This is a genomic window from Sporomusa acidovorans (genome assembly GCF_900101845.1).
Taxonomy (GTDB): domain Bacteria; phylum Bacillota; class Negativicutes; order Sporomusales; family Sporomusaceae; genus Sporomusa; species Sporomusa acidovorans.
On sequence record NZ_FNAM01000030.1, the window covers coordinates 1 to 57671 of the forward strand.

The 57671-nt window shown below is 43.8% G+C and carries 55 protein-coding genes, 1 pseudogene and 1 other annotated feature (1 of these 57 running past the window's edge); of the genes and pseudogenes, 50 read left to right on the forward strand and 6 right to left on the reverse strand.

Going from position 1 to position 57671, the window contains the following annotated elements; translation table 11 throughout:
• The first annotated feature begins 383 nt into the window (after positions 1-383).
• Both BLR65_RS18510 and BLR65_RS18515 read left to right on the forward strand, forming a co-directional pair.
• Complete coding sequence (locus tag BLR65_RS18510) at positions 384-1544, forward strand: C45 family autoproteolytic acyltransferase/hydrolase (RefSeq protein WP_218130646.1); 1161 nt, start codon at positions 384-386, stop codon at positions 1542-1544.
• 11 nt (positions 1545-1555) lie between these two features.
• Positions 1556-2434, forward strand: coding sequence for an AraC family transcriptional regulator (locus tag BLR65_RS18515; RefSeq protein WP_093795666.1), 879 nt, complete (start codon positions 1556-1558; stop codon positions 2432-2434).
• Between the two features lie 41 nt (positions 2435-2475).
• Here BLR65_RS18515 and BLR65_RS18520 read toward each other — a convergent pair whose 3' ends face one another.
• Positions 2476-3675 (reverse strand): LCP family protein, encoded by a 1200-nt coding sequence (locus tag BLR65_RS18520; RefSeq protein WP_245692906.1) that lies wholly within the window; start codon positions 3673-3675, stop codon positions 2476-2478.
• Positions 3676-3684: 9 nt separating this feature from the next.
• On the reverse strand, positions 3685-3933 hold the full coding sequence (locus tag BLR65_RS18525; protein ID WP_245692908.1) for a DUF1634 domain-containing protein: 249 nt from the start codon (positions 3931-3933) through the stop codon (positions 3685-3687).
• 470 nt (positions 3934-4403) lie between these two features.
• Between BLR65_RS18525 and BLR65_RS18535 the strand changes: the two genes are divergently transcribed.
• From BLR65_RS18535 to BLR65_RS18595, 14 genes and pseudogenes are all read left to right on the forward strand, one after another.
• Complete coding sequence (locus BLR65_RS18535) at positions 4404-4796, forward strand: plasmid pRiA4b ORF-3 family protein (protein ID WP_093795669.1); 393 nt, start codon at positions 4404-4406, stop codon at positions 4794-4796.
• A gap of 140 nt (positions 4797-4936) precedes the next feature.
• Positions 4937-5173 (forward strand): hypothetical protein, encoded by a 237-nt coding sequence (locus BLR65_RS18540; RefSeq protein ID WP_093795670.1) that lies wholly within the window; start codon positions 4937-4939, stop codon positions 5171-5173.
• Between the two features lie 529 nt (positions 5174-5702).
• On the forward strand, positions 5703-7031 hold the full coding sequence (locus BLR65_RS18545) for an FAD-binding oxidoreductase (protein ID WP_093795671.1): 1329 nt from the start codon (positions 5703-5705) through the stop codon (positions 7029-7031).
• Positions 7032-7240: 209 nt separating this feature from the next.
• Positions 7241-7402: pseudogene (locus BLR65_RS30535) on the forward strand (transposase); the annotation flags it as partial.
• A gap of 625 nt (positions 7403-8027) precedes the next feature.
• Complete coding sequence (locus BLR65_RS18555; RefSeq protein WP_093795673.1) at positions 8028-9164, forward strand: acyl-CoA dehydrogenase family protein; 1137 nt, start codon at positions 8028-8030, stop codon at positions 9162-9164.
• Positions 9165-9210: 46 nt separating this feature from the next.
• Positions 9211-9990, forward strand: a complete 780-nt coding sequence (locus BLR65_RS18560; RefSeq protein WP_093795674.1) for an electron transfer flavoprotein subunit beta/FixA family protein — start codon at positions 9211-9213, stop codon at positions 9988-9990.
• Positions 9991-10006: 16 nt separating this feature from the next.
• Positions 10007-10945, forward strand: coding sequence for an electron transfer flavoprotein subunit alpha/FixB family protein (locus tag BLR65_RS18565; RefSeq protein ID WP_093795675.1), 939 nt, complete (start codon positions 10007-10009; stop codon positions 10943-10945).
• A 21-nt stretch (positions 10946-10966) separates the two neighbouring features.
• A complete protein-coding gene (locus BLR65_RS18570; RefSeq protein ID WP_093795676.1) occupies positions 10967-13471 on the forward strand; it encodes an FAD-dependent oxidoreductase in 2505 nt (834 codons plus the stop codon).
• Between the two features lie 281 nt (positions 13472-13752).
• On the forward strand, positions 13753-14196 hold the full coding sequence (locus BLR65_RS18575; RefSeq protein ID WP_281241555.1) for a hypothetical protein: 444 nt from the start codon (positions 13753-13755) through the stop codon (positions 14194-14196).
• A gap of 47 nt (positions 14197-14243) precedes the next feature.
• Positions 14244-14375 carry a hypothetical protein gene (locus BLR65_RS31470; RefSeq protein ID WP_281241553.1) on the forward strand — a complete coding sequence of 44 codons (132 nt, stop codon included), beginning with the start codon at positions 14244-14246 and terminating at the stop codon, positions 14373-14375.
• A gap of 18 nt (positions 14376-14393) precedes the next feature.
• On the forward strand, positions 14394-14675 hold the full coding sequence (locus tag BLR65_RS18580; protein WP_093795678.1) for a transposase: 282 nt from the start codon (positions 14394-14396) through the stop codon (positions 14673-14675).
• 216 nt (positions 14676-14891) lie between these two features.
• Positions 14892-16403 carry a methylenetetrahydrofolate reductase C-terminal domain-containing protein gene (locus BLR65_RS18585; RefSeq protein WP_093795679.1) on the forward strand — a complete coding sequence of 504 codons (1512 nt, stop codon included), beginning with the start codon at positions 14892-14894 and terminating at the stop codon, positions 16401-16403.
• A gap of 374 nt (positions 16404-16777) precedes the next feature.
• A complete protein-coding gene (locus tag BLR65_RS18590) occupies positions 16778-17029 on the forward strand; it encodes a hypothetical protein (protein WP_211285031.1) in 252 nt (83 codons plus the stop codon).
• A 318-nt stretch (positions 17030-17347) separates the two neighbouring features.
• Positions 17348-17911, forward strand: a complete 564-nt coding sequence (locus BLR65_RS18595; protein WP_093795680.1) for a flavodoxin family protein — start codon at positions 17348-17350, stop codon at positions 17909-17911.
• 1133 nt (positions 17912-19044) lie between these two features.
• On the opposite strand, the gene BLR65_RS18600 is transcribed toward BLR65_RS18595, so the two are convergent.
• Positions 19045-19929: a DMT family transporter gene (locus BLR65_RS18600; protein ID WP_245692910.1), complete on the reverse strand. Its 885-nt coding sequence runs from the start codon at positions 19927-19929 to the stop codon at positions 19045-19047.
• 156 nt (positions 19930-20085) lie between these two features.
• The gene (locus tag BLR65_RS18605; protein ID WP_093795681.1) at positions 20086-22617 is read right to left on the reverse strand and encodes an AMP-binding protein; all 2532 of its coding nucleotides are present in this window, start codon (positions 22615-22617) and stop codon (positions 20086-20088) included.
• A gap of 69 nt (positions 22618-22686) precedes the next feature.
• Positions 22687-22941 (reverse strand) — a binding site (T-box leader).
• Between the two features lie 367 nt (positions 22942-23308).
• Here BLR65_RS18605 and BLR65_RS18610 point away from each other — a divergent pair.
• The 12 genes from BLR65_RS18610 (at position 23309) to BLR65_RS31475 (ending at position 36112) form a co-directional block, all read left to right on the forward strand.
• Positions 23309-24496 (forward strand): beta/alpha barrel domain-containing protein, encoded by a 1188-nt coding sequence (locus BLR65_RS18610; protein ID WP_093795682.1) that lies wholly within the window; start codon positions 23309-23311, stop codon positions 24494-24496.
• A gap of 345 nt (positions 24497-24841) precedes the next feature.
• Entirely contained in the window at positions 24842-25288 is a 447-nt protein-coding gene (locus BLR65_RS18615; protein ID WP_093795683.1) for a C-GCAxxG-C-C family protein, read from the forward strand.
• Between the two features lies 1 nt (position 25289).
• A complete protein-coding gene (locus BLR65_RS18620) occupies positions 25290-25571 on the forward strand; it encodes a UxaA family hydrolase (protein ID WP_093795684.1) in 282 nt (93 codons plus the stop codon).
• 2 nt (positions 25572-25573) lie between these two features.
• Complete coding sequence (locus BLR65_RS18625; protein ID WP_093795685.1) at positions 25574-26728, forward strand: UxaA family hydrolase; 1155 nt, start codon at positions 25574-25576, stop codon at positions 26726-26728.
• Between the two features lie 38 nt (positions 26729-26766).
• A complete protein-coding gene (locus BLR65_RS18630) occupies positions 26767-27780 on the forward strand; it encodes a 2-hydroxyacid dehydrogenase (protein WP_093795686.1) in 1014 nt (337 codons plus the stop codon).
• A gap of 101 nt (positions 27781-27881) precedes the next feature.
• Complete coding sequence (locus BLR65_RS18635; RefSeq protein WP_093795687.1) at positions 27882-28595, forward strand: FadR/GntR family transcriptional regulator; 714 nt, start codon at positions 27882-27884, stop codon at positions 28593-28595.
• Positions 28596-29145: 550 nt separating this feature from the next.
• On the forward strand, positions 29146-30456 hold the full coding sequence (locus BLR65_RS18640) for an MFS transporter (RefSeq protein ID WP_169716675.1): 1311 nt from the start codon (positions 29146-29148) through the stop codon (positions 30454-30456).
• A 113-nt stretch (positions 30457-30569) separates the two neighbouring features.
• On the forward strand, positions 30570-31784 hold the full coding sequence (locus BLR65_RS18645) for a mandelate racemase/muconate lactonizing enzyme family protein (protein WP_093795689.1): 1215 nt from the start codon (positions 30570-30572) through the stop codon (positions 31782-31784).
• A 346-nt stretch (positions 31785-32130) separates the two neighbouring features.
• On the forward strand, positions 32131-33441 hold the full coding sequence (locus BLR65_RS18650) for an MFS transporter (RefSeq protein ID WP_245692912.1): 1311 nt from the start codon (positions 32131-32133) through the stop codon (positions 33439-33441).
• 169 nt (positions 33442-33610) lie between these two features.
• On the forward strand, positions 33611-34840 hold the full coding sequence (locus BLR65_RS18655; protein ID WP_093795690.1) for an MFS transporter: 1230 nt from the start codon (positions 33611-33613) through the stop codon (positions 34838-34840).
• A gap of 14 nt (positions 34841-34854) precedes the next feature.
• Positions 34855-35220 (forward strand): cupin domain-containing protein, encoded by a 366-nt coding sequence (locus BLR65_RS18660; RefSeq protein WP_093795691.1) that lies wholly within the window; start codon positions 34855-34857, stop codon positions 35218-35220.
• A 58-nt stretch (positions 35221-35278) separates the two neighbouring features.
• Positions 35279-36112: a methyl-accepting chemotaxis protein gene (locus BLR65_RS31475; protein ID WP_281241554.1), complete on the forward strand. Its 834-nt coding sequence runs from the start codon at positions 35279-35281 to the stop codon at positions 36110-36112.
• A 20-nt stretch (positions 36113-36132) separates the two neighbouring features.
• On the opposite strand, the gene BLR65_RS29900 is transcribed toward BLR65_RS31475, so the two are convergent.
• Positions 36133-36309, reverse strand: a complete 177-nt coding sequence (locus tag BLR65_RS29900; RefSeq protein ID WP_176772765.1) for a hypothetical protein — start codon at positions 36307-36309, stop codon at positions 36133-36135.
• A gap of 117 nt (positions 36310-36426) precedes the next feature.
• On the opposite strand from BLR65_RS29900, the gene BLR65_RS18670 reads away from it, so the two are divergent.
• From BLR65_RS18670 to BLR65_RS18685, 4 genes are all read left to right on the forward strand, one after another.
• Positions 36427-38382, forward strand: a complete 1956-nt coding sequence (locus BLR65_RS18670) for a methyl-accepting chemotaxis protein (RefSeq protein WP_093795692.1) — start codon at positions 36427-36429, stop codon at positions 38380-38382.
• Between the two features lie 174 nt (positions 38383-38556).
• Entirely contained in the window at positions 38557-40902 is a 2346-nt protein-coding gene (locus tag BLR65_RS18675) for a DMSO/selenate family reductase complex A subunit (protein ID WP_093795693.1), read from the forward strand.
• Positions 40903-40919: 17 nt separating this feature from the next.
• Positions 40920-41489, forward strand: a complete 570-nt coding sequence (locus BLR65_RS18680) for a 4Fe-4S dicluster domain-containing protein (protein WP_093795694.1) — start codon at positions 40920-40922, stop codon at positions 41487-41489.
• Positions 41489-42337, forward strand: a complete 849-nt coding sequence (locus tag BLR65_RS18685) for a dimethyl sulfoxide reductase anchor subunit family protein (protein ID WP_093795695.1) — start codon at positions 41489-41491, stop codon at positions 42335-42337. Before BLR65_RS18680 ends, BLR65_RS18685 begins: the two co-directional genes overlap by 1 nt.
• A gap of 38 nt (positions 42338-42375) precedes the next feature.
• On the opposite strand, the gene BLR65_RS18690 is transcribed toward BLR65_RS18685, so the two are convergent.
• The gene (locus tag BLR65_RS18690; RefSeq protein WP_093795696.1) at positions 42376-42780 is read right to left on the reverse strand and encodes an EVE domain-containing protein; all 405 of its coding nucleotides are present in this window, start codon (positions 42778-42780) and stop codon (positions 42376-42378) included.
• 181 nt (positions 42781-42961) lie between these two features.
• Here BLR65_RS18690 and BLR65_RS18695 point away from each other — a divergent pair, with 181 nt between their 5' ends.
• The 18 genes from BLR65_RS18695 to BLR65_RS18770 all read left to right on the forward strand — a co-directional run.
• On the forward strand, positions 42962-43639 hold the full coding sequence (locus BLR65_RS18695; protein WP_093795697.1) for a DUF1847 domain-containing protein: 678 nt from the start codon (positions 42962-42964) through the stop codon (positions 43637-43639).
• A 171-nt stretch (positions 43640-43810) separates the two neighbouring features.
• Complete coding sequence (locus tag BLR65_RS18700) at positions 43811-45256, forward strand: tetratricopeptide repeat protein (RefSeq protein WP_169716673.1); 1446 nt, start codon at positions 43811-43813, stop codon at positions 45254-45256.
• A gap of 135 nt (positions 45257-45391) precedes the next feature.
• Positions 45392-46066 (forward strand): aspartate/glutamate racemase family protein, encoded by a 675-nt coding sequence (locus BLR65_RS18705; RefSeq protein ID WP_093795699.1) that lies wholly within the window; start codon positions 45392-45394, stop codon positions 46064-46066.
• A 140-nt stretch (positions 46067-46206) separates the two neighbouring features.
• Positions 46207-47178 (forward strand): bile acid:sodium symporter family protein, encoded by a 972-nt coding sequence (locus tag BLR65_RS18710; protein WP_093795700.1) that lies wholly within the window; start codon positions 46207-46209, stop codon positions 47176-47178.
• Between the two features lie 51 nt (positions 47179-47229).
• Complete coding sequence (locus BLR65_RS18715; RefSeq protein WP_245692914.1) at positions 47230-47655, forward strand: GlcG/HbpS family heme-binding protein; 426 nt, start codon at positions 47230-47232, stop codon at positions 47653-47655.
• Between the two features lie 89 nt (positions 47656-47744).
• Entirely contained in the window at positions 47745-48461 is a 717-nt protein-coding gene (locus tag BLR65_RS18720; protein ID WP_093795702.1) for a FadR/GntR family transcriptional regulator, read from the forward strand.
• A gap of 96 nt (positions 48462-48557) precedes the next feature.
• Positions 48558-49016 (forward strand): class II fructose-bisphosphate aldolase, encoded by a 459-nt coding sequence (locus tag BLR65_RS18725; RefSeq protein WP_245692916.1) that lies wholly within the window; start codon positions 48558-48560, stop codon positions 49014-49016.
• Positions 49017-49035: 19 nt separating this feature from the next.
• On the forward strand, positions 49036-49185 hold the full coding sequence (locus BLR65_RS31000; RefSeq protein ID WP_245692918.1) for a hypothetical protein: 150 nt from the start codon (positions 49036-49038) through the stop codon (positions 49183-49185).
• Between the two features lie 91 nt (positions 49186-49276).
• On the forward strand, positions 49277-50080 hold the full coding sequence (locus BLR65_RS18730) for a beta-keto acid cleavage family enzyme (RefSeq protein WP_093795703.1): 804 nt from the start codon (positions 49277-49279) through the stop codon (positions 50078-50080).
• A 14-nt stretch (positions 50081-50094) separates the two neighbouring features.
• Entirely contained in the window at positions 50095-50730 is a 636-nt protein-coding gene (locus BLR65_RS18735; protein ID WP_245692919.1) for a nucleotide-binding domain containing protein, read from the forward strand.
• A gap of 27 nt (positions 50731-50757) precedes the next feature.
• Entirely contained in the window at positions 50758-51651 is an 894-nt protein-coding gene (gene garR / locus BLR65_RS18740; protein WP_093795705.1) for a 2-hydroxy-3-oxopropionate reductase, read from the forward strand.
• A gap of 492 nt (positions 51652-52143) precedes the next feature.
• A complete protein-coding gene (locus BLR65_RS18745; RefSeq protein ID WP_093795721.1) occupies positions 52144-53718 on the forward strand; it encodes a spore germination protein in 1575 nt (524 codons plus the stop codon).
• A gap of 10 nt (positions 53719-53728) precedes the next feature.
• Positions 53729-54928, forward strand: a complete 1200-nt coding sequence (locus BLR65_RS18750) for a Ger(x)C family spore germination protein (RefSeq protein WP_176772766.1) — start codon at positions 53729-53731, stop codon at positions 54926-54928.
• Between the two features lie 12 nt (positions 54929-54940).
• The gene (locus BLR65_RS18755; RefSeq protein WP_093795707.1) at positions 54941-55153 is read left to right on the forward strand and encodes a hypothetical protein; all 213 of its coding nucleotides are present in this window, start codon (positions 54941-54943) and stop codon (positions 55151-55153) included.
• Positions 55131-56315 (forward strand): GerAB/ArcD/ProY family transporter, encoded by a 1185-nt coding sequence (locus BLR65_RS18760; protein WP_218130647.1) that lies wholly within the window; start codon positions 55131-55133, stop codon positions 56313-56315. Before BLR65_RS18755 ends, BLR65_RS18760 begins: the two co-directional genes overlap by 23 nt.
• The gene (locus tag BLR65_RS29905; protein WP_169716672.1) at positions 56293-56448 is read left to right on the forward strand and encodes a hypothetical protein; all 156 of its coding nucleotides are present in this window, start codon (positions 56293-56295) and stop codon (positions 56446-56448) included. Before BLR65_RS18760 ends, BLR65_RS29905 begins: the two co-directional genes overlap by 23 nt.
• A gap of 237 nt (positions 56449-56685) precedes the next feature.
• Positions 56686-57066: a GntR family transcriptional regulator gene (locus tag BLR65_RS18765; RefSeq protein ID WP_093795709.1), complete on the forward strand. Its 381-nt coding sequence runs from the start codon at positions 56686-56688 to the stop codon at positions 57064-57066.
• A gap of 16 nt (positions 57067-57082) precedes the next feature.
• Positions 57083-57671, forward strand: the 5' portion of a protein-coding gene (locus tag BLR65_RS18770; protein WP_211285029.1) for an SPFH domain-containing protein. It continues 341 nt past the right edge of the window; 589 of the gene's 930 nt are visible here — the first part of the coding sequence; the start codon lies at positions 57083-57085; the stop codon falls past the right edge of the window.

Consider the following 57671-nt stretch of genomic DNA (forward strand, 5'->3'; position numbering starts at 1 on the left):
TAAATGGTTAAATCGTAGGAGTCAACGGAAAAGCCTCGACTGGGAAGCGTTCAACAAGCTGTGGGAACGCTTTCGAGTGCCAAAACCACGCATTACTGAGAGTCGGCAGCTAGCGCTGAATATCTAACGCCTGAATACGGAAGCGAGTATTCCTGAGGAGCCCGGTGAGGGAAAACTTCACGCCGGGATCTGTGCAGGGGAAACAGAGTAATCTGCCACCTACTGCGACCTTGAAAAGGCAATCAACACATATAGCTATGCGGTCACCACATAATTGAGGCAACCCACTCACCTCCGCGTGATTTGTAGTATGCTGGTATCCCTATATAGTAAGGATACAAAAAAATCGCTTCAGGCGAACGGATTTCATTCCGTTTTGTGCCTTGAGCGAAGCGAAAGGAATGGTTATAGCTATGAAAATAGAAACGCGTACGATAGCGCTTGTCGGCAGTAATTATGAGATTGGTGCGGAAATGGGGAGGAAAATGGCGTCCATGCCATCGCTGAAAAAACTTCAAGCAGCGGGTTTACGGGAATTAGACAATGCTGAAGTGAAAAAAGCGGCGGCGCTGTTTGACCGGTGGTGTCCTGGGTTAAATGAGGAGCTTCAAGGTTTTGTTGAAGCGATAGGGCTGCCTCTGGCACAAGTCGTCTACTACGGCATGACCTATCTGCGGCCAAATTGCAGCCAAATTGCCGTGCTGCCGTCTATGACGAAAAGCGGCAGGCCGCTGCTTGCCCGCAATTATGAATTCAGTCATGAAGCGGAGGATTTTACACTGGTTAAAACCAGTGTAACCGGCAAGTATACTCATCTTGGCACTAGTGTACTGCAATTTGGGCGGGATGACGGCTTTAATGAATGCGGGCTTGCCGTCACCGTGACTTCTTGCGGTTTTCCTGTGGGGCCGCTTCAATATATGCGCAAACCGAAAGTGGTTGGCCTGCAATTTTGGGCGGTCGTTCGTACGTTGCTGGAAAATTGCCGGGATGTCAATGAAGCGCTGGCTTTTATGGCTGATATGCCGATCGCATATAATCTGAACCTTATGTTGCTGGACAAGGCCGGAAATGTGGCGCTTGTTGAAACACTGGATGGTCAGCGGGCGACGAAACGAATCGGCGCAGAGGGGGATGAAGCGTACTTATGTACGACTAACCATCCGGTCCTGCCGGAAATGATTTCCTATGAACCAAGGGCCATGCGGCATTCCGTGCAGCGCTATAAGTGGATACGGCAAAGGTTGGATGGCGCAGACGACATAACAAGCGAAGACTTAAAGGCTATGCTGCTCGCGAAATATCCGGATGGTCTTTGCTGCTATTTTTTCAATGAATTTTTCGGCACGACAAAAAGCATGGTGATAGATCCCGCTTGTGGTACACTAGAATTATGCTGGGGGGGACGTCGTGATAATGGATGGCATAAATACAACATCCAGGAGCCTCTTAACCCCGAAGCAAAAGAAATTGAAATTAGTTTCGACCAATTCAATCCAGAAATCGCAGTATACATTCCTCTGGACACAACGGTGAAATCATAAGGACAGGTGTTATGGATTACATACAAGCGTTGGAAAATGCGATTATTTATATTGAAAATCATTTGGGGGAAGATATCACGGTGGAGGATGTAGCCCGTGCTGCGGGCTACTCCTACTATCATCTTACCCGGCAGTTTTCTGCGATATTGGGGGAGAATGTAGGCAGCTATATTAAAAGGCGTCGGCTTGCCGACGGCGCGAAAAAACTGCTGTATACCAATGAACGTATTATCGACATTGCCATGGAGAACGGTTTTGCTTCCAGCGAAGCGTTCAGCCGGGCATTTAAGGCTGTTTATCAGGTGAGTCCAAGTCTTTATCGCAAAAACCGGCTTGATTTATTTATAAGTGCCAAGGAAAGGTTAGAACCAAAATTATTGCGTCACCGGGTACAAAATATTACGGTTCACCCTAAGATAGTGGAATTGCCGGATATACAGGTTGCGGGACTGCGCGGGCAAACTACCTTGCGCGATAATATACTGCCACAGCTATGGACGCAATTCAATGCGTTGGTGGATGCCATTCCTAACCGGAAAGCCGGTGGTCGTGGTTTTGGCATCTGTGAAGCTTGTAACGAGGGCAACAGTATCTACAGTATGAGTGACAATGTGCTATTTTCTGAGGTGGTTGCAGTCGAGGTAAACGGATTTTCCGGTCTATCGGAGGCTTTTGTCGCCAAAACGCTGCAAGCTGGGCGGTATGCAGTGTTTACCCATAAAGGCAGTCTTGCACTTTTGAAAGAGACCTTTGACTATATTTGGGGAACATGGTTTTTAAACACACAAGAAAAAGTGGACTGCCGCGAAGATTTTGAGCTTTACGACGAACGATTTTTGGGCTATGGCCATCCCGACTCCCAAATCGAGCTTTATATTCCTATTTGCTGAGTAAACAGATAACTTTGCTTGCTTATGTGAGTACTCATCTATTAACCTTTCTTGACAGTTTCTGTATTTTTTGGAGCCAATCCATCTATCGTAGGATTATGACCAGCAACTGTTGAACTTGTCTTTGTCTCAGAATTATTTTTTCCATTTGTCTGGATATCTTCAGCTTTGGGTTTATTAGAATTCAAAGTAGCTTTTGTGGTACCAACAGATTGCTTTGGTAGACTTTTTTGAACAACCGACGGAACGTCCTTTACTTTTATTTCCTTTGGTACAGATTGTTTATATTCGTTTGCCAAGCGCTCGGTATCTTGTGTATATTTTTCGCCTACTGTAATCCCTTGTATTTGAGCAACCTTATCTCTCAGTTTTTTAATATCCGGCAACCAGTAACTCACGTCTTGTATCCAAATAGGCGTTCCTGATACCCATTCAGTTGCTAGTCCCGATTTTGCAACGTCACTTACGACAGGAATTAATTTAAGCATTGCATTTGTAGGCATGTCCGTCCTTGCGGCAGTAGATATTCGTTTAACAAGATCCGGAAGCTTTGTAATAAGTTGTGGTTTAGTAAATTCCTGTAGTAGTGCCTTTAAAAACTTTTGTTGCCGGGCTACATGACCGATATCTCCTTCTTCGTCCCGGTAACGAACATATTCAATTGCCGTTTTGCCATTCAACCGTTGGATTCCTGGTTTAAGGTCTATATATAATCCTCCGTTGTCGTCATAGGGATCGGCATACTTCATTCGTTTGTCAACGTCAATTGTAACTCCGCCAATAGCGTCAATTATGCGGACAAATCCGTTAATGTTTACTACAATAGTGTAGTCGATTTTTATTCCTAGTAAATTCTCGACAGATGTTTTGGAAAGTTTAGATCTACCAAAAGCATAGGCATGATTAATTTTATCCCAGCCATGCCCAGGAATTTTTACACGAGTATCACGCGGTATTGATAGCATTGTTACTTTTTTTTTAACAGTATCAATTGTAGCTACCAAGGTGGTATCTGAGCGTCCCAGATCCTCTGCGCGTTCATCTGTACCAAGAATTAAAATATTAATCTTCCCTTTTAAAGGAGTTGTTAATCCAGATACAATTTTGCTACTATCTCTGTCAAAGATTGCATACGTAATTCCCGTAACAATTAAAAGGAAAACTGCTACTAGAAGAACTGCACGACCTTTCCATAGACGATGATTTGCTCTTCGGCTGGGGATAGTCTTGTTTGTAAACAAAAGACCACATCATTTTCCAAAAATGAAACTGCCCACAAGGATTAAAAAGACAACTGATGAGATACCTACATATATCCAGTCTTTTTCTTGCAGGAAAGCCACAATGGACACACCTACCCGCATAATAGGAGTGAATATCAATAGAATTAGCTCTGTTGATATAATTGCAAAAGATTTCAATTGCAAAGTTCCTGCGACAATATCTCTAAGCGTAGTGGGATAGGATTCTTCTGGATAACCACTGCCATTGCCGCTCAACAAAACACGGGGACAGGTATATCGTTTTTTGAAATACTAAACCGGTCCCCGTGTTTCTGTTTGAAGGCTAATCATATAATGCAAGCAAAGGGGAAGTAAAGAGAACATCCCTTTGCTTTTTTGAATGTCAGCAACTCCATCCCTGCGACACCCCTTAAATGAAGACATTCCCACCGTCCCTGTGGCTTTTGTGTTTTTTGATTTTATGAAACAACGTGCCTGTCCCCGAGTTTTTTTCCTTTACATGAAGATCTAAGTATCCCAATAATTGTGTCCAGAAGTTAAGAGAATAATGTGGAGATTGAATATGAAAAACGCCTAAAGCAGCTGGAAGTTTGTCGGTTAAGCTGCCTTAGGCGTTTTTATTATAGAAAATTTACTAAATTGTTTCCCAGGAGGATTAATAAGATTGAAGTAAAATACTGTAAGGTAAACGGTTTTTTGTTTTCAAAATGTGAAAGGGTGAAAATATGAGTGAAACGATATATGTTGTTAAAGTACTTTTAAAGAGAGGAATTTGGCGGCGCATTCAGATATCTTCCAGACATACTTTGCATGATTTGCATAAAGTAATACTAGACGCCTATGAGTTTGATGATGACCATTTATACGCATTTTTTATGCAAGGAAAGCCATGGCAGGGAGAGGCCTATTGGAGTCCATACAATGACGAGGGACCGTATGCAGATAAAATTAAAATAGGAAGTCTGAACATGGCAATTAAGCAAAAATTTTTATATTTGTATGACTTTGGCGATGAATGGACGTTTTCGGTTCAAGTAGAAAAAATTTTAGAAACTGATACTACCGTTTTAAAGCCAGTTATTATTGAAACGCATGGAGGAGCCCCAGAACAGTATTAAGCAAACTGAAAAGGACCTTGCATGGCACGGTTCAATGTTTTATGAACTGGTGGTGGGGCACTTTGACTGTCGTAGATGGAGGCGTTTACAGGAGCGGAAACATGGCGACTATGAGGAAATAAATAGTAGGTGATGATAATATGACCAATCAGCATTTAAAAATGACTATTTTGGAGGCTGTTAATAATCAGCTTAGAGAGAATAATCCACCAATTACAAAAATGACACTGGAAAGATTAAAAAAATTGGGCTACACCGAGAAAATCGCCAAAGAAAAAATTGCCGCTATTCTTCTTGAGGAAATATATGAAGTAATGAAAAATAATGAAGTTTATAACGAGGAACGATACAGTAGGAAGTTGAGAGCATTGAAATAAACATTGCAGATTTACTATAAATTTAGAAGAGCCACGGGGAAGAGTCACGGGGACGGTGGAAATGTCTTAAATGAAGACGCAACCACCGTCCCCGTGGCTTCTACGTGGCTTCTACTATTTTTTATTCTTTTGTTGAAAAATCTTTAGCCATCGCGACTGAGCGATTTCGTTCTTCTTGACTTACCTATTCGAAAATACAGAACAAAGGAATGAGGTTATCAAAGAGATAAGAAAAAGTTCGTCGATTACGTTAAAACAAATTGGCCGGCTTTTTGGAGGAATCAGTGAATCTAGGATAAACCGTATACTAGAGAATAGTGAATAGCAAGTTAGAACAGCCATGACAATGATTGGCACAGCAGAACTGATGAAAGTTTACTTTCACAATAACCGTCCCTGTTTGCTCCCATAACCACTTGAGAATATGACTATTTTCGCACAGTCTGATGTCTCCTATTGTCCTCTAGTAACCGCGAGTACTTAATTAACATAAAATAATTCAAGAGAAGTTAATTGGGAAGGTGATAAAATGAACTACAACGGCCTAACAGGAAAGGTTGTGACACCAGGAGATCCCGAATATAACTTAGCCAGGCAAGAATATAACGAAGCGATAGACGCATATCCTGCCGCTATCATATATTGCTTTAATCCATGCGATGTAGCCAACGCTATACTTTGGTCAAGGGAACATGACATTAAATTGCGGGTTCGATCGGGAGGTCATAATTACGAAGGATACTCAACCGGTACAAATAAATTGGTTATAGACATTACCTGTATGAATGGCATGATAGTAGACACCGCTGACGACACCGTCGAGATACAGGCAGGAACGAGATTATTGCCCTTGTACGAAAGGCTTTACCAATGCGGATATGCTTTCCCGGGAGGGACTTGTCCGACGGTAGCCATATCCGGGTTAGTTTTGGGAGGCGGTATAGGGTTGTCTACCCGTTATTTGGGGTTGACGACAGACAGCCTTATAGAAGCTGAAATGGTTGATGCCTGTGGAAATCAGTTAACGGTAAATCACTATTGTAATCCAGAGCTTTTCTGGGCATTGCGGGGCGCGGGCGGTGGCAATTTTGGCGTTGTAACAAGCTATAAATTTAAGTTGCTGAAGCAAGTAAACCAAATAACCTTGATTAGACTGAGATGGGATAATAATATTCCGGCCAGAATCCAATTCTTACGAATATGGCAAGATTGGCTGCTTTGCCTGGATCGTCGGCTCAGTGCTTTTGGCGGGATCTATAAGCTGGGAGCCTGGATGAATGCATTCTTTTACGGGAGTCCACATGAAGCTAGACAAATCTTGGCGCCTCTTCTTTATATACCTAGACTAACCCTTGAATATATCGAAAGTGTTCCTTTTATTGATGCCATAAAAATGATAGGAGCGGACTATCCTAAGCGGGAAGCTTTTCAGCAGGTGGGAAGATTTGTGTATGAGCATTTACGGCAAGACGAATTGGAGAATCTTATCTATATTATAGATAATGCGCCTTCAGACAGAAATTCCTCTATTCGGGTTTACTCGCTGGGCGGAGCAATTAGAGACACAGAAACAAATGCGACAGCCTTCTTTTACAGGCATGCAAACTATATAATGGCAATCACAACCTCCTGGGAAAGCAAAGAAGAAGCTCCGGTACACGAAGAATGGGTGAAGGCAGGCTTCAACTATATATATACTATTACCAGGGGGGCGTATGTTAATTTCCCCTATAATCAAACACCGAATTATGAGTGTAATTATTACGGAGAGCATATACGAAGACTAATGCATATCAAGCAAGAATATGATCCCCATAATATCTTCAGCTTTCCGCAAAGCATAAAACCCTCGTTATAAAAAGCATGGACGCGCCTACGGGATGTTTGATATTAAACCGAAAGTTATATTACAGTTGTACTAAGTTTGCCCCGTCCCCTCTCTGATTTTCAGTATACCATGCGTTTTAACTGTCTATCAAAGAGGGGACGGGGCATATCGACTCGCTGTCGCACCTTAAACCAAAAATAATTGATGAAGAGTGAAAAAAAGATGCCGCGGAGAAACAACAGGGGAAAAACTATTCAATATATGCCTACTGCCTAATGGATAATCATGTTCATCTTTTGGTAAACGAAGGTAACGAAACAATATCGCAGATAATGGAAAAAATCAATGCTTGCGATACCCGCCTTTTAGGCGTAGCAAGTAATCAGGCCTTACAGGGCTAATAACAAGCCACCACTTGAAGTGGTGGTTGTATGACTAAAATGTGCAAAAATACGGATGTATGCAAAAATGCAGATTATATACCTGCGTTTTTGCATGTGGGTGGATACTTAGTATTTAGTCCAGAATTAATTTAAAGAACATAGTGTTTCACTTTATTTTATTTTTAGAAGTAAACGCCTTAAACATTTGTAGCTTTTTATAGGGGATAAAGAATTCAGTTTTAAGAAGTCAAAATAAGTGTTGTAGTTCCAGGATTTTAAAGAATTTATACGCAATTCTGCAATAAATTTTTGTGAGCTTTTAATATATAAATAAGAGCATAAAGAAGCAATATTATAATTTTATCAAAGCATAATTAAAGCCAATTGTTCTATTTTGAACAATTGGCTTTAATTATGGCATGGAATTTGCAATTAAATAACAATAAATTGAGTAAAGGGGGAAAAGGTAATCTCTGTATCCAGGTTGCTAACGGGGTTGCTGGATATTAGACTGGCTTAATCATCACAATGCCACAGACGGTAAGCAATATGTAGGCCTTTGAGGTTGAGACAGTTTATATTGAAAGTTTCGGCGTTGGCGTTAGATTAAAAATGCATTTAGTGGACTAAGGAGGATTTAAAAATGGGATTTGAACTGACAGAAGAACAAAGACTTATTCAATCAATGGCACGGGAGTTTGCCATTAATGAAGTAGCACCGCTTGCTGAGCGCATTGACCGTGACGGGGAGTTTCCGACTGTAGCAAGGAATCGTTTGGCGGAACTTGAACTGACAGGTATTCCTACTCCTGCCGAGTATGGTGGTGGTGGTGCTGATTACGTGAGCTATGCGCTTGTAATTGAAGAAATAGCTAAGGTATGCGCTTCAACGGCGGTCGTTCTTGCCGTTCATACATTGGCGCAAGCGCCGATACTCAAGTTCGGGACTCCAGAGCAAAAAGCTAAATTCCTACCAATGCTTGCCGGCTATAAGGCGCTTGGCGGATTTGCATTGACGGAAGCAGGCGCCGGTTCAGATGCTGGTGCGCTAGCCACAACGGCAGTTTTGGAAGGCGACCATTATGTTATTAATGGGACTAAAACTTTCATTACAAACGGCGATGGAGCTGGCGTAATGATTGTCATGGCTAAAACCGGGCCAGGTGAAGGTACCAAGGGCATCAGCGCGTTTATTGTAGAAAAGAATGAATCGCCATACACAGTTGGCAAACATGAAGATAAGATGGGAGTAAGAGGTTCTCATACTACAGAGCTGATTTTTAAGAACTGCAAAGTTCCCAAAGAAAACTTACTGGGTAAAATCGGTCAAGGATTTAAAGTTGCTATGGCTACGTTGGATGGCGGACGTATTGGCATTGCGGCACAAGCTGTGGGTATTGCCCAAGCTTGTTTAGATGAATCAGTGCGTTATTCAAAAGAACGTAAGCAGTTTGGCCGCCCAATTGCTGCTAATCAGGCTATCCAATGGATGATTGCAGATATGGCTAAGGATGTTTTGGCAGCAAGATTACTGGTGCATAATGCTGCAGCGCTGTGCGACAGCGGACAACCTTTCAGCTTGGAAGCTGCTGCGGCAAAGCTGTTTGCTGCCGAAACTGCCATGAAACATTCTATCAAAGCTGTTCAAATTAATGGCGGTTATGGTTATATTCGCGGTGCCAAAGTAGAACGTCTCATGCGGGATGCAAAAATTACAGAGATTTATGAGGGCACCTCAGAAGTGCAAAGAATGGTTATTTCAGGTATGACCTTGAGATAATGTACTTTTTGAGAATTAGTTATAAAAACACGAAAGGGGACTTGTTATGCCCAACATTATAGCTTGTTATAAATGGGTGCCAGATGAGCAAGATATAAAGCTTAATCCATCCACGATGGCACTTGACTTTAGCAAGGCCAAATATAAAATTAGTGAATACGATCGCAATGCCATAGAAGAGGCTGTACTACTCAATCAAAAAAATGGTGGTAGCGTAACGGCCCTCACCTTTGGTAATGCAGGCGCCAAACAGTCACTAAAGGATGCTTTGTCGCGCGGTCCGGGAAAAGCCATATTCGTAAATGATGAATTGGCTGCTAAATCCGACGCGTATGTTACGGCGAATGTATTGGCTGCTGCTGTCCGCAAAGCTGGTTCTTATGATGTTATACTTTGCGGTGAAGGCGCAGGAGATACCTATGCTCAACAAGTTGGGCCGCGTATAGCTGCAATCCTTGGTATTCCTGCCGTTACTTATGTTAGTGAGATCAAAATAGAAGGCAATAAGGTTGTTGCTACCCGTAAGGTAGGAAATTGTACTGAAGTAGCAACCGTAGAATTCCCAGTTTTGATAAGTGTATTACCAGAGATTAATAAACCGCGAATTCCCAGTTTGAAAGAAGTGCTCGGAGCTACCAAGAAACCGGTGTTTGAGTATAAGCTGAGTGAACTGGAACTATCCGAAGATGAGTTAACAGCAAAAAACAACGTTAAGGCGATTAAAGGCTATGTCATGAGTCGCAAAAATGTAATTTATAAAGCCGGGACAGCTGCGGAAAGGGTAGCCAGTCTTGTCGGTAATCTTGCCCAAGAAGGCGTACTGTAAGGAAGGGGGAAATAACATGCCAGCTATTTGGGTTTATTCAGAAGATGTTACTATTACACAGCAACTGCTTGCGCTAGGAAGAAATTTAGCTGATAATATGCAGACTCAGTTATGCGCCTTTACGCTGAATGGCGAAAGTGCAACCTCCCTTATTGCGTCGGGGGCGGATAAAGTAGTTTCTTTGCAGGGCAACAGTCAGTGGCCGGAAAGTTACGCACAGTCATTGGCAGATTTGGCAAAGCAGGAGCGCCCTGAAGCTGTTTTTATTGGTGCCACGCAACGGGGTAAAGATCTCGCAGCTAAGGTTGCTGCCATAATTAAGACCGGGCTTGTTACGGAAGCTTTTGCAGTACGAATTGCTGACGGAGCGATTGAGACCGACAGAATTATGTATGGAGGTTTAGCCATATGTACCGAAATACTTACTGCACCGGCTATAGTTACCATTCCGGCAAGAACATATGAAGCTATTTCACCAGATCCGAATCGAACTGGCGAAATAGTAACAATGGACGTGAAAACCGATGATCGAGTGAGTGTAAGCAATGTATGCCCGATTATCAGGGAAGGTGCTGATATTTCAATCGCCGATAAACTGGTTTGTGTGGGACGTGGCCTAGCAAAACAGGAAGATATGAGACTGGTCGAAGATCTTGCCGTTGCCCTCGGTGCAGAAATCGGTTGTACGCGAGGCATTGCTGAAGATTACCATTGGCTTCCTAATGATCGATATATTGGCTTATCTGGACAAAAAATTAAGCCAAGTCTCTATATATCACTTGGTATTTCGGGTCAAGTTCAGCATGTTTCGGGTATTCGAGACTCAAAAATCATTGTGGCAATTGATATGAATGAGAACGCTCCCATCTTTGAAGCCGCTGATTATGGTATTGTGGGTGACCTGTATGAAATTTCCCCGCTTTTGACCGAGGCTATAAAACAAGCGGTCAAATAACTTTGAAAAGGGGAAGGTTAAGTGAGTGTTGAGGAACGTTTTGATGCTATTATAATTGGGGCAGGGCCAGCCGGCAGTGCCTGTGCATATGTGCTTGCCAAGGCGGGAAAAAGCGTATTGCTTGTTGAACGAGGTGATACCGCAGGCAGTAAAAATGTCACTGGCGGGCGAGTGTATACCTATGCGCTTGAAATGGTGGAACCGGGTCTTTTTGCCCAAGCTCCATTGGAACGCAAAGTAGTTCGTGAGCAAATCATGATGCTGAGCAGTACAAGCGGTATAACAATCGATTATGTTAATTATGAGTTTGGAGAAAACGTACCGCAATCATATACTGTTTTACGGGCTCCTTTTGATGAATGGTTTGCTGGGCAAGCAGAAGCTCAGGGAGCTATGTTTACCGCTGGCATTTTAGTGGATGAGCTTATTGAAGCCGATGGAAAAATTGTCGGTATAAAAGCCGGTGGCGATGAGATGTATGCTGATGTAGTAATTGCTGCTGATGGCGTAAATTCTTTTATTGCACAAAAGGCTGGTTTACTTTCAGATATTGCAGCTCATACGGTGGGAGTCGGCGCAAAAGAAATCATTCAATTGCCACCGGATGTTATTCAAAACAGATTCAATCTGGGTGAAGAGGAAGGTGTTGCCCGGGTAGCTCTGGGCGCGTCTGCCGGAGTGACTGGAGGAGGATTTTTCTATACCAACAAAGACAGTATTTCTCTGGGACTTGTTTTAAATCCAGAAGAACTGGCACGAAGCGGTAAAAAAATCCACGATTTGTTACAGGAATACAAGTTGCATCCTGCGATTTACCCACTTATCAAAGATGGTACGACAATTGAATACGGAGCTCACTTAGTACCAGAACTTGGCTTCGTTTATATAGATAGAAATGGTTGTATTCATGCCATGAACGAAAAGGCTAAAAGTTATTTTCTTGAACTGGTAACAGGTCAAACATTTTATAAGATTTATCCCTGGTTTCGAAATGATTGGCTTAATGGAAAAGTTAAAGCCAGATTGGTGAAAACATCACAAGATGTCAAGGTATTAATGGATATTATTCCGGACCCAAAACAGGAAGAGTACATATATCTGTTATTTAAAAATGTTGACGAATATCGCAATCTCATCCATCTTTGGTGTGAAGTTGAGGACTCTCTCATAAGGCTCCAGCCATTTATTGATAACTCCTACGACGGAGTTATCATTACGAACGGTGACGGGACAGTACGGGCGATAAATCACGCATTCTCTATGGTTTCTGGTCTAACGGAGGAGGATGTTATTGGGAAGACGGTATATGATTTGAGTAAACAAGACCTTCTGCCCGAATGCTCTATGATGCATGCTATTGAACGAAGGCGAGACGAGAGTTCAGTAGTGAAATTTCCACATGGTAAAGAAACAGTAATCTCAAGCAAACTTCTTTGTGATAAGCAGGGTAATATTATTCGCGTGCTTTCCAATGTACGTGATATTACTGAACTTGAGAATTTACACGAAAAACTTAGGTCTGCAGAGGCGATTGCCAAACATTATCAGCACGAATTTAATGCTAAGATTGCTTCGGAAAGCAGCTTGAATTTGGAACTAAATCGTAGTCGGATAATGGGGGATGTATATGAGCTTGTAAAAAAAGTGGCAGATACCGATTTGCCTTTGCTTATATTGGGAGAATCTGGTGTTGGCAAGACTGCTCTTGCCAAGTATATTCATGCAATAAGTGAACGAAATAGTACGGGTAGTTTTGTTCATATTAATTGCAGTGCTATTCCAGAGGCGTTGCTGGAGTCGGAATTGTTTGGATATGAGGCTGGAGCTTTTACTGGTGCAAAAAAAGCAAAGGTTGGGCTGTTTGAGATTGCGGAAAAAGGGACAATCCTCCTTGATGAGATCGGCGATATGCCTTTGTCGCTGCAGGCAAAACTATTAAATGTTTTGCAAGAGAAGAAATTTTATCGTGTCGGTGGGACTAAAATTGTCGAAGCTGATGTTCGTGTATTAGCGGCTACTAATCAAAACCTGGAGCAGTTGGTCGCCGGAGGGCGATTCCGACGTGATTTATATTTTCGACTCAATGTAATTCCAGTCACGATTCCCGCTCTACGTGAGCGGAAAGAAGATATAGTTCCATTATTAGCCTATTTTTTAGAGCAAAATAATCAAAAGTATAAATGTTCTAAAGTTTTTTCATCAGAAACCCTGGAGGTTCTTTTAAACTATGAGTGGCCGGGGAATATCCGTGAGATCATAAATGTAGTGGAAAGGCTTGTGATTTTAACAAAGGAAGATATTATTGAACCCAGGCATCTTTCCACGCAGGTAGCCAGCGAGCATAAATTATTGGGATCGTTAAGCAGTAAGTTGTCTAACGATAATGAGAAAAGCCAAGAAGAAGCGGTTGTTCTGTGGACCCCAGGGGAATCACTGAAAGAGACTGTTAGTAAAATTGAGGGACGAATCATCGAAGAAGCGATATCATTCTATGGTACGCTATGGTACGGCAAAATTAGCTGCTAAAAAACTGGGTGTTGACGAATCTACTATTACTCGAAAACGTAATAGGAGCAATAGTTATGTAGTACCTCTTCTTTCATTAGCTAAATGTGCTAAAACGCGGTGAGATGAACAATCCGATGATGTGCAAAAATGCAATTACGTGCAAAAATGCAAATTAAGCACAAGTATTTTTGCATGTTTGGGTATGCTGCCTAGATTTTAAAAAGAGAAAATTGAGGATATTAGTATTGTATTTTAAATTTTTTTATAGTGTTTAGTAAGAAAATAATCTCATATCTAGCATAGTTTTTACGTTTAGCAATCATCCGACTTCAATTACTAATCCCAGTCATTGCCCACAAAAGATTAATAGTCAAAGTGAAAAAATAAAACTGATTAAAGAATTACATATTGACATTTTGATGAATATACCATTTACTCAGCAATTATCAACAATAGCACCTGAAAAATTTATAAAATTGCTTTGTGATAACATAAATCCCGAAGTTATTGTAGTTGGACCGAATTTCTCTTTCGGTTATAAAGGGCGGGGATCGCCTAAAACACTTGTAGCATTCGAGAAGCTTTACAGATTTAAAACGGAGATTTCAGAATTTGTTTTAATTAATAAAACTATTGTCAGTAGTACGTTAATACGTAAGTTGATTGCCGAAGGTCAGTATATGCAGGTGGAACGTTTTTGGGGGAGAGCTTTTCATCCTGAGGTTAAATTTGCTGTATACTAGGGAAGCTTTTACAAAAGGAGTCATTGCGAAGAAGGAAGCGAAAGCAAATGGAACTGGCGACAGAGAATTTTATACGGATAGATTTCGTTATGATGCCGAAAAGAAAGCATACCTATGTCCGGCTGGCAAAGAACTTTATTATGCCAGAAAACGAACCAGTAAAAAACGAGGCGTCATAGGCTACGAGTACAGAAATTATGAAGCCTGTGGTTCCTGCCAATATAAGGAGCGCTGTACTAAAACGTATCATTTGTCGTCATGTCGATCAGGATTTTTTAGATACTATCGACTTGCAGACTGAAATTAACAAGGAAAAATATCAGTTAAGGCAAATGATCATAGAACACGTTTTTGGCACAATAAAACGTGGCTGGGAAGCTTACTACTTTCTGACCAAACGAAAGCTATCGGTCATTGGGGAGATTTCTTTGTCCTTTTTGGCCTATAACCTTAGGCGAGCTATAAATATTAGGTTTTAAATCATTTTTAGCAGTAAATACCAAGGTGTTTTTACACAGTCTGACGGTTCTTGACTTACCTATTGATGGCGTTAAAAAAACGGGACAGGTTCCTTGTTTCATGGCAGATTTAATACTTTTGAAACAACGTGCCTGTCCCCGGTTTTTTTTTATTTACTAAATGAGATAATAAAGAAAATGCATTTGTTTTATTATATCGATAGCGGAGGTAATAACATGACGGCAAAACTTTCTCTTAAGGCCGCACTGGCTGAGCCTACGCAACTGTCGGTAACCTGGGAACTGGTGCCCGGCCGGGGCGCGCGGGAAAAGGCGCAGGAACATCTGGTCAGAATGGCTGAACTGGCTGCCAAAGATGCCCGCATTAATGCTGTGACTATTACGGACAATCCGAGCGGAAAATCGGCGATTACCGCTTATGCCATGGCTGTGGAGGCCAAGCGTCTCGGGATAGATCCGCTCGTTCACTTTACTACTAAAGACAGAAACAGAAATGCCTTGGAAAGCGAATTGTACGCTCTGGACAGAGCCGACATTGAAAATCTGCTGGTGATGACCGGTGATTATCCGGTTCAGGGCTATGCCGGTAATGCCAAGCCGGTTTTTGACTTTGACGCGGTGCATGCTCTCAGGCTGATTGCGAAAATGAACGACAGCACCTATAGCAAACTGACGCCCACGCATTTTTTTGCCGGTGCCGTTGTTTCCCCGTTCAAATCCACCGAAGCCGAAACAATGGCCCAGTATTATAAACTCCACAAAAAGGTCGCCAGTAGCGCCGGGTTTATCATCACTCAATTGGGCTATGACGCCCGCAAGTTTGATGAGGTGAAAAAATATGTCACGCTAAACAATCTGGCGGTGCCATTAATCGGCAATATCTTTGTTCTGTCGCTGCCGGTGGCCAGACTGATGAACAAAAACCTGATTCCCGGTTGCGTGGTGACGGATTCCCTGCTAGCCCGGCTGGAAGAAGAAGCCGTCGACAGCAATAAAAAGGAACTGCAACTGCTCCGGGCAGCCAGACAGTACGCCGTGTTGAAAGGCTTGCAGTATGACGGCGTCAATATCGGCGGTCACGGCCTCGGTTATGACGATGTGCGATTTATTATGGAAAAAGGGGAAGAATTAAGTGCCAACTGGCAGGATATCGCAGCGGCTGAATTTAATCATCCCCAGGCCGACGGCTTTTATTTCTTTGAAAAGGATGCGGCAACCGGGCTGAATACCTGTCAACCTGTCGATCGGAGCCGGACAACCCCGGGCCGTTCCTCGCTGAAGCAGTCGCTGATGGACAAGGTGCACGCGTTGGCATTTGATCAGAAGGCTCCCCTGCATCCTGTAAACAGGGCCATCGCCGGCTACATCGATAAATCTTGGCTGAAACAGCCGTTCACTATGGCTGAATACATTACTAAGACCATGACGAACGAATGCCGCTTCTGCGGCGATTGTGCCATGCATGAACTTGGCTTCATTTGTCCCATGTCCCAGTGCCCCAAGCAGCAACGCAACGGCGCCTGCGGCGGTAGCCGCGACGGGTGGTGCGAGGTCTATCCCGGCAAACGGAAGTGCATTTATGTAAGAATGTATGAGGGGTTTAAGGGGACTGGCCGGGAAGAGCGTATGAAGGAGAAATATATGCCGCCCTGCAACTGGGAACTATACCGGACATCTTCTTGGCTCAACTATTTCAATGACCGGGATTACAATCATAATAAAGACTAATCTTATACGGGAAATTTGGATTCGTTACAAGATATCGAACAAGATTCCCGCTGTATCTTTATGCAGGGAGATATCAACCACCGTCCCCGTGGCTTTTCAGTAGTCACTATTTTTGTAACCTAGGTGGAGAACACAGGGAAAGGAAGACAATACCACCGTTCTCGCCTGCATGTGGTAGGCTAACAGTGAGTCAGAGAACCGTCACCTGACTCATCCCCATGTGGTAGGCTAACAGTGAGTCAGAGAACCGTCACCTGACTCATCCCGACCTTGAGGGTACTTTTTGCCGGATCGCTTCTTACCTAAAAAAAGACGGCGTATTTATTTTCAGTTGGTCTCATCCTATACACAAATGTGTTGTTGCAGAAAATAATATGCTTGCTTTTAACAAGTGTTATTTTGATGAATCTTGGTATTCAGTATCTCTTGACGAAGGTGTGCTAACCTTATCTGACCGTAAACTATCAACCTATGTGAATGCGTTGGCCAAAGCGGGATTTGTCATTGAGCAACTGATTGAGCAATCTGATGATGAAATGATGCAATCGCGGGATGATAACAGCGATTTTGCAAAAAAAGCAAAGATGCTTCCTTTAACTTTTGTAATCAAGGCAAGAAAACTATAATAGTACCTTGGAGGAACCACCGCGACAGCGGATTAGTGCTATTTTTAAAACTTTTTTCACGACGGAAAGATTGGTATGAAAACTATATAGGGGTCTGAGCTTCTCCAGATGTACTGGAAGTACCACAATAAATACCGGTGTAGCTACAATACTAAGCTCCACCATTTGGTCTAAGTTTTTGAAATGATAAATATGGGATTTATACAGCATGTTTGAAATTACAAAGCCAACTTTATATAAAGTTATTGCTGAAATGAGTAAGCTTCACATTTTATAAAACATAATGTAGACTAATAATTTGTGATGAGGAGTTTATAAATGAAAACATTAGTTATTAATGGTTCGCCAAGAAAAAACGGACATGCAATGACCTTAGTGAACGAAATGCTAAAATATCTTAACGGAGAAATAAGGATTATTCATACTTATCATGATAACATAAGCCCCTGTATGGATTGTAGATATTGCTGGAATAACAATGAATGTTGTATAGATGATGGTATGCAAGAGGTATATCAGCTTCTGAATGAAGTTGACAATATAATATTAGCATCGCCTCTATATTTCTCTGAACTTACAGGACAACTTCTAAATTTCGCTAGCAGATTACAGCTGTTTTACGTTTCAAGATGTATACGTAAAAATAAAGAATTTAAGCTCAAAGAAAAAAATGGTGTGTTAATACTTTCCGCAGGTGGCGATACAAAAAAATTAGAACGTCCAACAGAGAGTGCAAACATTATTTTCAGACATACAAACACAAAACTAATTGGTAGCACATACACTCTCCGCACCAATGATGTATCTGCTGAGGAAGATATATCGGCTTTAAGTAAAGCTCATGAACTTGCGTTAAAATTAAATGATTTACACTCTAGCTAATTATCATGTTCGATAGAATATGATAATTACTTTTCAGCACATGACACGGATGCTGGAACTACCCTAATAGGGTTAGGTTCTGAGTCTGCCAGTAATTGAATCGTACTGAATTGTACTATCTTCATATAATTCCATTTACTTTGCCCCTAGTGACAGCTTCGCTGGTACTGCCCCAAGTAAGTTTACTTTCAGGCCAGTAACTGATCTAACAGTATGGGCTATACTTGAACGATGCTGTCCATATCTTAGCAAAGGCTGGGGCAATAGTCAATGACTGGCCGGGTTGCTATTATTGCTTCTTACATAAAATAATTTTACATTATGATTCTGTTTAGCTAAATGCAAGCTTGAGTAAGGATTGATTAAGACAAATAACAGCTAACTTTTATCGTTTGTTTTGTATTTGTTATGGTTAGAGAAAGTTCAGTGAAATATAGTTTGTGTATAATTTAACTAACTTAAATATGCTTATTATCCCGGGTACGAAGTATATGAGAGTAATAACAAAAGGGAGGAATGGATTCGCAAATTTTTCGCATTACGTCGATTGTTCATCTTCCTATGTTCATTGAGGCTCAAAAGAAATTCATAGATTATTCGAGCCGCTACTTACACCGTGTTATTGGTCTTAAGTTGGCTAGTAACGATCAGAGTCAGCGCTGAGGAAACTCCAGGATAAAGAAACCGTTAACTATGTTTCTTTGATTCTGGTAAATAAGTAGTCAAAATTACTGGCGTTAGGAGCCGGCAGTACCTTACCCTCTAACCTTGTAATTGATTCAGAAGTTATTGCAGCACAGGTTGAGATACTGACAGTCGGAGCCAGTACCTCAACCTATGTGGTATATCCTTTTTTTGTGTACAGTTACCTTTACGTCAATCCTAGTGTGAAAATTGTGAAAAAAATAACTAAGTAAATACAAGAACAGTAACACTTGCAAGCATGTAATTGTCAAATGCTTTTTTCTGGTTGATCAATTGACAGTCAATGATGAATATATCTGAAACTTGAGCCGATGATGTAAGCTAACACGCTTATAAAAAAACAAGGCCGAGAAAATCTCGTTGCCTTGTTTTTTCTATGTGGGCATATGGGCTGGTTAATAAACAGGCCGTTCCTGCCAACCACTTAATTATTTGTTAGAATGTCCCTGTACCATTGCATTCAGCGGCTTTAAGGCTGGAACTACATAGCGAATTGTAATCGCCGTTAGAATAACGCCGCCACCAATGAGCGCCCAGAATCCCGGACCTTCACCTATAAGGAGAAAAACCCATAACGGATTAAGAATAGGTTCGATCATCGTGATAATCGAAGCTTCCAGGGCACTTACCAGCTTTATGGCGATCGAGTATAAGACATAGGCCAGGCCAAGCTGAACACAACCTAGCGCGAGCAGAGCCAGCCAGCCTTCCGTTCCGGGCGAATCAGCAAACATGAAGGGTAATCCGCAGACAAAAGTAAGAACATTGCCCAATAAGGCGGCGCCAAAGGGGGCCCCGTCTTTTTGCTGGCGCATACATACAGCCATTACGGCCATCGCTACGCCGCTGCCTATCGCCAGAAGGTTACCGATAAAACCGCCTTCTGACATCTGATCCTGAAAGAAAAGTATCATACCGGTACCTGTCAGGACGATGGTTAGCCAATCATAGCGACTGGGCCGCTCGTTTAAAAAGAACACTCCCAAAATGGCAACAAAGATCGGACAGGTGTATTGCAATAAAATTGCGTTGGCGGCAGTTGTCAGCTTACTGGCTACGACAAAGGATATGACCATAACCGCATACGCTATTCCGCCGCCAACCAATATCCAATTCCAGCAGAGTTTGGTACGGCGAAAAGCAATCCCGATAACAACGGCGGCAAAAGCGCTCCTGGCACCGGCTATCGCCAGCGGATGCCAGTCAATCCACTTGATGCCAAAACCGCTGGTGCTCCAAAGCACAGCCGTTATTACCAATAAAATTATCCCTTGTAAACGGCTGGACAGTCCGCTTTGCCCTAAATAATTCAAAATAACACACCCTTTTATAACTTGCCAAGTTTTCCGTTAGGCAGGATCTTTAGCTGTTATTTCAATATACTTCAGCCTGATTCCGGCGTCAATAGGAAGCTGTGACATTGCAAGGCATGCTCGGCGGAAAGACAAATCGATATTTAATAATCCCTGTTAGGCAGTCTCAATTTGGTTATCTGCCTGCAGACCCAGTTTTATGACTGCCTGTTCGCGCATTTTATATTTCATGATTTTGCCGGCGGCATTCATGGGAAATTCAGTAACGAAATCGATATAGTGCGGGGTTTTATGCTTGGCGATATGGGAACGGATATAATCTTTGAGCTCTTCCGCCGTTAGTGCCGCTCCCTCTTTCAGGATCACGCAGGCCATAATTTCCTCGCCATACTGCTTGTCAGGCACGCCAATTACCTGTACGTCCTTGACTTGGGGATGTGTATAGATAAAATCCTCAATTTCTTTCGGATAGATGTTCTCACCACCCCGGATGATCATATCCTTAATGCGGCCGGTAATTTTGTAGCAGCCATCTTCGCTGCGCCTGGCCAAGTCGCCGGTATGAAGCCAGCCGTCCCTGTCAATCGCTGCTGCCGTGGCTTCCGGCATTTTGTAATAGCCTTTCATGATATTGTAGCCGCGGGCCAGGAATTCGCCATCCACATTGTCCGGTAAATCCTTGCCGGTTTCGGGGTCCACAATCTTGCACTCAACGCCAGGCAGCGGCCGGCCTACCGTAGTAACCCGCAAAGCAATAGAATCATCTACGCGGCTTTGCGTGCAGCCGGGGGCAGATTCCGTTTGTCCGAACACAATGGTAATTTCAGTCATGTTCATTTTTTCCACAACATCCTGCATTACCTTGGTTGGGCACGGACTGCCTGCCATAATACCTGTCCTCATAGAGGAAAAATCTGTCTGCGGGAAATCCTGATGCTCCATCATCGCAATAAACATTGTGGGGACTCCGTGAAAGCAGGTTATTTTCTCCTGATTGATGCACGCCAGTGAAAGCTTTGGCGAAAAATAAGGTAGCGGAGACATGGTGACGCCATGGGTCATAGCAGCAGTCATAGCAAGCACCATGCCGAAACAGTGGAACATCGGCACATGGATCAGCATGCGGTCGGCGGTAGAAAGATCCATGCAATCGCCAATGTTTTTGCCATTGTTCACTACATTATAGTGAGTCAGCATGACGCCTTTCGGAAAGCCGGTTGTTCCCGAGGTATACTGCATGTTGCATACATCATGCTTGTTAAGAGAACGCTCGCGGCGATACACTTCTTCCAGGGGGATTTTATTGGCCATAGACAAAGCATCCTGCCAGGTTAGGCAGCCTTTTTGTCTTGAATCAACCGTAATGATATTGCGCAGGAAGGGCAGGCGTTTTATGTGCAGTGGTTTATCCGTTTCGGCGGTCTCAAGCTCCGGACAGAGTTCTTTGATAATAGCCACATAGTTTGAGTCCTTGTAGCCGTCGATCATGACAAGCGTATGCGTATCTGACTGCCGGAGGAGATACTCCGCTTCATAAATCTTGTACGCTGTATTGACTGTGATCAGTACGGCACCGATTTTGGTTGTTGCCCAAAAAGTAATGAACCACTGGGGAATATTAGTTGCCCAAATGGCAACATGATCACCCGGCTTAACTCCCAGTGCAATGAGCGAGCGGGCGAAGGTATCGACATCATCGCGAAATTCCGCATACGTTCGGGTATAGTCCATTGTGGTATACCGGAAAGCATATTGATCAGGGAATTCAGTAACCATACGATCAAGTACCTGAGGAAAGGTCAAGTCGATGAGGGTATCTTTTTCCCAGACGTATTTGCCGGTTTGGGCGTTATTGTCAAACAAACGGCTTTTAGCCGTATATTTGCCGGTAAAACCGCTCATATAATTGATAAAATTTGAGAAGATTACCCCGGCATCATCAAGGTCGGCTGCCCAGCGGTTGATCCATTCCAGTGAAAGATAGCCGTCATAGTTAATCGAATTCAGCGCCCACAGGATGCTGTCAATGGGTAAATCCCCTTCACCCATTACCCGGTAGTGGATTGTGCCACTTTCCACGACAGAATCCTTTATATGTACATATTTAACATAAGCACCAAGATTTTGTACGGTTTGTTCGGGGGTCTCACCGGCAAAGCGGTAGGGATGATGGATATCCCACAGGGCGGACACCGCGTCGCTGGCCGCCTGGTTAAGCAGTTGGCCCAGGCGGGCTGTATCCGCATAAACACCATTGGTTTCCACCAATAAGGTTACGTGCTTTTCTTCGGCAATAGGAATTAGGCGCTTTAGTGCGTCAAGTACAACGCTGTCATCGACATCGCCGGTGGGCTGGGGTCCTAGATCGCCCAGCACGCGGACATAAGGCGTGGAAAGCTTGGCGGCAAGCTCAATATACTGCACAAGCTCTTGGTAGATTTCCTCGGCTTTATCGGCAAATTTCAAGCAACAAGCGGAAGAGAGGCAAGGAATTTCGAGATGCAAATCGGCGAGCTTCTTGACCGTTTGCGGGATTTGGGCTGCGGTAAAAGGATGGGCGCGTGCAGGGAAAATTTCATTTCCCAGTCCGCGGACTTCTATGCCGTCAAAACCAAGATCTTTGGCCATTGAATAGAGATCAGTCCAACTAAAATTGGGGCAACCAATGGTAGAAAAAGCAAGTTTCATTTCAATCTCCTCATAAATTTTTATCGTTGATCAGGGTAATAAAAAAACTTTCATCTCCAAGCATTTCTGCTAAGAGACGAAAGTGTAAAACTTCCGTGGTACCACTCTTGTTGATATGCAACATATCCACTCTGCGGCATTCCTTGCAAAGAGTAATGCCGGTTCCCTGATAACGGTGAGAAAACCGTTCCCGCCTACTCGCCTCAGTTTTCAGCCGACTGCTCAAGGGTGAGTATCACAACTGCGCTGCGCACTGTTTCTCAGCCAACCAACAGCTCTCTGGAGCGTCAGGCCGCAGTGTTTTTTCCCTATCAACGCATTTTACTGGTTATTAAAATTGCTTATAATTTACCAACATTTGCAACATTTGTCAAGATATTTTAGCAAATCTTAACAAATTGTCAAGGCATATACGCGTAGGTTGATTAACAAAAATATCCAGAAGGTATAGTGTAAAAATGAACAAGGATTTTGATTTTTAACAGTACTTGATTATTTTTTTGGATAAACGCCTTAATGTTGTAATATAATGGAAGGAGAAAAAGGATTATTGTCGAATCACTCGATAATGTCTCAATACAGGTTAGAAAATTATCAACCCGAAATCAACATAGTAGAGTGAGTATATTTCCGTATAACAGCCTTAGCGGGTACAGCCCGGAGGTATTACAATGTATAGGAGAGGAAAACAATGTTATCAGGAAAGGGAAGCTATCGAACATACAACCGTGAGGAGATTAAGGAAAGAACGGACAAGTATTTCAGCAAAACATTTAATGTTATCAACATGTTTGGCTCAAAAGAGGTCACATATGGCGTATTTTTACGGCGTGACTGTATCTGTGCCATTGAACCGGCTTTAACATTTTTAGACCGTAATGTGCCGTCGGTTACCATACAACGATTACATGAGGAAGGAGCAATGGTTCGCTCCGAAGAAGTTCTTTTTACGTACACGGCGCCGTTTGAAGAACTTGTGGAAATCGAGACCTTGCTGCTGCGCAACGTGGGTTTTCCGTGTTTATCTGCCTATAATGCCTATCATATGTGCCTGAGTTTACCCAAGGTTCCTTTTATGGATATGCACCCCCGGCATTCCACCGGTGACGATATGAGTTATCTTGCCGCTTATGGGGCAGGTGTGGGCAGCAAATTGGCAAAACTCCATGGCTGCAAGGGCTTTATCGGTACATCACAGGATTTAACGGCAGAAATGTATGGAACCAAGCAAGGAGTGGGTACGATACCGCATGCGCTTGTCGGCTATGCCGGCAGCACCGTAGAGGCAACCAAAATGTTCATGGAGGCAAATCCGGAAGATTATAATATTGTTGCGCTGGTGGATTACTACGGCAAAGAAATAACAGATTCATTAGCCGTTGCCGAATGGTTTTATTCACAGAATTTTTCACCCAAAACTCTGGGCGTTAGATTGGATACCCACGGCGGCCGGTTTGCCGAGGGCTTGGACTTTAACAAGAGTGTTGAAATCATTTGTAATTGGCTGCATGTTGATAGTGAGTACCAGGCCGTACGGGCAGTAATCGGTGAAGACACCTTTGATTTAACTGATGATATTACCAAGGATAGGGTCCGGAAAATTTTATTCGGTACAGGCGTTTCGGCGGCAAACATTATCAATACCCGTAACAAATTGGATCAGGCAGGCTATAAACAGGTCAGTATTGTCGTGTCAAGTGGCTTTGATTTGTTAAAATGTAAAATAATGGCCAAAGCAAAAACTCCCATCAATGTGGTCGGCACAGGTTCCTTTTTGCCTTTAACATTAAGCGAGACCTATGCTACGGCTGATGTTTTCAAATATGATGGCGAATTTTCCGTCAAACTTGGCAGAGAAAAATTGTTCAAAAATCTATAAGGCAGTGCAGGCAGACCGGTAAATGGGTGAGACACAATTACGCAATCTGCTCTGGACTTTATGGTTAGACCATTTTATATTGCCATAATGTTAAAAAGAATGACATTATTTTCAAATGTATGGTAAAATTAACACAACTGCATGCGGGAATACCAGGATGCAGTTGTGTCTGGAAGGAGGAACAAAGCTGTTAAAAATGAAAATGAACCAACAATAAACGCAATATAATGTTTTTCTAAAATTACATGGTATTCCAGAATGCCGGACGAGCACAAGTAAACTTAGCAGAACATAATGTCACGGATTGGTATGTGAGTGATATGTGGAGAAAAGGAGGCAATTTAAATGATTGATGCTGGTAATGTTAAGAAAATGGCAGGGCAAAACTTCAAGGATGGATACAATTGCACAGAGGCTATTGTAAGAGCTTTCCGGGATGTTTTAGGCCTGCCTATTACAGACGACGCATTGCGGATGGCTTCAGGATTTGGTGGGGGATTTGGACACGCGGGCTGTGTATGCGGGGCCTTGGCAGGGTCTGTCATGGTTTTAGGCATGCTGCAGGGGCGGGCTAGGTCTGAAGAAAACCGGGAGCCGGTGTATAATAATTCGCAAAAATTTCATGAGCTTTTCAAAGAGCATTTTGGTGCGACCTGTTGCCGGATCTTAAATCAGCATCCTTTTGACAGCAGGGACCATTTGCGCAATTGTCTCAAGATTACCGGCGGAACAGCCGAATTGTTGATGAACTTTATTAATGAGCAACAGTTGGCATTACATAAGGAGGATTAAGATGGAGCATAAGATTCTGATTCATGGGGCGGCAGATACGGTTGGCGTAGCGGTACAGGACATTAAGGCCGGCGAAACGGTTATAGGAGTTTATCTGGATACAAACACAGATATAACAATAACCTCTAATTATGATATTCCTCTGGGACACAAGATTGCGCTTAAAACCATTCCAGCAGGTGAGTTCGTCTACGAGTATGGTGAAAAAATTGGCAAGGCTACCCAGAATATTAATTTGGGAGACTGGGCCCATGTACATAATCTAAAGAGCGCGAGGTGGTAAAAATGAATACCAAGATATTAGGCTATCGCCGGGAAAATGGGCGAATTGGAATTCGCAATCATGTATTAATACTGCCGTTGGATGCGGTTTCCTATACGGTTTGCCGGGCGGTTTCCCATACAATCGCCGGGACGGTATCCATTTATCATCCTTATGGGAGGATGCAGTTTGGCGCTGACCTTGATTTGCATTTTAGAACCCTAATTGGTACCGGTTCCAACCCTAATGTTGCCGCCGTTATTGTTGTTGGAATTGAGCCGAACTGGACCAATAAAGTGGCGGATGGTATTGCTAAAACCGGTAAACCGGTAGCTGCTTTCTGGACGGATGGCAATGGGGATTTTAAAACCATTGAAATGGCATGCCGCAAGGCAAAAGAGTTTGTTCAATATGCCACTGCCTTAGAAAAGGTGGAAGCAGATCTTTCTGACCTGGTGATTGGCTACAAATGCGGTGAATCAGACACCACTTCCGGTCTGGCTGCAAATCCTGCCGCCGGTGTCGCCTGTGACCGGCTCATTAAAATAGGCGCTACGGTAATGTTTGGCGAAACTCCTGAAATAACCGGTGCGGAACATATTTTGGTAAAACATTTTGCAACGCCTGAGCTGGGAGAAAAGTTTTTAGCAGTTTTCAAAAACTACCTGGACCTGATTTTCTCCAAAGGCGAGGATCTATTGGGATCACAGCCTAACCAGGGAAATATCGCCGGTGGCATTAGTACGATTGAAGAAAAAGCACTGGGAAATATTCAAAAATTAGGCAAGTCACCGATTGTCGGTGTGCTGGATACCTGCGAAGAACCCAAACAAAAAGGGCTGCATTTTATGAATACGTCTTCGGCGGCTGCAGATCTAGTAACTGCTATGGCGGCCGCAGGCGCAGTCATGACCGTCTTTACTACCGGTAAGGGCAATAATGTGGGCAATCCGATTACTCCGGTTTTGAAGCTTTGCGCCAATCCTAAAGCTTGCCATTTAGCTGGGGAAAATATTGATGTAAATCTTAGTGGAATCATGAGCCGGGAGATAACTTTGGAGCAAGCCGGTGACAGAATAATTGATGCAATTGTGAGGGCTTCCCGCGGACAGTATACCGCTACAGAAGTGTTAAAACACGACGAATTTGCTTTAACCCGCCTTTTCCCGCAGTCTTAAAATAGTTTCCCACTAACACTAGCGAAAGGTGATTTGCTATGCCGACAATAGTCAGTTTACTGTCCAAGGAGAAGTTTAATTCTGCCAATCCTATTATTCCTGCAGGGTTAGATATACTGTTTCCGGAAGAATACTCCGATAATAGCATTATCAATGCCTGCCAGGGGGCGGACTGTCTTTTTTCGTCCGGATCGGCAGCTATGATCAGCTCAGTTATCTTGGAAAGGATGCCAACAATCAAAATTGTGCAAGTTATGGGCGTAGGCTTTGATCGAGTGGATATTCCCGCGAGTGTCCGTGTCGGGATTCCAGTGGCGAACGTGCCGGGAGCTAACTCGACTTCCGTGGCCGAATATGTTATCGGCTCCCTTATAGCGTTACAGCGAAGGTTGGTGGAGGCTGATGCGGAAATAAAGGCGGGAAACTTTGTGGCGTTCCGCAACAGAATACTCAGAGAAGGAATCCAAGAGATCGGGGGGAGCAAGATCGGCCTTGTCGGCTTCGGTAATATTGCGAGGCAAGTTGCTAAGATCGCATCCTTGTTGGGGGCATCCGTGAGTTACTATGCTACACACAAGCAGCCTTCTGAGGTAGAGCAGCAATATTCAGCTGAATATAAACCGCTTGATGTATTATTAGCGACAAGCGATGTAATAAGTTTGCATGTGCCGTTGACTGATAACACCCGGGGCATGATTGGCGCCAGAGAAATCGCCCTTATGCGGCGGGGAAGTATCCTGATCAATACCGCGCGGGGCGGCGTATTGGACCCAAGAGCACTTGCCGAGGCGCTGGAAGCAGGTCAGCTGGCGGGAGCTGCCATCGACACCTTTACTCCGGAACCGCCGGATCTTACTTATCCATTACTGCATCTTTCGGCAAATGCGGCAAAGCGTTTGTTGCTTACTCCCCATACGGCCGGCGTTACCCTCGGCGCTTATAAACGGATGATTGAAGGCGCCTTTGCCAATATGGCGCGAGTTATACATGGTGAAACACCGCTTCATATTGTAAATGGGATTTTTTGCCGCAATTCTGGTAATCAATCGTAATGATCAAATAAATAATTTGACAAATAGATATTATTGGAATATAATGAATTTATAATTGGAATGCCAGAATTCCGAAACACATAAATAAAGGATTTGTTACTATGTCGCCGATTCCAGCGGGAGAACAAGAACTGAATAAAATTAGTGAAAAAAACTCAGAAGTTCTGTATGGTCAAGTTGTAGAACGTATCCGTACATGGATTATGAAAGGCTATTTTAAAGAGGGAGAAGCACTTCCGTCAGAACGGGAACTGGCGCAGCTATTTAACGTAAGCCGGATGCCTGTAAGTCAAGCCCTGAAGATTTTGGAATTTTTAGGAGTTGTCCAACAGATTCGCGGTAAAGGGGTATGCGTACAACAAATCGACATTAGCCGTCTGTTAAATAATATCGGCTTTTTAGTGCTGGATCCGCAGTCGGGGTTGAAAGATCTACTCGAAGCCCGCGAAGCAATTGAGATTCAAGCTGTCCGACTTGCCGCGCGCCGCCGGACAGAAAAAGATCTGGACATTATGGAAGATGCTTTGCTGGAGATGGAAAGAAATATAACCTTAAAAAAAGATGTGACCAATGCATCAATCCGTTTTCATTCCGCGATAATCGCTGCTTCGGGCAATGATGTTATTAGCAAGATCAATGAGTTTTTGATGGCCTTGTTGCGGTTTTCACGGCAAAAATCTCTTAGAGAAGCCTCCCGGCAGGATATTGCGTTGCAGGGCCACAAACAGATTTTTCGGGCAATAAAAGAAAAAAATGAAGATACGGCTGTGCGTGTAATGATGGAGCATTTACTTGCGTTAAGTGTAGAATCTTGAGAAATATATATTTTTTTTACTTTTATTGGAATGCCAGAATTCCAATAAAAGTAAATTTGATACAGCGATTATTTTGGCGGACAGGTTCCCGCTAAAACAATCGTAGTATACATTACTCATGGGAAGGAGGTTTTTGCAAGAAGTTTTATTGAAATTCCAAGATATTATATTGCAAGAGTAAAAAAACGCAGGTAACAGCAAAAAGTACCGGTGATGTTATGCATGACATTTGTTGCAGTATAATTCCGCGGTAAATTTTTTTTGATATTGCGGAATGCCAGAATTCCACTAAGCAGCAGCCAAAGTGAGACTTTTAGCTGGAACGAATGGGCGGCAAAATTATGATGGATTATAGCAATTATCGATTGGTATTGAAATGAATCATTGAAAAACGCGATTGGTACAATTTTTATTATGTGTTACGATAACAAACGAATTACTATATAGTAGCAAAACTGCTAATAGAGAATGCAGGTACTAACCGGGTTAGTTCTCAATTATCAATCGATTGAGAACCATGTGTGTTGGAACTAAGGAGGATATTCTAAGAGTGAACTATGATATAGACCGGGTTGTAAACGAAGCTGAGTTGCTTGACAAAATGAAGAAGTATCGGTTGTTGATTTTTCTCGTCATCTCCGCCACATACTTGGTTTCTTATTTTCATCGGGCGGCGCCGGCAGTGGTAGGTCCCGAAATAATGAAAGAGTTCTCGCTGGCGCCGTCGGCATTGGGGTTTATTGGCTCTATGTATTTCTGGGCCTATGCAGCAACGGCTCTGCCGGCAGGTTTATTGGCTGATTCCTGGGGATCCCGCAAGACAATAGCGGTATTTGTTTTTCTTGCAGGTATTGGCGGTTTTGTTTTTTCCCTGGCGACGACGGTAGCGAGTATGGCCTGGGGGAGATTCATAATAGGCTTTGGTGTTGGTGTCGTATATGTGGCCGCGATGCGGATTTTGGCCGATTGGTACAAGCCTGATGAACTGGCTACCTATTCCGGTGTGCTGTTAGCTGTCGGCAATATTGGCGCTCTCATTTCCACTACCCCTTTGGTTTTACTGATGGGCGGTATAGGCTGGCGAAATTCTTTTAGTCTGGTAGCCGTATTAACAATAGCTGCCAGCGCGATTGCCTATAAGGTAATTCGGGACAAGCCTAACGAAATGGGTTTTCCGTCTTGGCAAGACATGGCTGGCTCAGAAACGCGGGAGGCCAATAAAAAAACTACTTTGTGTGAAGCAATCAAAGTTGTATTTGGCAATAGAAAATTTTATTTGCTGGGATTATTGCTGTTCTCCTTTTATGGCACATTCATGGGCGTCGGCTCTTTATGGGCCGGTCCGTACTTACAGAATATTTACGGAATTTCCAAGCAAGTTTCGGGCAACATTCTGATGATGTTTCCTCTGGGCATGGTTTTTGGTTGTCCGCTATCAGGCTATGTATCGGATAAGATTCTGAAATCCCGTAAGAAAGTGTTGCTGTGGGGATGTATCCTGCACACATTATGCTATATTCCCTTGCTGTTTTTAACAGACAGTTTGTCCATTGTATTTTTATACGTATTGTTTTTTGGGTATGGGTTTTCCGGGGGAAGTTTTGTTTCTTGCTTTGTTGGCGCCCAGGAAATTTATGAGCCGCGCTTTGCGGGGACTGCGGTAGGCGCTTTAAACATCTTTCTTTTTTCCGGCGGCGCATTTTACCAATACGTTATGGGGGCGGTTATTAATTCTTTTGTGCCGCTGGCACCGGGAGTGTATCCACTGGCAGCCTACCAAACAGCATTTGCTATTCCCGCTTGCGGACTACTGATAGGTATTATTGCTTTCATTTTTTTCAAAGAAAATCGGGCTAGATAAGTCAGGAAATGAGGCGACCTTTTTATTTACTTGTCTGTGAATAAGAAGAGGCCTTGATTCATAAAGCCTTTCGGGTTTCCGAAAGAGTACATGCAATAAGAGGGGGATATTTTATGAAAATCGTTAGTGTTGATGTCATGCAGGTCCCAAGTGGGAATTCCGGTGCGTCAAGGGGAACTTGGTGCCCGGTTATTGTACGCGTTAATACAGATGAAGGCATCAGCGGTTTCGGAGAAGTTGGTCTTGCTTATGGTAAAGGATGGCGGGCCGGTTTTGGCATGGTACAGGACTTTGCTGAGGTTATTATTGGAGAAGACCCCCTGAATATCGAAAAGATATGGGAAAAAATATTTAGAAAAACATTCTGGGGCATGGGCGGTGGAACTGTTGTCAATGCCGGTATCAGCGGTATCGATATCGCGCTGTGGGATATTAAGGGAAAAGCGTTTAATCTCCCGGTTTGGCAGCTATTAGGCGGAAAAACAAATGACAACCTCCGTACATACGCCAGCCAGCTGCAGTATAACTGGGGGCCTAACCTTACCAAAGAGGCACTCATCGAGCCGGAAGAATATGCCGAGGTTACCAGGGTTGCCATGGCGGAAGGCTACGACGCTATTAAAGTTGATCCCATTATCTTAAGTAACCAGCCGGATGGAAAAGGATCCTGGAAGATTACCGGGCCTTTAGAGAAAAAGGTAATTAAGACTGTATATGACCGGGTTGCGGCAATGCGTAAAGCCGGCGGCGATGATTTGGACATTATTATCGAGCACCATTCGAATACCGATACGGTAGCAGCGATTCAAATCGGCAAAGCGCTTGAGGATCTGCGGATATTCTATTATGAAGAACCCTGCCATCCCCTGAATCCAACATCCATGCTGGAAGTTAAAAACAATGTTAATATTCCTATCGCTTCCGGCGAAAGAATTTATACAAGATTTGGTTACAGAGAGTTCTTAGAAAATAGATCGCTGCATGTTATTCAGCCGGATATTTGCCTGTGCGGCGGTCTTACCGAAGCCAAGAAAATTTGTGATATGGCGTATACCTACGATTGCGCTGTTCAGATTCATGTGTGCGGAAGTCCTATTTCCAAGGCTGCGGCGCTGCAAATTGAAGCAGTTATTCCTAACTTCATCATTCACGAACATCACCAAAGAGCGCTAAACCCTGAAAGCCGGGCAACATGCCTCTACGATTATCAGCCTGTTAATGGTAAATACAAAGTACCTGATCGTCCCGGAATCGGTCAAGAACTGACACCGGAAGCAATCGCCAAGTCTACCATTGTAACAGTAGCCTCAGCTAAGACGTATGGTTGAGATTCAGCGAACGTGAACTTCGGATGAGTCCCTGTTAATTGCAAATCTACTTCTTTTAGGCTGAACAGCCCATTGCTTAGGTTTTCCGTTTAGTTTGGCTTCCAACAACTATGTTTTGCGTTTCCTAAGCAATGGGCTATTGTTCAGTAAAATTATTTACCTAGCAGCGGAATGTATGATGTACCTGATCTTCCTGGCATCGGTCAAGAATTGACAGAAGATACAATGAAAGCATCAATTGTGGAGAGTGTGAAATAGTACTATCTACCGGAGAGATTATGCCATTAAAGTTAAATGGATCTTGTTTAAAAATCAAATATAAACAGGGAAGGATGTAGATAGACAGATGAGTATAGAACAGATGAACATGGCAAATCCCAAGAGCGGTACCCAGTTAAAGCCTACCAACCAACGCTGGCTGGTGGCAGCCATTTTATTTCTCGCAGTTTTTTTCTCCTATCTTGACAGGGTAAATGTTTCCGTTCTCGTGGTTGATCCGGCGTTTTTAACGGCAATGGGCATCTCCGGTGCGGTGGCAAAAGGAATGCTGATGACATCATTCCTAATTGCCTATGGTGTCGGTAATGTAATCCTCAGCCCCTTAGGCGATATTTTCGGGCCTCGGAAGGCGATGGCAGCTTGTATTGGTATTTGGATTATTTCAATGGTGATCGGGGGCCTGGCGCCGACCTACGCAATCATTACCATCTCGCGGGTGCTGCTTGGCTTAGGCGAGGCTATGCACTTTCCGATGCAGAGTAAATTTGTAAAACAGTGGTTTCCCCCGCAGGAACGGGGAAAAGCCAATGCCGTATGGCAGACCGGCATGGCCGTAGCACCGGCTATTGCAATGCCGTTCTTTACCTGGATTATTCATTTTTCCGGCTGGCGTATGAGTTTTTTTGTTCTTGCTGCGCTAAGTCTTATTCCCTTAATGATGGTATGGTGGTATACGGCCGACTATCCGCGCCAAAGTAAACGCGCGAATCAACTAGAAAAAGACTACATCGAGGCTGGTCAAGCCAGGGAAGCTGACGCAGCAGAAAAAAATACGGGCGAAGAAAAGCAGGGCATTGTTGCCGCCTTCAAATCATTCGCTGATAATCGTAATTTTTGGCTGTTGACTTTTTTCTATATGATGCATGTTTCCATCTACTTCGGCACACTGACCTGGCTGCCAAGCTATTTGAAAGAGGCCAGAGGATTCTCGTGGGCGGCTATGGGGATTTTGTCGTCGCTGCCTTTTGTCCTCGCGGTCGGGACAAAAATTTTATCCGGCTATCTTGCCGATAAACTGCCACGCAGATCATTGATCCTAATCTTTGAAATGGTCGGAGTCGGCGTGGGTGTCTTTTTCGCGGCCTATGTCGCCGACAACAATATCGCCGCCGCGTTTATGGTTCTAGGCGTAGGGGCTGTTGGCCTGGGAGGTCCTGCTGCCTGGACGGTGATGCAAAGCGTCGTTCCCAGTAAGGGGGTTGCCTCTGCGGCCGGTTTAATGAATGGACTATCGAATGGGGTTTCGGCGTTAGCGCCGGTGGCTATCGGCGGCTTGATTGCTTTTACCGGCACGTATGCAGGCGGATTGTCTTATATTATTGGTTGTAGTGTTGTGGGATGCATTATGGCAATTATCTTGTACTTAAAGAAAATATAGCAACCATTTTTCAGTATTAGTGTATGGGCTCGCTACGGAACTGGCAGCGGGCGGAGTAAACTGTAAGAAATGTAGTTGATTTGCTAGGCAAATTGACTGCATTTCTTGTGTTTGCGATAACGGCTGATTAAGTAATATCTATAAGCAATGTGATTGAGGGGAAGAAAATTTGACTGAAGACAGTAAGAAAAAGCGGATACTGTGGATCCTGTGCCTTTGTGAAATTGGCGCGATGCTGATCTGCTATAACCTGGCAGCTGTAATTCCTATCTTGCGTACAGAATGGTCAATATCCAACGATCAGGCCGGAGCGCTATTATCCGTTTTCCAATTAGGCTATGTCATCGCTGCCATATTTACCGGCTGGCTGGCAGACAAATATGGCGGTCGTTTGATTTTTGCCCTCAGTGCGATTGAGACCGGGTTAGCGGGACTTGGATTTATCTTATTTGCCGATAATTACCAATCGGCGCTTTGGTGGCGGGCATTAGCCGGATTGGGGCAAGGCGGGCTCTATATACCGGGAATACGAATTCTTAGCTCATGGTATTCAAGGCAGGAGCGGGGACGAATTATTGGAATTTTTACCTGCGCCAATGTATTTGCCTATGCGGGTGCCTACTATCTGGCTTCCGCCTTATCGGTAGCGTATTCGTGGCAAACAGGGCTGTTCTGGACAACGATATGGGCTTTTCCGGCAGCCTTAGCGGTATTCTTTCTAGTACACGAAAAAAAGACAATTTCCGCTGCGACGCCATTGGCTACAGCAGAAAAAAAACCTTCTTTTACACTAGCCAGCAAGGCTTTTTGGTTAATTATAGTGGGCTATGTGGGTCATATGTGGGAATTGTATGCTTTCTGGGGCTGGCTTGGGGCCTACGTTACCTACGCCTTCACGTCTCATGGCTATGATACATCTGTTGCTTTACGTTACGGCGGGACGATCGCAGCTGTTTGTACGGCAATGGGAGGGATTTCTCCCGGACTGGGAGGCTGGGTATCCGATAAATACGGACGTTGTCTTTCCGCCACAACACTTATGCTCATAAGCGGCTGCTGTGCATTGCTTTTCGGATGGTTAGCCGACCTTTCCCTGTGGCTGTTGATTATAGTAGGTTTGGTCTATGGGTTCTTTATTGTAGCTGATTCGGCTATATTCAAAGCGGGCCTTACTGAGCTAGTGCCAGCCCATGCTATGGGCTCAGCCTTAGGGGTGCAGTCTGTATTAGGTTTTGGCATTACGGTAATTACGCCGCGCTTATTTGGAATGATCGTAGATAATTACAGCTGGGGGTGGGCGTTTTCTTTTTTGGCGATAGGGCCTTTTTTAGGCATTATTTGTATGCTGCTGCTGCGTGGTCAGCCGGAAGCCTGGCGCATGGCTAGTGGCAAAAGATAAAAAGGGGGATTTTTATGACAAAGTTGGAAAATTCATCAGGGGATTGGCGCTATTTGGATCAGATTCCCTGGAAAGATCATTTAACTGCCGCCGGGGTAAAAATTAAACCTTATATTTCTCAAAAAGAGCATGATCTAGATGTTACCTGCATGTTGGTCAAGGTGCCAGTGGGGATGGAAGTGGCGGAACATATTCATCCGCAGCAAGACGACATTCTTTTCCCCTTGTCGGGAAAAGCTGTCATGTGGATTGACGGTGTAGGCGATTTTCCATTAATTCCTGGTGTGGCGGTTAGAGTACCCAAAGGAGTACGGCACAAAATTTATGACGTTAAGGAAGAATTGTTGATTCATGACGTGTTTTTTCCGGCACTGATTTAGTGCATCTGAATGGAAAATGGCATTACAACTTGAGAATTTTTTTATGAAAGGGAGAAATATGAGCGATAATCAAGAGATGTTAGATAAATTTGCGGCAGTATTGCCGTTGATTCACAGAGCTTTTGACGGTGAAATAGGGATTGCTCTTACAGATACCGAAAAATTTCTTATGTATCATCCGGCGAAAGATCTTGTTTTTCCAACTAAGCTCAACACTCCTCCGTTCCGTGACGGTTCTGCAGTAGCTATACTCATGCGTAAAAAAATTCCTTACCTAAAAATGAATATGGATAGCCAATTACACGGGTTTCCCTACAGAGTAATGGTGGTGGCTATTCATAACGATCATGAAGAAACAATTGGGGCGATAGTCATTTCTCAGTCGCTGGATCAGCAGGCAACCTTAAAAAATATGGCGGGCGACTTGCTAAATCATATAAGCACATTAGCTAGTACATCGGAAGAGATTACCGCACAATCCGAGGAGATAGCCGGTATTACCCGGGTACTGGCTGAGGCAGCGAAAGAATCGCAACAACAGGTTTTAGAGACTAATAACGTGCTTGGTTTTATCAAAGATATTGCTAATCAGACAAATTTGCTGGGACTTAACGCTGCTATTGAAGCCGCCAGAGTTGGTGAGCAGGGACGTGGCTTTGGTGTTGTAGCTGAAGAAATACGTAAATTGGCAACCAACAGTACGGAATCCATTGCGAAAATTACTGCTATCTTAAGCGGAATTCAATCCGGTAGTACGTCTACCTATAGCCAAATCATCCATGTGGAAGAAGGCATCTCCCAGGTTACTGATGCGATTGCTCATATGGCAGGTGCGATGCAGGAATTGCGGGCAATGGCACATTTGCTTGATGCGAAGGCTGAAGAATTCTAATGAGATACTGCATAAGTGGGCTAAATCTCCGGAGTTTTCATTACCCTGGATTTGGTGATTGCTATCAGGGATGCTCTAGTCAGTTGCTGGATTGGCGGCGGATTTTGTATGCTGATCTTAACGTTGCAAAAGTAGTAGTCATTAATGAAAGTAAGAATAGTAGTCGACAGTGTACCGATTAGTCTGTGTAATGCCACAGGCGGGACGAAATTATTCCCGCCTTTCCTTCATGGTTGTGAGGACTAAAGGAAATCAGCAATAAAGAATGATATTAGTAATAAGATGCTTTGTTTTCTGAAGGGACGGGTGAAATTTTGAAACGTAAATTAATGACATTATTGGTTTTAATCGGTATTGTTCCACTATGCTTTTTGTCATTCTTCGCTTATTGGCAAATTAGCACTGCGATGCAAGACGAATATAAGAGTGCCGGGATTTCTAAGGTTGGCGGCCTGCGGCTGGAAGTGGATTCCTTGCTCCAGCGGAATATGTACGGGCTTAAAACTATTGCTAACTCCGGCAGCGCAAAAAATATGGATATCGTTGCCGGCAAGGAAGTTTTGGTTAATGCGGCAGCAGTCTATACGGACATTTCGCCCATTGCCATCGTTAACGGGCAAGGAATGCATATTGTCAGAAATGATAACAACCGGTTGCCGGATGTATCCAAAAGGCCCTATTTTAAGGAAGTTATGCAAGGGGCTGACGATGTGGTTTCCGATGTTTTAATCGGACAAACCAACGGACATCCGATGGTGATTTTGGCGACACCTGTAAAGAATCAATCAGGTTCGGTAATCGGCGCTATCCAGGGATCATTGGATTTGACCACTTTGAGCGGGTTTATTGCTGAGCGATCAAAAGAGGGAGATACGGCCTATATTGTGGACAGAGAAGGAAAAATTCTCGCCCATCCTGATAGCGCGGTTGTCGACGAACGCAAAGATGTAAATCAGCTTAGTTATGTACAACAGGTTTTAAACGGTCAGGAAGGGACCATGGATATAACAGGCAGTAACGGTGAAAAGCGATTGGTTAGTTATGCCCGGGATCCCTATACCGGTTGGGGAATTTGCATTGAACAGTCTTACGACCGATATCGGGCAGAGGTACGTAAGTTGATCATAACAGACACAATCATACTGATTATGACAATTATTATTGTGGTCGCTGTTGGCTATTTCTTTGCCAGGAAAACGGTGAAGCCTATTTTGAGTTTAGTTGAGGTTACCAATGAAGTGAAGAATGGCAATCTTATTATAAAAGTTAACAAAAACTCCAATGATGAGATCGGATTGTTGGCAGAAAACTTTGGCGCTATGCTGGAAAGCTTGCGTTTATTAGTTCAGAAAGTGTCTGTTTCCTCGGAGCAGGTTACAGCATCCAGCCAACAGCTGACGGCTACTTCAGAGCAGTCGGCTCAAGCAGCAGGCAGTATCGCCGATGCCGTTACCCATATTGCGGAAGAAACTACAAAACAAAGCGATATTGTCGATGGAATGAATACATTGGTCAAAGAAATTTCCGGAGACATTGACACGGCAGCAGCCAACGCACGCCAGGCGGCCGAAGCGGCAGAGCAGTCGGCGGAAACAGCGGCGCAAGGGGAAAAACAAATTAATTTGGCCGTAAATCAAATGGAAAATATTGAAAAAACCGTCGCCTGTTCCGCTACTGCAGTTGCCGAGTTAGGTAAGCAGTCTCAGGCGATCGGCCAGATTGTAAGTACGATTACAACATTGGCGAACCAGACCAATCTTTTGGCTCTAAATGCGGCAATCGAGGCTGCACGTGCCGGCGAAGCAGGCAAAGGCTTTGCGGTTGTGGCGGAGGAAGTACGGAAATTAGCTGAGCAATCGGGAGATGCCGCCAAACAAGTCAGTGAAATCATTTCAACCATTCAGATTGAAACAGATAAAGCTGTTAAAACTATGGAATCCGGGTCCGGCGAGGTGCAAAGCGGTGTAGCGGTTATCAAGACTACGGGGGAAGCCTTCCACGATATTGTTGTCCTTGTAAACAAAGTATCAGAACAAGTGACGCAAAGCTGTCAGCTTTTGGAAGGCATTGCTGCCGGTAGCAGCAAACTCATGGAAGCAAATCAAAAAGTTGAGGATATAACCAAGACGACTGCCGCTCAGAGCGAAACAATTTCCGCTTCTACCCAGCAACAGTCGGCATCGGTGGAAGAAATTGCCGCCTCCAGCCAGGAACTTGCCCGTATGGCCGAAGAGTTATCCAGACTTGTGAACCATTTTACCTATAAATAAAATTCAGTCTACTATTTTTAGTTTTTGGGAGACAGGTTATCCGCTTACTAATTAATTTCATTCCTTTTTTAAATGTCATCTAACTTGCTCATGGCGGATGAGAGATGTAGAAAGAAGTGATTCATAAACATCTCTCATCCGCTTCCTAGTTTTGTATTTTGGAGGTCGTAGAACATGTATCAGATTACCAGGAGAAATTTTTTAAAACTATCAGGCGCATTAGCCGGTACTGCGTTTATAGCGAGCCCAACCGGATATTTTTCCTTTAAGTCAAGGGCTGCGGCTGCCCCGGTGGACGATGAAACCCATATTGTGCCGGTTGTTTGCAACCATAATTGCGGCGGTCGCTGTCAACTCAAAGCTTATGTACGGAATGGCAAAATCATCAGACTTATTACCGATGATTCACCGGATACGGAAAAGATGCCCCAACTACGGGCTTGTCTTAGGGGGCGTTCTACTGCCAACCGATTATACCATCCTAACCGGCTCAAATACCCAATGAAGCGTGTAGGTAAGCGGGGGGAAGGCAAATTCGAGCGTATTTCCTGGGATGAGGCTACCAGCCTTATTGCTCAAAACCTGAGGGAGGTACTCGATAAATATGGAAATCATGCCGTGTATATACAATATGGCACAGGTGACCGGGGAGCTGTTTCCGGCCGGTTTAGTGCCTTCCGGTTGATGAATTTGCTGGGAGGCTATTTAAGTTATTATAATAGCTACAGTTCTGCCTGTGCTAACTATGCTGCTCCTTATATACTGGGCAAAGAGCTTGATAACAACGGCTACGATACCTTAGTGTACTCCAAGTTGATTATTTTAAACGGTTTTAACCCGGCCGAAACTGTTTTTGAAACGAACTCCAACTATTGGCTGGCAAAGGCCAAAGCAGCGGGTGCAAAGATCATTGTCATTGATCCGCGCTATTCGGAGACAGCCGCAACTTTTGCCGATCAATGGATTCCCATAAAGCCCACCACCGACACAGCTCTTTTTGTGGCGATGGCCTACGTTATCATTCAGGAAAATCTCCAGGATCAAGCTTTCTTGGATAACTATTGCCTGGGCTTTGATGAAGCTCATATGCCGGAAGGGGTTCCTGCAGGCAATTCTTTTAACAGTTATGTTTTGGGTGTGGGGGACGGTCAGCCGAAAACCCCTGAATGGGCTGAGGCAATTACCGGCATAGGCGCCTTAACTATTCGTCAACTGGCACGTGATTATGCCACAATCAAGCCCGCCCAACTGATGCAGGGGCTTGGGCCGCAGCGTCATGCTCAGGGGGAGCTATCAGTACGGATGGGTGCGGTTTTGGCAGCTATGACCGGAAATATCGGCAAGTTGGGCGGTGGCAGCGGCACCGGCGAAGGCGGCAGAAAGAACAGTTTAAAAATTAAAACGACCTTACCTGTTGGCACCAATCCTGTCAAAGCATCTATTCCGGTGTTCCTGTGGACGGATGCTGTTGTGCGGGGTACAGAAATGACGGCGGCTGACGGGGTAAAAAATGGTCCCCTCACAAGCAATATAAAATTTATCTGGAATATGGCCAGCAATACATTAATAAACCAGCATTCAGATATTAATAAAACAATTAAAATCCTGCAAGATGAGAATTTAATACAGTTTATTGTAGCCTCCGACCATTTTATTACCCCCAGCCTCAAGTTTGCAGATGTCATTTTGCCCTCCGATCACGCCTTTGAACGGGATGATCTTGGCTATCCCTGGTCTGGCGACCAGTATGTAGTCTTGGGCAGCAAAGCCGTAGAAGCACCGGGTGAGTGTAAGCGTGATTATTGGTGGATTAGTCAGGTAGCGGATAAGATGGGGATAGGAGTTCGCTTTACCGAAGGAAAAAGTGATGTAGACTGGTTAAAGCAAATTGTGGCTGACGCCCAGAAGAGTGAGCCGGGTTTTCCTAGTTGGGAAGAACTAAAACAAGCCGGCTGTTTTAAAAAAGAAGCCAACCTCCATGTAGCTTATGCCAAACAAATCAGTGATTCGGAAAAATATCCCTTTAAAACTCCTTCAGGAAAGATTGAGATCTTCTCTAAGACTCTGTTTGCTATGAATCATCCGGAAATTCCCGGTGTGCCTAAATATATTGCCGCCTGGGAAGGGCCTTCCGATCCATTGATTGAAAAATTTCCGCTGCAATGCATTGGCCCTCATATTAAACGGCGGACGCATTCTATTTTTGACGAAACGCCCTGGCTGGAAGAAGCCGAGGGCCAGACTATGTGGATGCATCCCGATGACGCCGCTGTCAGGGGCATCAGTAATGGAAGCAAAGTCAAGGTCTTTAATGATCGTGGTGCCCTTATTATTCCTGTCCAGCTTACGCAACGCATTCGTCCGGGAGTTGTTGCCATTCCGCAAGGTGCTTGGTACACCCCGGACGCAGCAGGCGTTTGCCAACGTGGATGTATCAATATTCTGACCAGCCAGCGGCCCACTCCCTTAGCCCATGGCAACGCCCAGCATACTTTATTGGTTCAGGTAACCAAGCTGTAAGGAAAGGAGAATTTGTGATGAATAGTAATCAATTGGCATTTTTCGTCGATACCACCAAATGCATTAATTGCAAAACCTGTGAAATTGCCTGCAAGGATATTAATCAAGCAGCTCAAGGTCAGCGGTTAAGAAAAGTCCGCACCATCGAAGGCGGCGATTTCCCCAAAGTTTATGTATATAATATTTCCATGTCCTGCAACCATTGTGAAGACCCGGCCTGCGTCAAAGTTTGTCCGGCCAAGGCCTATACGAAAAGAGCGGAAGACGGTCTCGTAATTCATAATCCTGAGCGGTGCATTGGCTGTAAATATTGTACATGGGCTTGTCCTTATGGCGCACCGCAGTTTAGTGCCGTTAGCGGTAAAGTGAAAAAATGTAATATGTGTTTGGAAAACGTAAAAGACGGTGAACAGCCCGCCTGTGTAGCAGCCTGCCCTATGCGGGCTATTGAAATGGGAAAACTCTCTGATTTTGTTAGTCGCCCTGGTGCTACGATTGCCATCCGTCATATTCCCTCGCCGGATCTTACTAAACCATCTTCCCGTTATAAGGTAAAACCGGAAGCCATGAAGGGAGGAAACCTATAATGGAGTGGTCCTTGATACTATTTACTACTGCGTTGCAACTGGCTTGTGGTTTAAGTCTGGCTACAATATGGCTAAAATATAAAACCATCTCTAATTCCTATACTAGAATTGCCGCTATGGCCGTTTTTCCTATAGCAGTCTGTGGCATGTTAGTTGCTATGTTTCATTTAGGTAAACCGGCTAATGGCGTCTATGCATTGATGAATATCGGCACGTCCTGGCTGAGTAGGGAAAATCTATTAAGCAGTGCCTTTGCCGGTGCTGCTTGCTTATACAGTTTTACCTGGTGGAAGCACAAGGAGAGTTATCAGACGCTGTTGGGGGTACTCACCAGCCTTCTTGGTGTTTGTGCTGTTGCCGCCAGTGCCATGGTGTACCAGATTCCCACGCAAATAATATGGAATTCTGGTTGGGTGCTGCTGTCCTTTTTTGCTACTACTCTATTATTTAGCTCTTTTGCGGTATTTTTTCTCAGTGCCTCAACCGGTAAACAACCTGTAGCTAAAAGTTCATTGTTTATTATGGGAATATGCGGGATTGCTCTGCTTATTTCCGTATTGTGGATGATGTCAATACTGGGTCAGGCAACTGGAGATCCGTATTTAACAGCAAAACTTCAGTATGTTTATAAAATAGTGACCGGCGAATATTTACCATGGCTTTTGGTTTATATGCTCTTTGCCTGTTTACTGCCTATCGGCCTGATGCTTACGTATTGGTCAGGAGAGAAGGCAAATAACGTGAATTTCCGGTTTGGTCTTGTCAGCTTTGTTTTTATCTTGCTGGGGTCGCTTGCCGGACGATCCTTGTTGTATATAGTGGGGCCGGACAATTTTTTGCCATTTTAGTATGAATTCCCCTGAAGGCAAATTTCCTTTTTATTGCTTTATTGCGCCATAGCATGAATCAGCTCCCAGTGTTCGTGTGATACAGGCATAACGGAAAGCCGTGGCTGTCGTACAAGTTCCCAATGGTAGAAAGCAGCTGTTGCTTTTATTTCTTTTAAGGTTACGGGTCTGCCCAACAGATAGCGGGGTTCAACGTCTACAACAATAAAACGCCTGTCTGTGGCAGCCGGGTCGGGGTAGGGGACAGAGACAATTTCCGCTACGCCGACGATGGCCTTTTCCCTGCCGGTGTGGTAAATAAAAATGAAATCGCCGGGTTTCATACTTTTCATATGTTTTAGGGCAACAAAGTTTTTTACACCGTTCCAACGGTCTCTCCCCAATCGTTGCAGGTCCGCATAGCTAAAACTCTCCGGTTCGGTTTTTGCAAGCCAGTAAGCCATAGTGTCACTCTCCTAGCTAATCAAAATATTCAAAATACTGATAAGGGTATTTTTACAAAGAAAAATAACAATTATACGCAGCACAAACTCTCTAAGAAATCGCAGCATATACCATTTACATAATTAATTTAAAATAAAAGTAGCTAATTATCAATAACAAATGAAGAGAAGAGGATATATCATGACAAGTAACTGCAAAGATATCGAAAGTTTAAGTTGCACAGATTGCAGTGTGTATAAATGCAAAACGAAAAGTAAACAGTTTCCGGCTTTTTGTTTGACGATGAAAGATGTTGACGGCCATCCGATTGCTGACGATATTGAGGAAATTAAGCAACAGTTACAGGGCGACAATCAGGACGCAATTCTTGCCAGGGCATCAGCCCAGGTGGAAGGGCTTTTTTACGGAAAACTGACCCGGGTAGGGGAAATTATCGAGTTTGCTAAGCGGATAGGTGCTAAAAAAATAGGTATTGCCACCTGTGCCGGCTTGATTGAAGAAGCTAAAATTTTTGCCGATATTTTATCGGCCCAGGGGTTTGAGTATTATAGTGCAATTTGCAAAGTGGGCGCAGTCGACAAAACGGAAATTGGCATCGCGGAAGCAGAAAAAGTACAGCCGGGAAGCCATGAATCAATGTGCAACCCAATTCTGCAGGCAAAAGTGTTGAATTACCAGCAAACAGATTTGAATGTGACCATTGGTTTGTGCGTAGGCCATGATTCACTCTTTGTCAAATATTCCGAGGCCCCTATCACCACCCTTGTTACCAAAGACCGAGTGACCGGGCACAATCCGGTAGCGGCTTTGTATACGGCTCATTCCTACTACAAAAAGTTGCTGCAGAAAAAAGAGTAAATTTAGTCGCGATAAACACTTCCTCCATCTTAGAGATAGTAGTAAGATAATATCATCTAAGGTGGAGATTTTATTTTGGCCTTAGTGCGCTCCTAAATAAAATCATCACTACGGCATAAGGTCTAATCAACTATCGTTGTAATGGATAAAAGGCAGTGGGGAGAGTGGCCGATGACGCCAAAAATGTATCTCGATATGGGAATAAATTTATTGATGGAAGGAGACGCAGAGCAAGCCATTACAGCTTTCTGCGCAGCCCTTCAATTAGACCGCAGCTATGCGCCGGCCTATAACAATTTAGGACTGGCTTTAAAAAGCATGAATCGCCTGCAAGAGGCGGAGGCTTGTTTTTGCCGGGCAATTGAGCTGAATCCGAATGATGCGTATTCCTATAATAATCTTGGTTTAGTCTTAATGGAGTATTGTGACTGGCAAAAAGCAGAGGATTGTTTTCGTAGAGCCGTCGCCCTGGAGCCTGGCCAGCCTGCAATCTTCAGTAATTTAGGAACCGTATTGGAGGAGGAATGTAAGCTTGTTGAAGCGGAAGCCGCTTATCGTCAGGCAATTCAATTGAATCCGGATTATCCGGAGGCTCATTACAATTTAGGCACATTTTTAAAAGCTACTCAGAATTTTGAAGAAGCAGAAGAACGGCTGGGCCGGGCTCTTCTGCTGCGGCCCGATTATTTTGAGGCAAACTATTCCTTGGCAACATTGTATTTATTACAGGGAAAGTTTGAAAAAGGCTGGGGGAAATATGACGAATCGCGGCGAAAGAGTGTAAGCTATCGGCGGCTTGCCATACCACATTGGCACGGCGAGGATGTAAGCGGCTGCAGTATTTTACTTTGCTGGGAATATGGCTTCGGTGATACGATTCAGTTTGCCAGATACGCGCCGACAGTAGCAAAACTTGCAGCGAAAACGACTTTATGGGTGCAAAAACCATTGAAGCGCTTACTGGCAGCGGCATATCCCGACTTGCCTGTTTATGCGGGAGACTGTCCACCGCGGGGACAATATGATTATGCCTGTTCCCTTATTAGCCTGCCGGTAGTTTTTAATACCTGTACCAAGACCGTTCCTCGACCGGTTCCCTGCGGGGCGGTTTCAGGGTCTGCGGTTTGGCGCGAAGCTCTAACAAAAATAGATAAAGCGAAGGAATACAGGGTTGGGGTGGTCTGGGCCGGACATCCTAAACATAATAATGACGCAAATCGTTCCATACCATTTCACGTTTTTCGCAGCTTATTTCATGTTGCCGGTGTTTGCTGGGTAAGCCTGCAAGTTGGCGAAAGAGCGGCTGATCTAGCTGAAACAGCAGTCAATATCGTCGATTTGTCAGGAAAAATTACTGATTTCATGGATACGGCAGAATTACTGGATAACCTTGATTTAGTGATTACTGTTGATACGGCGGTAGCGCATTTGGCCGGCTCTATGGGCAAGAAGACATGGGTGTTGTTACCCTTTAACCCTGACTGGCGCTGGCTATTAGAACGGGAGGATACTCCCTGGTATCCGACAGTGAGACTTTTTCGCCAACATAAGCTTGGTGATTGGCAGGAAGTTGTGGAAAGGGTAAAAATTGCTTTACAGAACGAAGTGAGAAAATAGCACTTTGTCTGATTAGCCAATAATATAAAATTCTAAATTATTGCTATTTACATGTAAACAGAAATATGAGATAATGTGATTAATAACATAGGATGTAGTATGTAGTACGTCCTATAGTATAAGGAGGAGTTTTTCATGAAAGTAGCTTTGGTTTATACGGGTACTACACCGGAACTTATTGAACTGGTAGAAAAAGAGGTGCGGCAAGTACTTCCCCCGGATACTGAGATTATCAGCAACCAGGATCCGTCGATTATTGCGGAGGTTAGAGACAACGGGTTTGTTACGCCGCCGCCGGCAGCCAGACTTGTCGGCATGTACATGAAGGCTGTCTGTGACGGTGCAGATGCTATTCTCAATATTTGTTCGTCGGTTGGCGAGGTAGCTGATGCGGCTCAGGATATTGGTAAATATACCGGCATTCCCATTGTGCGTATCGACGAAGACATGTGCCGCGAAGCGGTAAAATTAGGTACACGTATTGGCGTAATGGCTACACTGCCAACGACCCTGGTTCCGACTAAAAACACAATCATGCGGGTAGCACGGGAAATGAACAAGCATGTAGAATTAGTGGATGTGTTGGTTGACGGTGGTTTCGGACTTGATCAGGAACAGTTCAAACAACTGATGACGAAATATGCCAGCGAAATTTGCGATAAAGTGGATGTGATTTTGTTTGCTCAAGGTTCTATGGCCTATTGTGAAGAATATATCCAGCAAAAATGCGGCAAACCGGTTTTGTCAAGTCCGCGGTTTGGCGCGGTAGCACTTAAAGAAGCACTAGTGAAAAAAGGCTTGATGAAATAATTCTTGCGTTCCCGAGGAAATTCCTTACAATAAATTTTATCAATAAAAAAGAGGTGCCGTCTCCAGCCAACAGGCGGGGACGGTTCGGGCCTCCGGTTATAGGGTAAAAGTTTGTATAAAATCAAAAAGGAGCGGGACAAATGATTGAAAAATTAGGAAAAGTCGTAAAATTTATTACAAGGTTTTTCTCTTTATGGATTATTCTGGGCGTTATTGCCGCTTATGTCAATCCCGAACCGTTTAAGCCATTAGCCAAATATGTCGGCTATTGTATTATGGCGGTCATGCTGAGTATGGGACTGACTGTATCGGTGAATGATTTTAAACTGATTTTTTCGCGGCCTAAAGATGTATTCTGGGGTATTGTTTTGCGTTATATGATTATGCCGTTTATTGCCCTGGGATTAACAAAGGTGCTTGATTTGCCGCCGGTTCTGGCAGCGGGACTTATTCTGGTAGGCTGTTGCCCAAGTGGGGTGGCCAGCAATGTTATGACATTTTTGTCTAAAGGGGATACGGCTCTTTCGATTACAGTTTCTACCATCAATACGGTTATTGCTCCCTTTATTACGCCGTTTATGTTCACCTTTTTGGTCGGCTCCATAGTTCCGGTTAACGCCTCGGCAATTTTGCTGGATATACTGAAAATTGTTTTGATCCCTGTATTTTTAGGTGCGGTTATCCGGGCCTATGCCTCTGACTTTGTTGATAAGATTATGCCAATTATTCCTATCGTTTCGGTTATTGCTATTTTTGTTACAACAAGTTCAGGCTTTGCTCTTAGTGCCGGCTCGCTGGCTAATGTTGCAATCATTGCCGTTGTTGCCGTAGTTTTGCATAATCTTCTTGGTCTTACTACCGGCTATTGGGCTGCCCGGGGTGTAGGAATGTCTCATTTCAAAGCTAAAGCGATTTGTTTTGAAATTGGCATGGAAAATGGCGGGTTGGCAATGGCACTGGCTATCGCTCATCTTGCTCCCTTAGCTTTCATACCGGCTGCCATATTTAATTTGGTGCACAATCTTACCGGGCCAACTTTGGCTAGCTACTGGCGTGAAAAAGAAGAAAAGAAAGCCGCTGCCCAAGCAGAGGAAAATACGGTGCAGCCCTAACTGTTCGTAAATGTGTAAATTGTGAAGTGAAAATTTTGATAACTGATAACAATGAAGGGGCTGATTTGTGTGGAGAATATTACGTTAGCATTAGCAAAGAAAATGGGAAATTACGCGGAAGAGCTTGTTGCGAAAGAATATGGCGCAAAACCGTTTAGTGTAGCGGTTTGTGATAAGGACGGATTTTTAATTCTGTTCAACAAGCAGGACGGTGCCAAATTACTGACTATTAAGCTAACACCGAATAAAGCTTATACGGCTGTGCGCATGGGCGTAAGTACGGCTGATTTTTTGGCACGGCTGCAGCGGGAAAACTTAAATATCGCGTATTTTGCCGATGATAAATTTGTGGGAATGCCGGGTGGTGTGCCAATCTATAACAAACAACAACAGATTATTGGGGCGGTTGGTATCGGCGGACTGAAAGAAGATGGCGAAGTGGCTGCCAAAGTAGCGGCTATGGCGGCAGATTTATAAGCGTTTTAGCTGACAGTTGATGTTTTAATTGTCTTGGGCCAACGTATGATGTATACTGATAAAAGCAAAATATCATTAGGAGGCCCAGGATGGCAAAAGAAACCTTTCTAAAAGAAATAGGCGGCAAATCTGTTGTTGAGCAGATTGTTGATAATATTACCAATGCGATTATCAATGGCGAGTTGAAACCAGGCGATAAAATTCCCACAGAAAACGAACTTTGCATGTCGATGGGAGTTGGCAGAAACTCCGTGCGGGAGGCCATTAAAATTTTAGTGGCCTACGGTGTTCTTACGATCAAGCGGGCAGAAGGAACTTTTGTACAACAAGATTATGACAGTAAAATGCTGTACCCGGTTTTATACGGAATTATCTTGCAAAAGGACTCTGCCAATCAAATTGTGGAACTGCGGAAAATTATTGATGTGGGGATACTCCAACTGGCAATCGATAAACTGGATTTGGAATCTTTGCATATAGCGGAACAGGCAATGAAGGAGCTTGAAAAGAAGATTACGGCGGAAAATATCGCAGCAAAAGATATTTTTGAGGCCGATATCGCATTTCATATGGCATTAGTCGAGATTACGCAAAATGCTTTGCTAAAGGGAATCTGTTTTTATGTTGATCAGATTACCAAAAAGTCCAGGATGAAAGCGACCGAAAAATTTATCGACGAAAAGGCAACAGAACGGTTTCTGCTTATGCACAAAGATATGTTGCGTGTTTTAAAAGAACAAAACAGAGATCAGATTAATGAAGTAGTTGAAAAACATTATCAGTATTGGGAACAGGTAAAATTATAACACAGCAGCTTACTAGCTCTGTCAGTATTAGTATCTATAATCTGTTCGGATTTGCTTTGTTTAGTATTTGCAAATAACCATTAAGGGGCATTCACAGTGCTGGTTAATTTTAAGGATATCCTGAATGAAGCTTATAGCAAGCATTATGCCGTAGGCTCATTCAACGGCTATAATTTTGAAACCTTTAAAGGCATCATCGATGCGGGCTGGGAGACGCGGACACCGGTTATTCTGGCTTTTGGCGCCAAATATCTGCCAAACATGTCGTTGGCAACAGCCTATGCCCTGGCTAAAAGCCTGGGAGAAGAGCTGGAAACACCGGTTTGCCTGCATCTGGATCACTGCAGTGACCTAGCTACCGTATTTCGCGCCATACGCACCGGGTTTGGTTCCGTTATGTATGACGGTTCGGCGCTGCCATTCGCAGAAAATATAAAAAATACCAGACTGGTTTGTAAGATTGCGCATGCCTGCGGCATAACGGTGGAAGCCGAACTCGGTTGTTTGGCTTCGGTCAGGGCTAACAGGAAAAGACATTTTAGGCTGCCTGGCTAACGGTATCGCCAAAATAAATGTGAATACCGAAATCTCTGTATATACGATCGATAAGACAACCAGACTTTTAGCCGATAAACAGCCGCATTTCTCGGAACTGTCCTTAAAGCAGGTCGGTTATGCGAAAGACATTGTAAAGAAATATATAACATTTTTTACTCAGCGGTAATTTATATATCGCGCATTAAAGAATATTGCAAAAATCTTTAGCATGTTGTATATAGCCGCAGAGTGTATAGTGGTTTATAGGAGGGAAAAAGATGGATAAAGTAATGATTTCCGTTGCTCCCGTAGCGAGCACGGATAAAAGCATTATTCCGGAAAAAATTGCTGAAGATGTTTTGCATTGCTATCAGGCAGGGGCCGCCATGGTGCATTTGCATGTTCGTGACGCCCAAGGAAACCTGACTACCGATATGAGTCTGCTGGAAGAAACCTTACGGCTGATTCGCAAGGATTCCGATATGATCATTGAAGTATCAACAGGCGGTGTTTCCAATCTGACGATCAAGGAACGCTGTGTTCCTGTATATTCGGAGCTTGTGGAAGCTTGCTCCTTAAATGTCGGTTCCACTAATTTGGGTAAAGCTGTTTACTGCAATCCCATTGACGATGTGGAATACTGTGTCCGTGAGTTGTTGAAGATGAAAAAGACGCCGGAAGTGGAAGTCTTTGAGATCGGCCATACCTTTACCATGCAGGAACTGATGAGCCAATATAACTTTATTAATCCGGTTCTGTTTAGTATTGTTTTGGGGCACAAGGGAGAAGCGCCGGCCACACCGCAAGCCTTGGCCGCTATGATTCAAATGATTCCCGCGGGGGCTCTCTGGGGCATCACCCATGCCAACAGACGTGATTTTTCGATTATTGCCGCTGCAGTGGGTATGGGAGCCAGTACCGTTCGTATTGGTTTTGAAGACAGCAACTATTTGGACGCGAAGACAGTCGTCGATACCAATGCTCCTTTAGTAGAAAAGACTGTTCGGCTGCTTAGGGCCATGGATAAAGAACCGATGAGCCCGGCTGAAGCAAGGCAGCTATTTAATATAGCCAGTAAATGATAGGATGTTGCAATATGAGACCACTACAAAAGCTATGCGCTGATATATTACAGTCATATTCGCCCGATAAACCGCTGCTGACGAGGCAGGAAATGATAACAACTGATAGCATTGCCGGCGGCATTGTTGTAGTGGGCTCTCATACCCAAAAGACAACAAGCCAGGTTGAGCAATTAAAAAGTCTCCCAGGATTACGGTTTATCGAGTTTAATTCGGATTTGGTGCTTGAAGAAGGACGCTTTCAAGCAGAAATAGCCTCAGTAGTGAAACAGGAGGAAGAACTGATAAACCAGGGCAGCACGGTTGTTGTCTATACTAAGCGAAAATTACTGACACTTGAGCATGATTCACCGGCAGAAGCGCTGGCGCGTTCTGTAAAAATATCCGATGCCGTGCAGTCATTGGTTGGCCGGTTAACCGTTACACCGGCATTTGTTGTCGCCAAAGGCGGCATCACGTCAAGCGATATTGGCACCAAGGCCTTACAAGTAAAACGGGCCAATGTGCTCGGTCAGATAAGGCCAGGCGTACCAGTCTGGCAAACCGGTGAAGAAAGTAAATTTCCGCAGATACCCTATGTAATATTTCCTGGAAATGTCGGGGAGCAAAATACACTGAAAGAAGTTGTGGAAATACTGCTCGCTAAATAGTAAACGCAGTACAGGAGGGTAAAACGCATGGAGAAAATTGGATTTATCGGCTTGGGAATTATGGGGAAACCGATGGCTATGCATCTTCTAAAGGCCGGTTATGAGTTAACCGTGTATGATATTAATCCGCAGGCTGTCGCCGCTTTTGTCAAGGCTGGCGCGGGCGGGGCTGCTTCCCCTAGGGAACTTGCCCAAAAAAGTGATATTATCTTTACGATTGTTCCTAAAGCTGAGCATGTTTGGGATGTCGTTGCAGGTGAAACAGGCATTTTACAAGGGGCGGCGGCCGGCACGATTATTATTGATATGAGTTCGATATCACCGGTTGATTCTAGAAAAATTGCTGAAGTGGCAGCAAAAAATAATTGCATCATGTTTGATGCGCCGGTAAGCGGCGGCGAACCTGGTGCGATTAATGCTACACTTGCTTTCATGGTTGGCGGACCGGCAGAATATTTGAATAAAATAGAAAAAATACTTTTGACAATGGGCAAGAGCGTGACCTTAGTCGGCTGTCATGGTAGTGGGTCGGTGGCGAAACTGGCAAACCAGATTATGGTCAATCTCAATATTGCCGCCATGTCGGAAGCATTGGTTTTGGCGCAAAAAGCAGGCGTTGATCCGGCTAAGGTTTTTCAAGCCGTTCGTGACGGTTTGGCCGGTAGTGCCGTGCTGGAAGCAAAAGCCCCCATGGTAGTGAAACGAAATTTTAAGGCCGGTGGCCGGCTGGACATTAATCTGAAGGATATTACCAATGTGCTTGACACCGCCCATACTATCGGGGTACCCTTGCCGCTTACTGCCCAGCTTTTGGAAATTATGCATGCCCTGAAAGCCGACGGTCATCTGGGAGATGATCATGCCGGAATGATTCAATTCTACGAAAAACTAGCCGGAGTGGAAGTCAAAGAAGGCTGCTAGAGATACTTTGTTTCTAATACCGTTACTATGCTTCATCCAAAAACAATAGAAAAGAAAAAACGCCATACTGAAAATATGAATTACCCCGAGCACATCCATGCTCAGGGTAATTTTTTGGTTGCTAAATCTTTTTATGACAGTTCAATCAACACGACTCAGTTACCGGTATGACTATTTTTGTCAGCAGCTCGCTCTCAAGAAGGTATATAATAAGATTTTTAATTGTAATAAGCAATGCCAATGGCGGTACACGCAGGTTATGTCCTTTATCCGTAAACCAAAATTTTCTAAATGACACATAATTGCTGTTGTCTCTTACAATACTATATAACAAAATAACCCAAAGATGGGAAGATAGCGGTGAAAAGGAATTTTTATCCTTGTACACAAACATTAAAAAAACTTTCGGTTCATTTGCCGAAGACGTCCCTTGGCAATGTTCAGAGGAAGTTAGCCGAACTTAAGCGACTAACCTCCGCAAGCAATACGATTATGGAAGATTTGAACCAAGTTACGCAAAAACTTATGGAAGCAAAACCGCTTGAAAAGTCGGCAGGACTAATGATCAATCAGTCTGTTTATATCAATCGTCAAGTACTGAAGCTTTTACTGGGTAATTGTATTGATATAAGTTTTCGAGAATTTGTTATTGGCAAAGGGCAAACACCGGCGATGCTCATTTTTATTGACGGGCTTGTTAATAAAGACATCATAAACGGGCAAATTATGAAATCGCTGATTAAGGTTCAATATTCCCCCGTGATTAGCGCAAACACTGATTCGCCTATTGAATTAATAAAAAAGGCTTACCTCGAGGCCGTCGAGGTTAGTGAAGTTACAACTATGGGGGAAATTGTCAGCGCAGTATTGGCCGGCGATACGGTTTTACTGATAGATGAAGCCGTTAAAGGTATTCGCATTGTCACTAAAGGCTGGAAGGGGCGGGATGTTACCGAACCGATTACGGAAAGTGTTGTCAGAGGCCCCCGGGAAGGGTTTACGGAAACCATTCGGACCAACACGGCTCTGCTTAGGCGGAGAATCAAATCCCCGCAGCTTCGTTTGGAAAAGTATCATGTTGGCCGTATTACGCAAACCGAAATAAACCTTGCCTATTTGTCAGGAACAGTTGATACCGGGGTTTTGGCAGAAGTGCGTAAAAGGATCGCAAGAATTGATGTTGATTCGATTCTTGAGAGTGCTTACATTGAAGAATTAATTGAAGATACGCCCTATACATTTTTTCCGCAAATAGAGCATAGTGAAAGGCCTGATAAAGTAGCGGCCGCCATTTTGGAGGGCCGGATAGGAATTTTTATTGATGGCACTCCTTTTGTATTAATTGTACCAACCATTATGGCTCAGTTCTGGCAGTCCAGCGAAGACTACTACGAGCGTTATCCTGTGACCTGGCTGGTTCGTTTAGTCCGGTTTGGATTTAGTACCATTGCTTTGTTGCTGCCGGGAATTTATGTGGCGGTTGCCACTTATCATCAGGAGATGTTTCCCACTGCTTTGCTTATTAGTATTGCCGGAGCTCACGAAGGAGTACCTTTTCCTATCTATGTGGAAGCCTTATTGATGGAACTTACTTTTGAGACCTTGCGGGAGGCAGGGGTACGACTACCGCAACCAGTAGGCCAAGCTGTCAGTATTGTTGGTGGTTTGGTTATTGGTGAGGCCGCTGTACGGGCCGGAATCGTTTCACCGGCGACCATTATTGTTGTTTCTCTTACCGGCATCTCTTCTTTTGCTCTCCCGTCTTATAATTTTTCCTGGAGTCTGCGTATCCTTCGCTTTATTTTTGGTTTTCTGGGTTTTATTTCCGGATTATATGGAATGATGCTGGGGATGCTGGTATTACTTATTCATATTATTTCTTTACGCTCTTTTGGAGTGCCATATTTTTCGCCGTTCGCTCCCTTTAAACTGCAAGACATGAAAGATACAATGATTAGGCTGCCCTGGTGGGCAATGACAGAGCGGCCTGCGTCCATTCCAACTAATAACCGGCAAAGACAGAAGTTCTTACTGAAACCGCGGATACCTGACAATGGCAATCAGTAGAAACAAGTCCATGAAAAATAAATTTGTTATGATATTCATTGTTTTATTGTTATTACCTGGCTTTATCGGCGGGTGCGGGGATATGCACAACGTAGACGAACTGGCAATTGTTCTTGGTACCGGGATTGACAGGATAGAGGGAGACGAACCCATTCTCCTGACAGTTCAAGTCGTTAATACTGCTGCTGCCAAAGGACCTGGCGCTGAAGGCGGCGGTCAAGAAGTACAGTTTATCACGTTGACAAGCCAAGGCAAAACCATGCTGGATGCGGTACAAAATCTTGCCAAAATATCTCCCCGTAAATTACTTTTTTCTCATAATAAAATAGTGGTGTTAGGTAAAGATTTTGCCGAGTCGGATATATCGGAAGCAATGGACTTCCTGCAACGCAGCCGGGAGTTCCGCTTAACCAACTTAATCCTAGTAGCGGAACGGACAGCTAAAGAAATTTTGGAAACCAGGTTGGATATCGCCAAGCTGCCGGCGCTGGGATTACATGCTATGCTTGTTTCCAAAGATCAGACTTTTATTTATCCGGTTAATATCAACGATTTTCTACTAAATTTAAAAACAGACATTGGGGTAAGTTATGCACCAATAGTTCGTTTACAGGATCTAACCGGAGAAAACAAAGCAAAATTAGAAATGAAAGACTCTCCCAAAATTAATTTGCATGAAATGGCGATTTTTAAAGATAACCGTCTTGTGGGGACATTGAACGATCAGGAAGCAAAAGGATTGCTCTGGTTAATTAATAAACTAAAAAAAGATACAGTAATTATTCCTTATCCGGAAGGTAACACACAGTTTTCCCTGATTATTTCTAAAGGCGACAGCAAAATCATTCCGCATATAACAGATAAAACGATAACATTGGAAATCATTTGTACAGGCGAGGCCGAACTGCGCGAAGCCGATTATCTTAGCGATCAAATAAAGGACTTGCGGTTATATAAGCAACTTGAGCAAGAGGCCGAAAAACTATTGCAAGCGAAGGTAGAGCAAACAATTGCCAAGGCACAAAGCGATTTAAAAACCGATTTTATCGGTTTTGGCAACCAAATCCATAATGCGAATCCCAACGAATGGCATCAAATCAAAGCTTACTGGGATCAATATTTTCCTGAAATAAATTATACGGTAACTTTTCGCATAACAATAAATAAAGCGGGAATTATTAAAGGATCGGCAACATCTAAGAAACCATGAGGAATATGGGGTATGATCATTCTATTGGTGGCTTCCGGTATCCTAATCATGCTCTATGAAGGGATACCGTTACTGAAAAATAGGCTCTGGCGGGAATTGGTTACTGTAGGTATACTGATCGCATCTGCTGTTTTTCTGGGAATTGCGGAAATGCTGGGAGTGACGACGCCAATTCCCTGGTTAGAGCAACTGGTTGGTCCGCTTGGGCAGACAATTTTTAAGTAATATCGGTAAAGAAGGGAAAGGTATGCAGGAAAAAGGCGTGATCAATACCAACCAGTTCGTGTGGATGCTGTTCACGATTATTACCTCATTTACTGCAGTTGAGATACCTGCATTGCTAATTGTGCAGGCTGGACGCGATGCCTGGTTAGCCGTAATTGGCGGCTGGGTTCTGGATATTTTGCTGGCCATCGTGTATGCGTATATGGGGCTGCGGTTTCCCGGACAGAATTTTGTGCAGTATAGTATTGCTATTTTGGGAAAGCACGCAGGGAGAATGGTGGGATTTGTTTTCCCTATCTTTTTTTTGGTGGCTTGTATGTTTTTGATGCGCGGGTTCAGTCAACTTGTTAGTACCTTCTTTTTCCCCGCAGCTTCTTTAATGGCAATCTTATTTCCCGCATTATTTGTTGCCGCTTACGCAGCCCGCCAGGGAATTGAGGTAATCGGGCGGGTTGCTGAAATCCTGGGGCCTTCCTACCTGCTGAGTATTATTGTTATCGGGTTGTTAGTTAGTCCCTTTGTGGAATTTGAACGGCTTACACCGCAGTTTGATGAGGGCGTTTACCCTTTTCTTATTGGTTCGCCTTTCATTTTGTCATTTTATGGACTGTGCATCATGATGGCTATGTTCATTCCTCATTGCAACCGTCCGCAAAACGGATTTCTGGCCAAATTTATTGCTGTCAGTCTGGGGGCTTTTTTTGTTGCGGTTATTGTCATCTTAGCTGTCGCTATTTTTGGTTATGAGCAAGCCGCTAATATCCGTTCTCCCGGCCTGGAATTAACCAGGATGATTTCTTATGGCAACTATTTAGATCGCTTGGAAATCATTTGGATGCTGCTTGTTACCGGCGCTGGCATTATTGTTTCCGCGAATTTGCTCTGGGCTTTTAGTTTGGGCATGGCACAGATAGTGGGTTTAAGCACGTATAAACCGCTGGTATACCCTGCCGCCTTACTTGTCGGGGTATTGGCAATTACTTCATTTAAAAGTACAATGGAGCAACTACGTTTTGCGGAATATACTTTTCCCATTTTTGGCCTATTTGTAGAAGGGGGAGTGGAAATATTTTTGTTTATAGCGGCGCTAGTACTGAAAAAACGGGGTCACCCGCCCAAAATGAGAAGGATGTGTTTTCATGGAAAAAATCAGTTATCATAATGTTTGGGCAGTTGCTATCGGCGCCTGTATACTTTTGAGCGGTTGTTTGATTGCGTATTTTGCTCAAAAATACCTATTTGCCGGCTATCGCGGACAGGTATATCTTCCCCTGGTAAAACAACAAAAACAGTAACCTGGCCCGCGAATTTGCGATAAGGCAAAATTTCTACCTACCTAGTGGGTAGTTTTTTTTTTGCAAAATTTTAAGATATTTTTCCAATCTGGCAGGAATTTTTCAATTGTCTGGCCAATAATTGTATTAATGAATTAATACAATAGGATAATTTAAAGCAAAATTGCTTTTGCATACTTTATAGAAGAGACAATACGCTGTTCTACCATCTTACTAATTGTTAAAGGGGGGGAAGTCATGTTGCCGGCAATAGATCCTAAGAGCGGCGTACCCTTATACATACAGTTGCAAGAAGAAATCAAAGCATTAATTGTTAAAGGCGCTTATCCACCAGGGGAGCAATTGCCAACAGTGAGGCAGTTGGCGGTTGACCTTCGCATTAATAGTAATACGGTTGCCCGTGCTTATTCGGAACTAGAAAGAGAAGGGATTATTTCCACACATCAAGGCAGAGGAACCTTTGTCTGTGGCTTGCCGGAAATTGTTAAATCGGAGGTGAAAGAACAACAGCTTGACGGGCTGTTGGAACGGCTGCTCGCAGACGCCTATGTATTGGGATACCAAGCCCAGGAAGTGCTTAGCCGCTTGGAACAAAAAATTAAGCGGATTAGTGAATAAAGATAGGAGGAATTGCATGAAAAAGGATACTGAACGGTCGCAAATGATTAAAGCCGTTAGAAGAGAGCGGAAACCCGGACGTAACGCCTTGCCCTTAACTCTTTTTTTAGTCATTGTACTCATTGCGGCAACGTATGGCTTGATGCAGGAGAACAATTGGATAATTGCCAGTGGTTTTATTCTGGCCTTCCTGGTATCACAATCCGTCAAAGTTGCTCAGCAATGGGAAAAAGCAGTTGTGTTAAGGCTGGGAAAATTTCATAGCCTGGCGGGACCCGGATTATTCTTTATCATTCCTATTATTGACACCACGCCGTTCTGGATTGATCAGCGGATTATCGCTACATCCTTCAATGCCGAACAAACCTTAACGAAAGACAATGTACCTGTTGATGTCGATGCGGTGCTGTTTTGGATGGTTTGGGATGCGGAAAAGGCGGCACTGGAAGTTGAGGACTACCGGGAAGCTGTATCCTGGGCGGCACAGACTGCCCTTAGGGATGTAATTGGCAGAACAATGCTGTCGGAAATGCTGGCAGGCAGAGAAAATATCGACAGCGAGCTCCAGGAAATGATTGATAAACGGACAGTGCCCTGGGGCGTTG

Excerpts from the sequence above, each read along its gene's own strand:
- BLR65_RS18515 (WP_093795666.1), top strand. The coding sequence starts at position 1,556 with ATGGATTACATACAAGCGTTGGAAAATGCGATTATTTATATTGAAAAT.
- BLR65_RS18535 (WP_093795669.1), top strand. The coding sequence starts at position 4,404 with ATGAGTGAAACGATATATGTTGTTAAAGTACTTTTAAAGAGAGGAATT.
- BLR65_RS18540 (WP_093795670.1), top strand. The coding sequence starts at position 4,937 with ATGACCAATCAGCATTTAAAAATGACTATTTTGGAGGCTGTTAATAAT.
- BLR65_RS18545 (WP_093795671.1), top strand. The coding sequence starts at position 5,703 with ATGAACTACAACGGCCTAACAGGAAAGGTTGTGACACCAGGAGATCCC.
- BLR65_RS18555 (WP_093795673.1), top strand. The coding sequence starts at position 8,028 with ATGGGATTTGAACTGACAGAAGAACAAAGACTTATTCAATCAATGGCA.
- BLR65_RS18560 (WP_093795674.1), top strand. The coding sequence starts at position 9,211 with ATGCCCAACATTATAGCTTGTTATAAATGGGTGCCAGATGAGCAAGAT.
- BLR65_RS18565 (WP_093795675.1), top strand. The coding sequence starts at position 10,007 with ATGCCAGCTATTTGGGTTTATTCAGAAGATGTTACTATTACACAGCAA.
- BLR65_RS31470 (WP_281241553.1), top strand. The coding sequence starts at position 14,244 with ATGGAACTGGCGACAGAGAATTTTATACGGATAGATTTCGTTATGATG.
- BLR65_RS18580 (WP_093795678.1), top strand. The coding sequence starts at position 14,394 with ATGAAGCCTGTGGTTCCTGCCAATATAAGGAGCGCTGTACTAAAACGT.
- BLR65_RS18585 (WP_093795679.1), top strand. The coding sequence starts at position 14,892 with ATGACGGCAAAACTTTCTCTTAAGGCCGCACTGGCTGAGCCTACGCAA.
- BLR65_RS18590 (WP_211285031.1), top strand. The coding sequence starts at position 16,778 with ATGCTTGCTTTTAACAAGTGTTATTTTGATGAATCTTGGTATTCAGTA.
- BLR65_RS18595 (WP_093795680.1), top strand. The coding sequence starts at position 17,348 with ATGAAAACATTAGTTATTAATGGTTCGCCAAGAAAAAACGGACATGCA.
- BLR65_RS18605 (WP_093795681.1), bottom strand. The coding sequence starts at position 22,617 with ATGAAACTTGCTTTTTCTACCATTGGTTGCCCCAATTTTAGTTGGACT.
- BLR65_RS18610 (WP_093795682.1), top strand. The coding sequence starts at position 23,309 with ATGTTATCAGGAAAGGGAAGCTATCGAACATACAACCGTGAGGAGATT.
- BLR65_RS18615 (WP_093795683.1), top strand. The coding sequence starts at position 24,842 with ATGATTGATGCTGGTAATGTTAAGAAAATGGCAGGGCAAAACTTCAAG.
- BLR65_RS18620 (WP_093795684.1), top strand. The coding sequence starts at position 25,290 with ATGGAGCATAAGATTCTGATTCATGGGGCGGCAGATACGGTTGGCGTA.
- BLR65_RS18625 (WP_093795685.1), top strand. The coding sequence starts at position 25,574 with ATGAATACCAAGATATTAGGCTATCGCCGGGAAAATGGGCGAATTGGA.
- BLR65_RS18630 (WP_093795686.1), top strand. The coding sequence starts at position 26,767 with ATGCCGACAATAGTCAGTTTACTGTCCAAGGAGAAGTTTAATTCTGCC.
- BLR65_RS18635 (WP_093795687.1), top strand. The coding sequence starts at position 27,882 with ATGTCGCCGATTCCAGCGGGAGAACAAGAACTGAATAAAATTAGTGAA.
- BLR65_RS18645 (WP_093795689.1), top strand. The coding sequence starts at position 30,570 with ATGAAAATCGTTAGTGTTGATGTCATGCAGGTCCCAAGTGGGAATTCC.
- BLR65_RS18650 (WP_245692912.1), top strand. The coding sequence starts at position 32,131 with ATGAGTATAGAACAGATGAACATGGCAAATCCCAAGAGCGGTACCCAG.
- BLR65_RS18660 (WP_093795691.1), top strand. The coding sequence starts at position 34,855 with ATGACAAAGTTGGAAAATTCATCAGGGGATTGGCGCTATTTGGATCAG.
- BLR65_RS31475 (WP_281241554.1), top strand. The coding sequence starts at position 35,279 with ATGAGCGATAATCAAGAGATGTTAGATAAATTTGCGGCAGTATTGCCG.
- BLR65_RS18675 (WP_093795693.1), top strand. The coding sequence starts at position 38,557 with ATGTATCAGATTACCAGGAGAAATTTTTTAAAACTATCAGGCGCATTA.
- BLR65_RS18680 (WP_093795694.1), top strand. The coding sequence starts at position 40,920 with ATGAATAGTAATCAATTGGCATTTTTCGTCGATACCACCAAATGCATT.
- BLR65_RS18685 (WP_093795695.1), top strand. The coding sequence starts at position 41,489 with ATGGAGTGGTCCTTGATACTATTTACTACTGCGTTGCAACTGGCTTGT.
- BLR65_RS18690 (WP_093795696.1), bottom strand. The coding sequence starts at position 42,780 with ATGGCTTACTGGCTTGCAAAAACCGAACCGGAGAGTTTTAGCTATGCG.
- BLR65_RS18695 (WP_093795697.1), top strand. The coding sequence starts at position 42,962 with ATGACAAGTAACTGCAAAGATATCGAAAGTTTAAGTTGCACAGATTGC.
- BLR65_RS18700 (WP_169716673.1), top strand. The coding sequence starts at position 43,811 with ATGACGCCAAAAATGTATCTCGATATGGGAATAAATTTATTGATGGAA.
- BLR65_RS18705 (WP_093795699.1), top strand. The coding sequence starts at position 45,392 with ATGAAAGTAGCTTTGGTTTATACGGGTACTACACCGGAACTTATTGAA.
- BLR65_RS18710 (WP_093795700.1), top strand. The coding sequence starts at position 46,207 with ATGATTGAAAAATTAGGAAAAGTCGTAAAATTTATTACAAGGTTTTTC.
- BLR65_RS18715 (WP_245692914.1), top strand. The coding sequence starts at position 47,230 with ATGAAGGGGCTGATTTGTGTGGAGAATATTACGTTAGCATTAGCAAAG.
- BLR65_RS18720 (WP_093795702.1), top strand. The coding sequence starts at position 47,745 with ATGGCAAAAGAAACCTTTCTAAAAGAAATAGGCGGCAAATCTGTTGTT.
- BLR65_RS18730 (WP_093795703.1), top strand. The coding sequence starts at position 49,277 with ATGGATAAAGTAATGATTTCCGTTGCTCCCGTAGCGAGCACGGATAAA.
- BLR65_RS18735 (WP_245692919.1), top strand. The coding sequence starts at position 50,095 with ATGAGACCACTACAAAAGCTATGCGCTGATATATTACAGTCATATTCG.
- garR (WP_093795705.1), top strand. The coding sequence starts at position 50,758 with ATGGAGAAAATTGGATTTATCGGCTTGGGAATTATGGGGAAACCGATG.
- BLR65_RS18745 (WP_093795721.1), top strand. The coding sequence starts at position 52,144 with ATGGAAGATTTGAACCAAGTTACGCAAAAACTTATGGAAGCAAAACCG.
- BLR65_RS18750 (WP_176772766.1), top strand. The coding sequence starts at position 53,729 with ATGAAAAATAAATTTGTTATGATATTCATTGTTTTATTGTTATTACCT.
- BLR65_RS18755 (WP_093795707.1), top strand. The coding sequence starts at position 54,941 with ATGATCATTCTATTGGTGGCTTCCGGTATCCTAATCATGCTCTATGAA.
- BLR65_RS29905 (WP_169716672.1), top strand. The coding sequence starts at position 56,293 with ATGGAAAAAATCAGTTATCATAATGTTTGGGCAGTTGCTATCGGCGCC.
- BLR65_RS18765 (WP_093795709.1), top strand. The coding sequence starts at position 56,686 with ATGTTGCCGGCAATAGATCCTAAGAGCGGCGTACCCTTATACATACAG.